57 protein-coding genes, 2 tRNA genes and 1 pseudogene (1 of these 60 running past the window's edge) are annotated in these 56,678 nt (G+C 44.8%); 27 read left to right on the top strand and 33 right to left on the bottom strand.

The features are described from left to right. From lpxD to IQ263_RS03395, 3 genes are all read right to left on the bottom strand, one after another. Positions 1-656, bottom strand: partial view of a UDP-3-O-(3-hydroxymyristoyl)glucosamine N-acyltransferase gene (lpxD, locus tag IQ263_RS03405; RefSeq protein ID WP_194066178.1) — the 5' portion only. 385 nt of this gene lie to the left of the window's left edge; only the first 656 of its 1,041 coding nucleotides appear in the window; the start codon lies at positions 654-656; its stop codon lies beyond the left edge, outside the window. A gap of 537 nt (positions 657-1,193) precedes the next feature. Continuing rightward, a complete protein-coding gene (locus IQ263_RS03400) occupies positions 1,194-1,508 on the bottom strand; it encodes a YkvA family protein (RefSeq protein WP_194066177.1) in 315 nt (104 codons plus the stop codon). A 391-nt stretch (positions 1,509-1,899) separates the two neighbouring features. Further along, positions 1,900-3,015 carry an SPFH domain-containing protein gene (locus IQ263_RS03395; RefSeq protein ID WP_194066176.1) on the bottom strand — a complete coding sequence of 372 codons (1,116 nt, stop codon included), beginning with the start codon at positions 3,013-3,015 and terminating at the stop codon, positions 1,900-1,902. Between the two features lie 492 nt (positions 3,016-3,507). Here IQ263_RS03395 and IQ263_RS29145 point away from each other — a divergent pair, with 492 nt between their 5' ends. Further along, on the top strand, positions 3,508-3,639 hold the full coding sequence (locus IQ263_RS29145) for a hypothetical protein (protein WP_255515804.1): 132 nt from the start codon (positions 3,508-3,510) through the stop codon (positions 3,637-3,639). A gap of 170 nt (positions 3,640-3,809) precedes the next feature. Next, complete coding sequence (locus IQ263_RS03385; protein ID WP_228049765.1) at positions 3,810-4,049, top strand: hypothetical protein; 240 nt, start codon at positions 3,810-3,812, stop codon at positions 4,047-4,049. A 54-nt stretch (positions 4,050-4,103) separates the two neighbouring features. Here the strand turns inward: IQ263_RS03385 and IQ263_RS03380 are convergent, their stop codons facing one another. Next, positions 4,104-4,808 (bottom strand): ImmA/IrrE family metallo-endopeptidase, encoded by a 705-nt coding sequence (locus IQ263_RS03380; protein WP_194066175.1) that lies wholly within the window; start codon positions 4,806-4,808, stop codon positions 4,104-4,106. Next, positions 4,805-5,173 carry a helix-turn-helix domain-containing protein gene (locus IQ263_RS03375; RefSeq protein WP_194066174.1) on the bottom strand — a complete coding sequence of 123 codons (369 nt, stop codon included), beginning with the start codon at positions 5,171-5,173 and terminating at the stop codon, positions 4,805-4,807. The genes IQ263_RS03380 and IQ263_RS03375 overlap by 4 nt, the downstream gene beginning before the upstream one ends. Positions 5,174-5,410: 237 nt before the next feature. Between IQ263_RS03375 and IQ263_RS03370 the strand changes: the two genes are divergently transcribed. The 3 genes from IQ263_RS03370 to IQ263_RS03360 are packed head-to-tail and all read left to right on the top strand — an operon-like array spanning position 5,411 to position 8,808. Then, positions 5,411-5,632 (top strand): hypothetical protein, encoded by a 222-nt coding sequence (locus tag IQ263_RS03370; protein WP_194066173.1) that lies wholly within the window; start codon positions 5,411-5,413, stop codon positions 5,630-5,632. Positions 5,633-5,668: 36 nt separating this feature from the next. Beyond that, complete coding sequence (locus IQ263_RS03365) at positions 5,669-6,493, top strand: PD-(D/E)XK nuclease family protein (protein WP_194066172.1); 825 nt, start codon at positions 5,669-5,671, stop codon at positions 6,491-6,493. After that, on the top strand, positions 6,490-8,808 hold the full coding sequence (locus IQ263_RS03360; RefSeq protein WP_194066171.1) for a Piwi domain-containing protein: 2,319 nt from the start codon (positions 6,490-6,492) through the stop codon (positions 8,806-8,808). Before IQ263_RS03365 ends, IQ263_RS03360 begins: the two co-directional genes overlap by 4 nt. Before the next feature lie 88 nt (positions 8,809-8,896). Here IQ263_RS03360 and IQ263_RS03355 read toward each other — a convergent pair whose 3' ends face one another. Beyond that, positions 8,897-9,244 carry a DUF5615 family PIN-like protein gene (locus tag IQ263_RS03355; protein WP_194066170.1) on the bottom strand — a complete coding sequence of 116 codons (348 nt, stop codon included), beginning with the start codon at positions 9,242-9,244 and terminating at the stop codon, positions 8,897-8,899. Beyond that, positions 9,245-9,559 carry a DUF433 domain-containing protein gene (locus tag IQ263_RS03350; RefSeq protein WP_194066169.1) on the bottom strand — a complete coding sequence of 105 codons (315 nt, stop codon included), beginning with the start codon at positions 9,557-9,559 and terminating at the stop codon, positions 9,245-9,247. A gap of 201 nt (positions 9,560-9,760) precedes the next feature. Between IQ263_RS03350 and IQ263_RS03345 the strand changes: the two genes are divergently transcribed. Both IQ263_RS03345 and IQ263_RS03340 read left to right on the top strand, forming a co-directional pair. Further along, a complete protein-coding gene (locus tag IQ263_RS03345; protein ID WP_194066168.1) occupies positions 9,761-10,111 on the top strand; it encodes a type II toxin-antitoxin system RelE/ParE family toxin in 351 nt (116 codons plus the stop codon). Beyond that, positions 10,108-10,404 (top strand): helix-turn-helix domain-containing protein, encoded by a 297-nt coding sequence (locus tag IQ263_RS03340; protein WP_194066167.1) that lies wholly within the window; start codon positions 10,108-10,110, stop codon positions 10,402-10,404. The genes IQ263_RS03345 and IQ263_RS03340 overlap by 4 nt, the downstream gene beginning before the upstream one ends. Before the next feature lie 41 nt (positions 10,405-10,445). Here the strand turns inward: IQ263_RS03340 and rlmD are convergent, their stop codons facing one another. After that, positions 10,446-11,858 carry a 23S rRNA (uracil(1939)-C(5))-methyltransferase RlmD gene (gene rlmD, locus IQ263_RS03335; protein WP_194066166.1) on the bottom strand — a complete coding sequence of 471 codons (1,413 nt, stop codon included), beginning with the start codon at positions 11,856-11,858 and terminating at the stop codon, positions 10,446-10,448. A 465-nt stretch (positions 11,859-12,323) separates the two neighbouring features. Between rlmD and apcD the strand changes: the two genes are divergently transcribed. Continuing rightward, positions 12,324-12,809 (top strand): allophycocyanin subunit alpha-B, encoded by a 486-nt coding sequence (apcD, locus tag IQ263_RS03330; protein WP_194011261.1) that lies wholly within the window; start codon positions 12,324-12,326, stop codon positions 12,807-12,809. Positions 12,810-13,143: 334 nt separating this feature from the next. Here apcD and IQ263_RS03325 read toward each other — a convergent pair whose 3' ends face one another. Continuing rightward, entirely contained in the window at positions 13,144-13,527 is a 384-nt protein-coding gene (locus IQ263_RS03325) for a hypothetical protein (protein ID WP_194066165.1), read from the bottom strand. A 119-nt stretch (positions 13,528-13,646) separates the two neighbouring features. Between IQ263_RS03325 and IQ263_RS03320 the strand changes: the two genes are divergently transcribed. Further along, on the top strand, positions 13,647-14,027 hold the full coding sequence (locus tag IQ263_RS03320; RefSeq protein WP_194011258.1) for a helix-turn-helix domain-containing protein: 381 nt from the start codon (positions 13,647-13,649) through the stop codon (positions 14,025-14,027). Between the two features lie 32 nt (positions 14,028-14,059). Continuing rightward, positions 14,060-14,461 (top strand): helix-turn-helix transcriptional regulator, encoded by a 402-nt coding sequence (locus IQ263_RS03315; protein WP_194066164.1) that lies wholly within the window; start codon positions 14,060-14,062, stop codon positions 14,459-14,461. Position 14,462: 1 nt separating this feature from the next. Here the strand turns inward: IQ263_RS03315 and mazG are convergent, their stop codons facing one another. Both mazG and IQ263_RS03305 read right to left on the bottom strand, forming a co-directional pair. Beyond that, a complete protein-coding gene (gene mazG / locus IQ263_RS03310) occupies positions 14,463-15,290 on the bottom strand; it encodes a nucleoside triphosphate pyrophosphohydrolase (RefSeq protein WP_194066163.1) in 828 nt (275 codons plus the stop codon). Positions 15,291-15,592: 302 nt separating this feature from the next. Then, on the bottom strand, positions 15,593-16,183 hold the full coding sequence (locus tag IQ263_RS03305) for a metal-binding protein (RefSeq protein ID WP_194066162.1): 591 nt from the start codon (positions 16,181-16,183) through the stop codon (positions 15,593-15,595). 71 nt (positions 16,184-16,254) lie between these two features. Between IQ263_RS03305 and IQ263_RS03300 the strand changes: the two genes are divergently transcribed. From IQ263_RS03300 to ygfZ, 3 genes are all read left to right on the top strand, one after another. Then, a tRNA-Val gene (locus IQ263_RS03300) sits at positions 16,255-16,326 on the top strand. Positions 16,327-16,612: 286 nt separating this feature from the next. Beyond that, a complete protein-coding gene (locus IQ263_RS03295) occupies positions 16,613-16,996 on the top strand; it encodes a hypothetical protein (protein ID WP_194066161.1) in 384 nt (127 codons plus the stop codon). A 188-nt stretch (positions 16,997-17,184) separates the two neighbouring features. Beyond that, entirely contained in the window at positions 17,185-18,264 is a 1,080-nt protein-coding gene (ygfZ, locus tag IQ263_RS03290; protein ID WP_194066160.1) for a CAF17-like 4Fe-4S cluster assembly/insertion protein YgfZ, read from the top strand. Positions 18,265-18,362: 98 nt separating this feature from the next. Here the strand turns inward: ygfZ and IQ263_RS03285 are convergent, their stop codons facing one another. Further along, positions 18,363-19,181 carry an FkbM family methyltransferase gene (locus tag IQ263_RS03285; RefSeq protein ID WP_194066159.1) on the bottom strand — a complete coding sequence of 273 codons (819 nt, stop codon included), beginning with the start codon at positions 19,179-19,181 and terminating at the stop codon, positions 18,363-18,365. Positions 19,182-19,290: 109 nt separating this feature from the next. Continuing rightward, positions 19,291-20,454, bottom strand: coding sequence for a quinone-dependent dihydroorotate dehydrogenase (locus tag IQ263_RS03280; protein ID WP_194066158.1), 1,164 nt, complete (start codon positions 20,452-20,454; stop codon positions 19,291-19,293). A gap of 234 nt (positions 20,455-20,688) precedes the next feature. Between IQ263_RS03280 and IQ263_RS03275 the strand changes: the two genes are divergently transcribed. Next, on the top strand, positions 20,689-23,607 hold the full coding sequence (locus tag IQ263_RS03275; RefSeq protein WP_194066157.1) for a sensor histidine kinase: 2,919 nt from the start codon (positions 20,689-20,691) through the stop codon (positions 23,605-23,607). 214 nt (positions 23,608-23,821) lie between these two features. On the opposite strand, the gene IQ263_RS03270 is transcribed toward IQ263_RS03275, so the two are convergent. Further along, positions 23,822-24,289, bottom strand: a complete 468-nt coding sequence (locus tag IQ263_RS03270) for an ABA4-like family protein (protein ID WP_194066156.1) — start codon at positions 24,287-24,289, stop codon at positions 23,822-23,824. Positions 24,290-24,655: 366 nt separating this feature from the next. Here IQ263_RS03270 and IQ263_RS03265 point away from each other — a divergent pair, with 366 nt between their 5' ends. Continuing rightward, positions 24,656-25,669, top strand: coding sequence for a leucine-rich repeat domain-containing protein (locus IQ263_RS03265; RefSeq protein ID WP_194066155.1), 1,014 nt, complete (start codon positions 24,656-24,658; stop codon positions 25,667-25,669). Between the two features lie 245 nt (positions 25,670-25,914). Here the strand turns inward: IQ263_RS03265 and IQ263_RS03260 are convergent, their stop codons facing one another. Continuing rightward, positions 25,915-27,414 (bottom strand): phytoene desaturase family protein, encoded by a 1,500-nt coding sequence (locus tag IQ263_RS03260; protein ID WP_194066154.1) that lies wholly within the window; start codon positions 27,412-27,414, stop codon positions 25,915-25,917. Between the two features lie 449 nt (positions 27,415-27,863). Here IQ263_RS03260 and IQ263_RS03255 point away from each other — a divergent pair, with 449 nt between their 5' ends. From IQ263_RS03255 to IQ263_RS03245, 3 genes are all read left to right on the top strand, one after another. Beyond that, positions 27,864-29,549: a hypothetical protein gene (locus IQ263_RS03255; protein WP_194066153.1), complete on the top strand. Its 1,686-nt coding sequence runs from the start codon at positions 27,864-27,866 to the stop codon at positions 29,547-29,549. A gap of 240 nt (positions 29,550-29,789) precedes the next feature. Continuing rightward, a complete protein-coding gene (locus tag IQ263_RS03250; RefSeq protein ID WP_194066152.1) occupies positions 29,790-30,785 on the top strand; it encodes a pentapeptide repeat-containing protein in 996 nt (331 codons plus the stop codon). A 165-nt stretch (positions 30,786-30,950) separates the two neighbouring features. Further along, positions 30,951-31,586 carry a hypothetical protein gene (locus IQ263_RS03245; RefSeq protein ID WP_194066151.1) on the top strand — a complete coding sequence of 212 codons (636 nt, stop codon included), beginning with the start codon at positions 30,951-30,953 and terminating at the stop codon, positions 31,584-31,586. A 93-nt stretch (positions 31,587-31,679) separates the two neighbouring features. Here IQ263_RS03245 and ureC read toward each other — a convergent pair whose 3' ends face one another. From ureC to IQ263_RS03220, 5 genes are all read right to left on the bottom strand, one after another. Then, positions 31,680-33,416 (bottom strand): urease subunit alpha, encoded by a 1,737-nt coding sequence (gene ureC / locus IQ263_RS03240; RefSeq protein WP_194066150.1) that lies wholly within the window; start codon positions 33,414-33,416, stop codon positions 31,680-31,682. Continuing rightward, positions 33,413-34,423 (bottom strand): PDDEXK family nuclease, encoded by a 1,011-nt coding sequence (locus tag IQ263_RS03235; RefSeq protein ID WP_194066149.1) that lies wholly within the window; start codon positions 34,421-34,423, stop codon positions 33,413-33,415. The genes ureC and IQ263_RS03235 overlap by 4 nt, the downstream gene beginning before the upstream one ends. 50 nt (positions 34,424-34,473) lie before the next feature. Then, entirely contained in the window at positions 34,474-34,785 is a 312-nt protein-coding gene (locus tag IQ263_RS03230) for an urease subunit beta (RefSeq protein WP_194066148.1), read from the bottom strand. 33 nt (positions 34,786-34,818) lie between these two features. After that, complete coding sequence (gene ureA, locus IQ263_RS03225) at positions 34,819-35,121, bottom strand: urease subunit gamma (protein WP_015179363.1); 303 nt, start codon at positions 35,119-35,121, stop codon at positions 34,819-34,821. Positions 35,122-35,233: 112 nt separating this feature from the next. Continuing rightward, a complete protein-coding gene (locus tag IQ263_RS03220; RefSeq protein ID WP_194066147.1) occupies positions 35,234-36,109 on the bottom strand; it encodes an urease accessory protein UreD in 876 nt (291 codons plus the stop codon). An 80-nt stretch (positions 36,110-36,189) separates the two neighbouring features. On the opposite strand from IQ263_RS03220, the gene IQ263_RS03215 reads away from it, so the two are divergent. Beyond that, entirely contained in the window at positions 36,190-38,901 is a 2,712-nt protein-coding gene (locus IQ263_RS03215; protein WP_194066146.1) for a class I SAM-dependent DNA methyltransferase, read from the top strand. Positions 38,902-39,116: 215 nt separating this feature from the next. Here IQ263_RS03215 and IQ263_RS03210 read toward each other — a convergent pair. Then, a tRNA-Leu gene (locus tag IQ263_RS03210) sits at positions 39,117-39,201 on the bottom strand. Between the two features lie 198 nt (positions 39,202-39,399). Here IQ263_RS03210 and ndhL point away from each other — a divergent pair. The 3 genes from ndhL to trpA all read left to right on the top strand — a co-directional run bounded on the left by ndhL (position 39,400) and on the right by trpA (position 40,973). Further along, on the top strand, positions 39,400-39,615 hold the full coding sequence (gene ndhL, locus IQ263_RS03205; protein WP_193972727.1) for an NAD(P)H-quinone oxidoreductase subunit L: 216 nt from the start codon (positions 39,400-39,402) through the stop codon (positions 39,613-39,615). After that, complete coding sequence (locus tag IQ263_RS03200) at positions 39,616-39,921, top strand: DUF3007 family protein (RefSeq protein ID WP_194012153.1); 306 nt, start codon at positions 39,616-39,618, stop codon at positions 39,919-39,921. A gap of 260 nt (positions 39,922-40,181) precedes the next feature. Then, positions 40,182-40,973: a tryptophan synthase subunit alpha gene (trpA, locus tag IQ263_RS03195; protein WP_194066145.1), complete on the top strand. Its 792-nt coding sequence runs from the start codon at positions 40,182-40,184 to the stop codon at positions 40,971-40,973. Between the two features lie 27 nt (positions 40,974-41,000). Here the strand turns inward: trpA and IQ263_RS03190 are convergent, their stop codons facing one another. Further along, a complete protein-coding gene (locus IQ263_RS03190; protein WP_194066144.1) occupies positions 41,001-41,186 on the bottom strand; it encodes a hypothetical protein in 186 nt (61 codons plus the stop codon). A gap of 478 nt (positions 41,187-41,664) precedes the next feature. Between IQ263_RS03190 and IQ263_RS03185 the strand changes: the two genes are divergently transcribed. After that, positions 41,665-42,279: a DUF6658 family protein gene (locus tag IQ263_RS03185; RefSeq protein WP_194066143.1), complete on the top strand. Its 615-nt coding sequence runs from the start codon at positions 41,665-41,667 to the stop codon at positions 42,277-42,279. Between the two features lie 475 nt (positions 42,280-42,754). On the opposite strand, the gene IQ263_RS03180 is transcribed toward IQ263_RS03185, so the two are convergent. Next, the gene (locus IQ263_RS03180; RefSeq protein ID WP_194066142.1) at positions 42,755-43,018 is read right to left on the bottom strand and encodes a hypothetical protein; all 264 of its coding nucleotides are present in this window, start codon (positions 43,016-43,018) and stop codon (positions 42,755-42,757) included. A 342-nt stretch (positions 43,019-43,360) separates the two neighbouring features. On the opposite strand from IQ263_RS03180, the gene IQ263_RS03175 reads away from it, so the two are divergent. Further along, positions 43,361-45,760, top strand: coding sequence for an ATP-binding protein (locus tag IQ263_RS03175; RefSeq protein ID WP_194066211.1), 2,400 nt, complete (start codon positions 43,361-43,363; stop codon positions 45,758-45,760). Positions 45,761-46,049: 289 nt separating this feature from the next. Here IQ263_RS03175 and crn3 read toward each other — a convergent pair whose 3' ends face one another. The 7 genes from crn3 to IQ263_RS03140 form a co-directional block, all read right to left on the bottom strand. Next, a complete protein-coding gene (crn3, locus tag IQ263_RS03170) occupies positions 46,050-46,379 on the bottom strand; it encodes a CRISPR-associated ring nuclease Crn3/Csx3 (protein ID WP_194012148.1) in 330 nt (109 codons plus the stop codon). Positions 46,380-46,422: 43 nt separating this feature from the next. Continuing rightward, on the bottom strand, positions 46,423-47,352 hold the full coding sequence (locus IQ263_RS03165) for a DUF192 domain-containing protein (protein ID WP_194066141.1): 930 nt from the start codon (positions 47,350-47,352) through the stop codon (positions 46,423-46,425). A gap of 19 nt (positions 47,353-47,371) precedes the next feature. Then, the gene (locus tag IQ263_RS03160) at positions 47,372-49,105 is read right to left on the bottom strand and encodes an NAD+ synthase (RefSeq protein ID WP_194066140.1); all 1,734 of its coding nucleotides are present in this window, start codon (positions 49,103-49,105) and stop codon (positions 47,372-47,374) included. 88 nt (positions 49,106-49,193) lie between these two features. Further along, positions 49,194-49,487 (bottom strand): isochorismate lyase, encoded by a 294-nt coding sequence (locus tag IQ263_RS03155; RefSeq protein WP_194066139.1) that lies wholly within the window; start codon positions 49,485-49,487, stop codon positions 49,194-49,196. A 404-nt stretch (positions 49,488-49,891) separates the two neighbouring features. After that, positions 49,892-50,641: an NUDIX hydrolase gene (locus IQ263_RS03150; RefSeq protein ID WP_194013067.1), complete on the bottom strand. Its 750-nt coding sequence runs from the start codon at positions 50,639-50,641 to the stop codon at positions 49,892-49,894. Then, complete coding sequence (locus tag IQ263_RS03145; protein ID WP_194066138.1) at positions 50,602-51,201, bottom strand: nicotinate-nucleotide adenylyltransferase; 600 nt, start codon at positions 51,199-51,201, stop codon at positions 50,602-50,604. Before IQ263_RS03145 ends, IQ263_RS03150 begins: the two co-directional genes overlap by 40 nt. Before the next feature lie 153 nt (positions 51,202-51,354). Beyond that, complete coding sequence (locus IQ263_RS03140; RefSeq protein ID WP_194066137.1) at positions 51,355-52,758, bottom strand: nicotinate phosphoribosyltransferase; 1,404 nt, start codon at positions 52,756-52,758, stop codon at positions 51,355-51,357. A 502-nt stretch (positions 52,759-53,260) separates the two neighbouring features. Here IQ263_RS03140 and IQ263_RS03135 point away from each other — a divergent pair. Beyond that, positions 53,261-53,410 carry an isochorismate synthase gene (locus IQ263_RS03135; protein WP_194066136.1) on the top strand — a complete coding sequence of 50 codons (150 nt, stop codon included), beginning with the start codon at positions 53,261-53,263 and terminating at the stop codon, positions 53,408-53,410. 148 nt (positions 53,411-53,558) lie between these two features. On the opposite strand, the gene IQ263_RS03130 is transcribed toward IQ263_RS03135, so the two are convergent. After that, the gene (locus IQ263_RS03130; protein WP_194066135.1) at positions 53,559-54,257 is read right to left on the bottom strand and encodes a diacylglycerol/polyprenol kinase family protein; all 699 of its coding nucleotides are present in this window, start codon (positions 54,255-54,257) and stop codon (positions 53,559-53,561) included. 97 nt (positions 54,258-54,354) lie between these two features. Between IQ263_RS03130 and IQ263_RS03125 the strand changes: the two genes are divergently transcribed. Then, entirely contained in the window at positions 54,355-54,642 is a 288-nt protein-coding gene (locus IQ263_RS03125) for an antibiotic biosynthesis monooxygenase (RefSeq protein WP_228049764.1), read from the top strand. A 13-nt stretch (positions 54,643-54,655) separates the two neighbouring features. On the opposite strand, the gene IQ263_RS03120 is transcribed toward IQ263_RS03125, so the two are convergent. Both IQ263_RS03120 and IQ263_RS03115 read right to left on the bottom strand, forming a co-directional pair. Further along, entirely contained in the window at positions 54,656-55,603 is a 948-nt protein-coding gene (locus IQ263_RS03120) for a glycosyltransferase family 2 protein (protein ID WP_194066134.1), read from the bottom strand. Between the two features lie 310 nt (positions 55,604-55,913). Then, positions 55,914-56,384: a tetratricopeptide repeat protein gene (locus IQ263_RS03115; protein WP_194013113.1), complete on the bottom strand. Its 471-nt coding sequence runs from the start codon at positions 56,382-56,384 to the stop codon at positions 55,914-55,916. Between the two features lie 75 nt (positions 56,385-56,459). Between IQ263_RS03115 and IQ263_RS03110 the strand changes: the two are divergent. Beyond that, positions 56,460-56,678: pseudogene (locus IQ263_RS03110) on the top strand (glycosyl transferase family 1); the annotation flags it as partial.

The raw sequence follows: 56,678 nt of genomic DNA, 5'->3' as shown, positions 1-56,678 counted from the left end.
CAGCCAACTTCAACGCCCTCTTCTAATACCGTGCAGCCAGACTGCTCCATTTTGACCCACCCGGAGGCTGTCGGCACGAACCCAAAACCTTCGCTCCCGATCGCCGCACCGCTGTGAATCACGCAATTTGCCCCGATGCGAGTACGTTCGTGAATCACGCAGTTAGCGTGTAAAACAGTGCCGGGGCCTATTTCCGCATCTGGGTAAATTACGACATTTGGGTGAATGCAAGCGTTGCTGCCAATTTTGACTTTGGCTTGAATTACGCTGTGGGGCCCGATATAAACATTTTCACCAATTTCTGCGGAGGGGTGAACGACGGCTGAGGGATGTATTTCGGATGCTGGGCGAAACGGTTGATAGAAAAGGGCGATGGTTTGAGCAAATAACAATCGGGGATCTGCTGCGGCTATCCAAGCGATGTTGCGATCGCTGCATTGAGCTTGCAGGTTTTCGTCTAAGGGTAAAATTAAGGCGGAAGCGTTTGTAGTGGCTGTATGACGGGCAAATTTAGCTCCTTCTATGTAACCGATCGTACCGGATTCGGCTTCATCGACTGGGGCGGGGCCTGTAATTTCTCGATCGTCCGCGCTGGAGAATTTGAGGCTGTGGTTGTTGGCTAAATTAAGTTTCTCTACTATTTCGCTAAACTTCATAAATCAAAATTTGCTGTTAACACCTAATTCCTCAAGGTGAAAATCATATCATGTTCGATTGTTTGCGATCGGATATGCAAGTCTTAAGTCTTGATTGTCTAAAATTATGCGGACTGAAGTCCGAACCATCGAACCCGGATGCGGAGTGAAGTCTTCGCTGCGAACCTGGGAAGGACTGAACTCCGAACGATCGAACCTGGTTCGATCGCCTTTTTGAAGTAGACGAGCAATGGCGCTCAGCGGCCAACTATCTTTAAATACATCTGCGTCGATCTGTGCTGCATCTGCCTTTCATCTGCGGTTTATATCAAATCCGGTAGCATCGGAATGATTCAGATATATATTCTCTCCCTCTGTGTACTCTGTGTACTAATAAGGTTAAATCATTCCGATGCAAGCGGAAACGATATTACGCATCGATCCAAGATTTATGCAATAGCTGCTCTAGTTTATCCGCGCCAACGGAAAAGGGAGCCGATCGTCTCTTGCTCCCACTAAGTCTCAAAAAGCTGCACGCCATTGAGTTATTTTTGTCAACTATTGAACGGAAACTGCATCTACATCAACGGTGCTCGCTGTAGTGTCCGAGGGGCTGCCGGTGGCTTGGGAGGCTGATGCTGTCTCTGTTTGGCGGGATTTAAAATAGTCGGTAGCCATTTGCGAGACTTCCGAAATCAGCAATACTGCGATCGCCAAGTCGTCAATTTGTCCGATTACGGGGAGAAAATCGGGCGCAATGTCGATCGGGCTGACTAGATATGCCAACGTTCCCAGAATAATCCACCAGCGGTACTTGGGGTTGCGGAGCGTGTCGCGATACCAGTTGTAAACAGATTGTATAGAAAAGTTCATGTGGTTGTCCTCTCGTTATATTTTCAATCTTGACAAATTATCGCTCGAAACGCTTGTGGAGATATCCCCCCTAAGATTGGGAAGAGACTTCTACCTGGGAGTATAGGGAATTGGGGAGGGACAATTTGTGAATCTGTGTCGGAAAGGCGGGGACTCTTGACAACCCCCCTACAGAAACCTGACAGATGAAAGGCGATGGCATTAATCTGTGTTTATGTGCGTTGATCTGCTGTTCAAACAAATCTTCATCTATTAGTTGTATATCGTGATTAAAGCAAGTTACTTAGATTGGGATTTTTAAACAGCAGATTTCAACAGATAAACACAGATGAACGCTGATGAGATTTATCTGTGTTTATCTGCTGTTTAAACAAATCTTCATATCTTTCAATCACGAATCTTGAAACACCCATTTTTGGTCGCCGATCGCAATTTCGCAACCGTTGGCTAACCAAAAAGGGTCGTTAGCAGCCAGCCTCTGTCCGCCCACAAAAGTGCCGTTGGAACTGCCGCTATCGACAAGCTGATACCGCTGTTTGCCAAGTTCGTCATTGGCCCGGCGGATTTGAGCGTGGTAGCGCGAACTTTGCGGATCTTGTAATACTAAAGTGTTGGTTGGTTCGCGTCCAATGGTAAAGGGATTGGCTGTTAGGGCGATCGCTTCTCCAGAAAGTTTGTAGATTAAATATGCGGTTGTTTTGCGATCGCTGCTTGCGAGTACCGTGGGTGCAAGTTGGGGAGGATTTCTCCCTGCTGGGAGACTGTTTTGAGCAAGTTGTTGTGTTAGTTGTTGTAAATCTCGATCGAACCCCGCTGCTGTGTCTGAAGCTGGAAGACTGGCAGGAGAATTACCTGAAATTAAGTTTAACTGCTGTACGGGAGATTGAGGAACAATCGGACGGCCCGCTTCGGCAATTCTCATTTGCAGGGCGGCGGCATTTTCTGCTTCCTGTCGAGCACTCATTCCCTCAACTTGGCGAATAACTCCGTTGGTTTCGGGAAAGCTGACATCGCCAATTCGCACGTCTTCTAAGTTAAAGCCTAGGGTATAAAAATCTTGGACGCGATCGAGCAAATTTTGGCGCAGCAACAGCCGGCCTTGGGTGATAAGCTGTTGTAGGGGTATTTGCCCGATCGCTAATCCCATACAATCCTTAACTGCACTTGCTAAAACAGCTAGAGGATCGGACAATTCTAAAGCTACCCGTTTCGGATCTATAACTTGATAAATAACAGTCAGAGTCGCATCAATTAAAAATCTATCCTTAGACAAAAAATCTCCGTGCGACTGTACATCTAAATTGCGGAGTTTGGTGTCTACGATGACAATTTGACACTGTTCCAGCAGGGGAAGGGCGAAGCTGAAATGCCGCCCGGATTTCAGGGTACGCACGGCGCGGCCGTTTTTGACCAACAGCCCCGTGTAACCCGCCCCGATAAAGTCCATACTAAACCCGGCCCAGCGTTCGGGTGTGACGGTTTGAATTAGGGGAGAGGCGTTGTTCATGACAGGGAGTTGAGGGAGGTTTGATTCTATTTTTAGGGTAACAAATTGCTGGCGGCGAGCGATCGGGCGGTGTGCCGGTTTCGCAACCTCTATTCTATACTTCTAGACTCCCCGCGATTCAGCCCGGACTGGAGCTCGTTTGTATTTAGTTGGTGGTTAGTTGGTGGTTAGGGCGATCGAAATACTGTTCGCAGGGTGCCCCGGAGGCTAAAAACCTGTTGAAATCGAAATACTCAATTTCTGACGCACCCTATAAGTTGATTTAACTGTGACTATTTGTGCTAATCTTAAAGAGATTCAAGATTACCAAGAAGTGTATAATACGGAAGAAAATGCCAGTATTTAGTAGAATTTCCTAATAACCAATCTCGTGAATAAGTTAGGGCTATTTTGAAAGAAGATAAAATTTTAGTTCTGCATTATGAACTCGCAGTTGCCTAAATAATCTTGAGAATTAAAATTACTTAACCATACCGCACAGGAATCAGTGCCATGTCCATTTCCAAACCTGAAAAGCCACAATATTTAAAACTGATTAATTCCTCCGAAATTCAAATGCGATCCATCGCCTACAGTTTAGATACTTTAATTCCAGGGCTATACATTTGGCTGGGTGCGATCTAAATTTGGATTGGGGTAGCGAGCCCGAAGAAAGTTATCCGGGGACAATTCATAGCGCAATAGGTATTGCTTTAGTATTCCCTGGCTACCGCATCTACAGCACTTATCAAGGTAGCTATGACTCTTGATAAGCATTGGATATTGACGGTATCTCTCAAATTACGGTAAAAACTTTGCCATCCACAGAATTTGAGTTACTTCTATTGAAAGCAGGTTACGGTAAAATGGGTACGGGTACGGCTCAGGGAAATCGTATGAAAGTCTGGTGGACTCATTCTACTTTTAGACGGATTGAAGCTATTTACAGTGCTGATGGAATAGTTGCTATTACTGCCATGTTTAGAGTTGTAGTTAAACAAACCCAGAAGTTTTTATTGACTCTTTTGATAAGAGAGGGCGATCGCATCTTGTAAAAAAGAGCGATCGCACTTTAGGATTCGGGATGGGAGAGGGGCGAGCGCATTTCACTAAAACAAGCTTTGCTGCCCATTAGGTATAGTATTACCTAAATAGATTTGTTTAGAACCCTTGGGAATGTAAATCCACCCTACGTCTTGCAGGCGATTTGTCAAATTTGATATTGTTACGCCAAGATCCTCAGCCATTGCGTAGAGGTGACGCCAGTTTGTTAAATCACGTCCCCTTCGCTTCTCTTCCAAGATATATCGAGGCATTAACAAACAACTAGCAAAATATTGAGCCTGCCATTCAATCCAATCAGCTTGAGTTTTAGGACTGACCTTATCAACAAGCATTTCGCTCACATTTCTACACAGAAATACGTCTTCAGTAGCCTCGCAAAATAGAGGTAGTTCTAGTTGTTGTACCAAACCATCTGCTTCATCTTGATTGACATGAAGTACCCAGTGTCCTATTTCGTGAGCTAGTGTCGATTGTTCAAATCCAATATCATTATCTTTTTTTTTATGGAGATATTTACTAATTTCTATCAGACGTGTCAGGGGATAAATTCTAGCTGCTACTGCTTTGCCATTATAGGGAGGTATATCACAACACGGATCGATGCTGAGGTCTAAAAAACCAGCAGCATAATCAGCTAAACCAGGCCATCTGGGAAAATTAGGTGTTCCCTGCATACGCATAAGAAGGTCATTAGCTATATCCTCAATTTGGGTTTTAGATAAAAATTGAAAAGGTTTGATTACACTCAACTTTGTTTCTCCTCACTTTCTGCTTCTTTAGCTTCCTGGATAAATTTTTTAGCTAGTTCGGGATTATCTCGCATTTGACGCAGCAAAAATGGAATTTGTTTTGGATACCTTTTGACAAGATCCTGAACAACTTTGGCATCTTCTGGAGTAATTCTACCTGCTAAATCGCGTAGCTCTTTGAGCTCTAACTCTAATTGATGTGCTAACGACTGAATGACCTCCTCTTTAGGGGGATACTCAGCGCGGTCATTCTCTAGTTTGGACAGGTAGGTATAGTCCACTTTTACTAGCTTCGCCAGGTCGCGCTGACTAAATCCTTTTCCCTGACGAGCTTGACGAATTAGCTGACCAAAAGTCTTACTCATGTTTTTTCCCTACTTACTAAAACATCATAGCAGGGGTTGACGTAGCTCGGCAACCCCTGCTAGACTGAAAAGCGTTGACGGCCAGCGTCAACCCTAAAATACTCTACTGATAGCGTACAAAAGCAAGTTCATTGTCTCTAAGAGACTTTGTGTGGCTTAGGCTATGACCGCTAGCTATCAGGTGTACTGTCTTGCTCTTGTCATCGAATAGTCAACCTTCACATTCTTTGCCACACTATGAAAAAACAAATGTCCAATCCCGATCAACTGTGCTTCTCAATCGGCCGCCCCCTATCGCTTCTGCTTGAGGAAATTCAAAAGACAAGTCGGCATCCGCATCTGAGGAAAGCTGCGACACAAATGCTGGAAAGCTTGCGTGTTCTTGAACGGGCAAATGAGACTGGGATTTCCAAGTCAGCCAAAACAAAAGAGGCAATTTACGAAATCCTGACGAAATGAACCCATGATCGCCCTCTATTCTAGAGGGCTCACCCTATGAACAAAATTTGGCAATTTTCCAGCTATAACCTCTGGTCACAGTTTGCTCCGCCAGTGGGGCAAGAACAATTTCACTGCGACATGAAGCGGGGTTTTGCTAAAGCCCGAAAGCGAGAACCTCAAGTTGCACCACTTTTGGCAACTGACAACACACCTCAGCGAATTGGAATCCTGGCACAAAAAGGAGTTTATGAATTTCATCAAAACCCTCAACAGTTCTCCGGAAAAGATGGTGTAGAACAACTGGCAGAAATTCTGCAATTAAGCCAAGAGTCAGCGACAGTTCAGGAGCGAGTTTTGGTCATCCTGACAAACTACCATCAGCATCCGATTCTCTCAGGCAAAAACATCATTAAGCTAAATCGAGGCGATGAGGGATTTCCCCCGCCAATTCTTATTCTGGAGGGGAATTATCAGTTTAACTTCTATGCAGCGATCGACTGCATTTTTGCCGAACCAGATGGAACGCTTCACATTTTAGACTTCAAAACAGGAAAATCAGAGTTTGACCACAGACAGGCATATCTTTACCTGCTAGCTACCAGTTATCTCTACCCGCAAAAACCAGCTATTGCATCATTCTATAATTTGGAGACTGGCAAACAATCTGAACCGATTACGACAACTGTCGATACACTAAAAGCCTTTCAGATAGAGATGGCATCAATAGCTAAACGGCATCAAAAAGACTTGAAGCGTTATCGAAATAATCCGGATGAGTTCAACATAATTTTTCCGCCCAATCCCGGTTTAAACTGCTTTTACTGTCCCTTTAACTCAATTTGTCAATTTTCTACTGTAAAATTAGAGGTTACCGCATGACTGCTGTTGTTCTTCAAACTTCTTCCAAAGCCAATCCGTCACCCATCCATTTGAGTGAAATTTTCCCGCTAAGTATCTCGCAGCCCAATTTAATGAGTTTTCGGCTGACTCCAGAAGTTGATCGCAAAATTGGCAACAGATTTAGCTGGCGTTTTTGCCAGAAGTTTACTAATAAAGAATTTCCTAATCAGCTAGTTGTTATCTGGGAAGACAACTATTTTTGGGTTTTGGGCAAACCTAATACACCGATGCCCAGCCAAGAACAGTGGCGAGATGCAATGACAAAATTTCAAGAGGAGTTAAAAGAAGATATTGGCGATCGCTCCTACTCATTCCAATGGGTACGCCAACCACAAGCAACAGCTTTAATCTTTGCTCAACTAGCTGTGAGAATTTTGCAAAATAGTGACAAATTTTCATCGGTTGCGACTGATACTGTTTGGTCTGAAAATCAAGTTGAAGTCAAGCGCGAAGCAGACTTCTGGGCTGAAACTATTGAACTGCAAGGTATCCTGCATCCAGCTTTAGTTTTCACACCGCACAGTTACTTTTCTTATCAAAACACATTAGATGAATTTTACGAAAATCATCCCTATAGAAACAAACCTAAAGAGCTTTTACTTGGATTAAAAGTGCGAGATTGTGAAACAAATAGTGTCGCTACAATTACTAATATTGTTGGCCCTATTGGAGACGGAGAACGCCGAAAAGAACTGATCGAGAAAGCAACTGGTGCAATTAGCAAACAAAAACTTATAGAAGCACCAATGGAACAACCTGTTGTTGCAGTGCAGTTTGGCAAGAATACAAATGAGTTTCATTATGCAATGGCAGCTCTGCGTCCCTGTGTCACAGAGGAAACAGCCGATCGATTTGATGTAAAATATGGAGACTTACTCAAAGAAACTAAAATACCATATCAAGAGCGACAAAAATATTTAGCTTCATATAAGCAAAAAGCAGAAAATGCTTTAGTAGCCTATGGATTCAAGTTAGCAGGTAAGTGTATCAATAGCCGTGATTACCAGTCTTTATTCGTGGCACCTCAGTTCAAGCTTGAGGAAACACCTCTTGAATTTGGTAATAAATTCATTGGTAAAAGAGGGGAAGTTTTGAAGGGACTCTCTCAAGGTAGTGTTTATCGCCGTCATGATGAGTACGGTGTTCTCTCAAGAGCTATTAGGATTTCTGTTTTAAAAGTTGGTGATTTTAAGGTGAAATCGTCTTTTTTAGATGAAGTTCATCAACGGCTTAAGAAGTATAAGTTTGAAAGCATAAGTTTGATTGATAAAAAAACTCATAAGATTGACGATAGTAGGGTTAAAAGGGTTTCCATAGATGGCTTGAGTAATGCCGAGGCTAAAGTTAGCTTGGAAAAAGCGCTTGATGAACTAATATCAATTCCCGCTGATATTGTTTTGACGTTTCTTCCGCAGACGGATCGCAATGCAGACAGCAGCGAAGACGGCAGTTTTTATACTTTTATTTCTTCTCGCTTACTTCGGCGAGGAATTGCCAGCCAAGTCATTTATGAGGAGACATTGCAAGATGCTAAAAATTATGGAAATATATTGAATCAAGTAATACCTGGGATTTTGGCAAAGTTGGGTAACTTGCCTTTTATTCTAACTGAATCATTGAAAATTGCTGATTATTTCATCGGTTTTGATATTTCCCGAACTCCCAAAAAGAAAGGCAACGGAAGTTTGAACGTCTGTGCTAGTGTGCGTCTCTATGGTAAGCAAGGAGATTTCATTCGCTATCGCCTAGAAGATGCTCTGACAGAGGGTGAAGAAATTGACAAGCGTACTTTAGAAAGGTTTCTTCCTGCTGCTGACTTAAGTGAAAAAACTGTACTCATTTACCGGGACGGACATTTTTGTGGCAGCGAAGTTGAACATTTGCGGGAACGGGCAAAAGCAATTGGTTCTAAATTTATTTTAGTGGAGTGCATCAAGACTAAAGTTCCCAGACTTTACAACTTTGAAGATCCAGCTTTAAAAGCCCCCACCAAAGGGTTAGCACTGCGCTTGTCGCCCAAGGAAGTTATTTTAATAACAACTGAAGTAAAGTCGGAAAAAATGGGTCTACCTTATCCCTTGCGTTTAAAGGTGATTCCCGATCCAGATGAGCTACAGCAAGTATCAGTTGAAGATTTAATAGAAGCAACACTTAAGCTGACCTTACTGCATCATGGAGCGCTAAAAGAGCCTCGCTTGCCTATACCGCTTTATGGCTCCGACCGCATCGCTTATCGTCGATTACAAGGGATTTCTCCCGGCGAATTGGATGGGGATAAACAATTTTGGCTGTAAGAGCGATCGCCCCTAACCAACCAATCTAACTGAAGGGCGATCAATCTTGTTTGATTGTAGCCGATCGCCAGATCGAGAGTACAACTGACTAAAAAGGAATATACTCAACAGCATTCATCCATTCATCAGATTCCGAAGCTAAAGCAATCAGTTCCAAATCCTTAACAAATTGTCCTATCGTACCGCCTAGCTGATGTCCAAATATCAAACCAGCAAACTGTTTTTCCTGATGCTGCCAATCTTGAGCCATTGCCTTAAAAAGGATATCTTGAGTAAACAATACTCTCCCTAACTGAGTGGCACGTTCCAAAAGTTCGTCATCCGGCAATTCTGTCGCACCATCTTCGATCGCAGTCAAAACATCCACGCCACGACGGCGCAACTGTTCAGTAATTGCTTGCGGAATGTGAACGTCCATGTACAGAGCGATCGCCACTTACAACAACCCCTTAGCACGCATTCTCACGAAAAATGGTGAAGGCGAAAGCAAAGATTTTTCCTGTTGTACCTGCTCCCATTCCGTCCGAATCTCCTGCTCAATTTCAGCTTGAAAGTCGAAGTAATAAGCCATTGCTGCATGAGCCTCCGACTGCATCAAATAAGGATGCTGGCGGCACATCTCTTCCACTGACCAACCGTAAGCTAGATAATCCATGACAATCTGAGCAACCCGCACGCGGGGTATCCGGTGCAACCGTGCGGGTTGACCCGCTACTTTCTTGATATGAGGATAAATTAAAGCTGATGTCATTGCTTTTTGGATCTATCTCTACAGGACATTAGCACAAATAGTATTATAACAGTCAGCAAAATTCACAAGAATTAAACAAAGCGATCGCACCTCAACAAACCAATCTAACTGAAGGGCGATCGGCCCTAACCCAAACCACAAATACCTAATCTTCATCCCCTATGTTACAGTTATTACAGTATTTGATTCTCAACAAACCCGATGACCATCAAACCGATTCGGTGGGTTGGTGCTGCCCGGGAAGAAATCCAATCTCTTCCTGAAGAAGCCCGAAAAGATGCTGGTTTTGCACTTTGGACTATCCAGCAGGGCATACCACCATCAGATTTTAAACCCATGTCGATAGTAGGCAAAGGCGTTGAAGAAATTCGGATTCGGACAGAAGATGCCTATCGGGTATTCTATATTGCTAGATTTGAAGAAGCTATTTACGTTCTCCATGCGTTCCAGAAAAAAAACCAGAAGACAGCCCAGAAAAATCTCGAAGTTGGACAGAAACGCTACCAACAACTTTTACAAAATCGTTTGAATTTAAGAGAGTCTGAACAATGAGCAAAAATACCATTACCCAAGCGGCTGATAATATCTTTCTCGACCTCGGATTTTCAGCCCAAGAAGCTGATAACTTACTAATCCGATCGCAACTGATGCTAGCCCTGCAAAATCAGATTAAACATCGCGGTTGGACAATCGACCAAACGGCTCAACATCTCAAACAGTCAAGCGACGAAATCAAAGCTTTGACTCAAGGTAAAATTGGGCAGTTCTCCGTTGACACCCTGATTATAATGCTCAACCAAGTAGGCATGACTGTCAAAGTCGAAATTTGCCCCAAGGTAGCTTAGGGCGATCGCCCTTTCATTCCCAAAACCGATCGCCCTTTCATTCACCTCACCAAAAACGCCGCACACTCCACATGAGAAGTCTGAGGAAAGAAATCCGCCGGCTGCACCCGCGCTAACTTATAATCCCCATTTTCGCACAAAATCTTCAGGTCGCGAGCCAAAGTCGCAGGCTTGCAGCTAACATACACAATCCGATTTGGCTTGATTTCCTTAATTGTTTCCAACACCGCGCGATCGCACCCTTTACGCGGCGGATCTAACAACACAATATCCGGTATCAATCCCAAAGCAGGCAGTAAACTCTCTACAGTTCCCACCTGAAAATCGACATTTTTCACATCATTTAATTCAGCATTTAGCTTAGCTTGCTCGATCGCCGCAGGTTGCACTTCTAAACCGATCGCTATTTTGACTTGTTTGGCCAGCGGTAAAGTAAAAGTCCCAATGCCGCAGTAAGCGTCAACCAAAACCTCATTTCCCTGCAAATTTAATTCCCCGACAATCACCTGCAACAGTCCTTCGGCCGCCTCAGTATTTACCTGGAAAAAAGTATCTGCCCTTAGTTGAAAGTTCAAGCCAGCAAATTTTTCTCGCAGATCGGACTGACCGGCAATGCAGCTAGTTTCCGCACCAAAAATTACATTAGTTTGAGCTGAATTCACATTCAAACAAACACCTACAAGTTGAGGATAGTGTTTCAGCCACTCAGCCGCTTGTGCTTCAATTCCCGGCAAGTCTCCCGTGCGAACTATTAAAGTTAGCAGCATTTCCCCGGTGCGCCGTCCGATTCGCAGAGACAAATGACGCAATTCTCCTGTATGTTTCTTTTCGTCGTAGACCGGCCAATCTCTCCAGTGTATGTCTTCTTTGACTTCTTTTAATAACGGATTGAGGCGCGGGTCTTGCACCGGACACTGATTGAGATTGACTAATTTGTGCGTGCTTTTTTGATAGTAACCTGCTTGCACTTGACCTGTGGCAGAAATTGCTACCGGATAAGTTGCTTTGTTGCGGTATCCCAAAAATTGGGGAAATCCTTCGATTTTTCCCGTTAATATTTCATCGACTTGCAGATTGCTAAATCCGCCAATCCGTTCTAAGGCTTGAATAATTTGATTCTGCTTGGCTGCAAGCTGGTATTCATAGTCTACGTGCTGCCACTGACAGCCGCCGCACTTATCTGCGACAATGCAGTTGGCTCGGATGCGGTGTTCGGATGCTTCCAGAAGTGTGTCCAGCTTACCTGTAGCATAGGTGGATTTGACTTGCACGAGGCGCGCTAGGATGCGATCGCCCGTCACGGTATCGGGCACAAACACCACGAGTTCGCCAAAGCGGCCAACGCCGTCGCCGGTGTCTGTCAAGTCGGTAATTTCTATCTCAACCAGTTGACCTTGCTGACAAGGGTTGGCCACTTTCGTCGAGTTGCGCGTGGAAAATTTAGATTTGGTCATTAACAAATACCTGAGTAGTTTTGGAAGCCGTTAGAAGCAGTCGTGGTAAAATTTCAGATAGTAACGCACGATCGCTGTCTCAGATTGAAGTAAGCCATCGCACTCAAGCTCAATTGCAGAGTGTATTCCTGCTTCCGAGCCCCGGCTGCTGTAACGCCGGTAGATTGCCCTCGATCGAACCTGTGCGATATGCTATTAGGGCCAAGCAGACAAAACTCGTCAAACAGTCTAAATGTCTGCCGGCATTCAAACTCTCAATCGCAGTTTTTGAATTTTTCCCACAGTACCTTGGGACACAAGGAAACTGGCTTAGTCACTAAGCATAACGCTTACTGAGATTTACCGCCTACTTCTAAGATTGATAAATGTTAGCAGCAAGGTAAGTATCCTCAGTAGGAATCTCATCTTAAAAAGATGGGAATGTCAATGAATGTTTTTCTCAAATATCCTCAAATTTGAATAACAATGAGCGTAGTTAGCCAATTAATTCTCCAAGCCGATGACGAACTTCGTTATCCCAGTACCGGCGAACTCCAAAGCATCAATGATTTTTTTAAGACGGGAGAACAGCGGGTGCGTATTGCTACTGCGCTGTCTGACAGTGAGAAAAAAATTGTTGAAGAAGCTAGCAAAAAACTCTGGAAAAAACGCCCTGATTTTATCTCTCCCGGTGGTAATGCTTACGGCCAGCGCGAACGGGCTTTGTGTCTGCGCGACTACGGCTGGTACTTGCGCCTGATTACCTACGGTATCTTGGCCGGTGACAAAGAGCCGATCGAAAGTATTGGTTTAATTGGCGTTCGGGAAATGTACAATTCTCTGGGCGTTCCTGTTCCTGGCATGGTGGAAGCTATCCGCTGTTTGAAGGAAGCTGCTTTGGCTTTGCTAAATCAAGATGATGCTAAGGAAGCTGCTCCTTATTTTGATTATATCGCTCAAGCGATGTCTTAATTGCTTTGGCGATCGAAATCGCGATCGATGTAGCGGATCGTTTGCGGGTGATTTTTGGGGTGATTTTATCTCGCAATTGCTCGCAAATGTTTCGCTTTTGTTTTTGCAGAAGTCATTAGTCATTAGTCATTAGTCATTAGTCATTAGTCATTAGTCATTAGTCATTAGTCATTAGTCATTAGTTATTAATGCTGTCCCCCCAAGCTTTCCGTCCAACGTCATCAGGAAGAAGGAAGATGGAAGAAGGAATCGAACGCAATGGTTTGATGAGCAATTAACAGCGTCCTCACGGTTGGGTGCGGTTGCTATTGTTAGGAAATCTGCCTGATTTCTGCTACGAAGCAATGCTGTTTGAGCTTTCCCAAATTTCGAGAACCTCTTGTTTTTCAATACACATTTGATTTAAAAAGTCAAGGGTTTTTTGAAGGTATTGTTTTTTGAATTTCCGGGTGTCGTACTGAATCGAAGTTTTGAGCTGTGAAAGTTGCGAAAGGCTGGGGCAAGTTTGGATTTGGTGGGCGATCGCATTTTGCCACTCTTCCAGCCTGCGGTAGGAGATAAATAGTCCGCCTTTGTCTCGCCGATGCACAAACACCACGAAAGCCCAGGATTCGACTCGCTTAATCAGATTTTGGTTGATTTTGAGGAATTGGGCGATCGACCTGACGGTGATGCGGAGCTTTTTCGAGGGTTGGATGCGGCGAAACAGTGCTGTCATGGCTGTCTATTTATCTTTATTCCAACATTGTAACACAATATGCTCGATTTGCAAACTTAAAAAATGAAACTAGAAAGTCAGGCGTGATAGCTTAGCTTTATGCAGATAGGTGATGACTGATGGTTGTAGCAGAAGCTAAGCGAGAAAAAGAATACTTGAGACGGAGATTTACTGATACCGGCCTGCGGCGGTTGGGTAAATTCCTGCGATCGTGGCGGGAAGCTAGGGGGTGGAGCGTTCACGAACTGAGCGAAAAGACCAAGCAGCATGAGGCTCAATTTTATAATCTAGGGGGAGAGCCTTTGCCGAAAGTTTTGGGGGTCAGCATTGCAGGCATTTCGAGAATCGAAAATGGCTATTACAACAAGCCTGCACCCGATCTTTTGTGGCTGTTCCTCGATGTTCTCGAACCAGTTCACCCGGTTGAAAAGCGGTTGCTTACTCTAGAAGACTTACTTTTGGTCGGAACTGAATTTTGGGACCCAAACGTCGAGGCGTAGGATTGACATAATAGTTAAATTGGATCTGTAAAATGCCGGGATTTCTTGACTTTAAGGCTGTCGTCGATCGGGAAAAACTGCGCCCTGTGCGATTTACGGATACAGGACGCGGTAGATTGGGCAAACTTCTGAAAGCAGCTAGAGAGATTCGGGGCTGGTCAATTATTGAAACAGAAATGGTCACAAAAGAATATGAGGCCGCTCTGTTTCGGACAGCAGGAGATCCTGTACCAAAAGATGTCGGTATTAGTAATGCTACTGTTAGTCGCTACGAACGCGGGAAGTTAGAAAGTTTGGATTGGCGATCGCTCTCTCTGCTATGCTTTGTCCTCAAGCCGATCGATCCGGTGACAAATCAACCCCTAGAACCCATAAACGCCCTTTACATCGCCTGCGAACATCCGCCGTACAACGATGCGAAGCTTTACGACTAAATTACCTCTCGCCCTTTTGTTTCGCCAGCATTGCCTTAGCTTGCTGCCACAAAGCATCTAACTCTTCGGGCGGATAATCCGACAAAGGTCGATCGCACGCAGCCTCAACTTTAGCAAACCGCTGCACGAAGCGATCGCTCGTTCCGTGCAAAGCAGCCGACGCATCTAAATTGTACCAGCGAGCCAATTGAATCAACACAAACATAATATCTCCCAATTCCGACTCCTGCGCCGCCCGATCCTCGTGTTTTAGAGCGTGTTCAAATTCTGCCATTTCCTCATGAAACTTATCCCAAACACCGTCTACATTGTCCCAATCAAAACTCACTTCCGCAGCTTTTTGAGAGATTTTTGCCGCAGCGGCGATGGGAGGCAAAGTGCTAGCATAACGGCTCATTTTCGAGGCTAAGGTTGGTGGCTTTTCCGAATTTGTGCCTTTTTCTGCCGCTTTGATTTTTTCCCAGTTTTCGTTAACTTCATCCACGCTGTTAACTTCTACATCCCCGAAAACGTGGGGATGTCGCCGAATCAGTTTTTCGGTAATTCCCCCAGCGATTTCGGCGAAGGTAAATTGATGGGATTCGCTGGCAATTTGAGCTTGCAGAATTACCTGCAACAGCAAGTCGCCCAATTCTTCGACGATCGCCTCTTTCTCTCCTTTGCGAATCGCGTCGGCGGTTTCATAGGCTTCTTCGATGATGTGAGGAATTAGGGTTTCGGGAGTTTGGGCTAAATCCCAAGGACATCCGCCGTCGGGCGATCGCAACGCGGCCACAACTTCTATCAAGTTTTCGAGTGCAGCGAGCGATCGGCTGTGGGAATTAGACATTAAAATTTACCTTAAGTAGAAGGAAGTTCGGCAACGAGCAATGTACGGGATGTAACGGATGTAACGGATGTAAGTCCGTCGGAAGACGGAAGACGGAAGTTCGGCAACGAGCAATGTACGGGATGTCACGGATGTCACGGATGTCACGGATGTAAGTCCGTCGGAAGACGGAAGATGGAAGATGGAAGAAAGAAGACGGAAGACGGAAGACGGAAGACGGAAGATGGAAGATGGAAGACGGAAGACAGCAAGCTTGAGCGCTAGCCATATTTTACGTTTAATCTATAAGTGGATTTACTTGTTCACCTGTTAGATTTGCTAGATGTGCGGCGGGGAGCTTTGATTTTGCGCCTTTTAATTGTCTTAGGAGGGCGCAACCCGCTCAATCCTTTCTTTTTGAATCTTTTGTAAGCCGAGCCGCCCCAATCGCTCAAATAGTGGCTCATCGCGCCCAATTCGAGACCGATGTAAACTGCTAAAATTTCGATGTAGTGTTCCGAGATCGATCGCCCGTAACCCAAAACCGCTGAGTGCCAATTTCCGGCTAAATTTCCAATTTTTTCCGCAATTACCAATCCCAACACTCCGAAAACCGCGATCCAAATCGCGAGATACAAGATTCGCAAAGCAGTGCCGATTAGGGGCCCGTGGGACAAAAAAGAGCGGTGGCGCAAGCTTTTTTGGTAGGGGAGCCAAATCGGCTTGAACCATCCCCAGCGCTGATACTGGCAGGAGTAGATATCCAAGTCGGGGCCAAACATCAGCCCGCCGAATAAAAAGCTGCCGGAAACGAGCAAAGTCAGGTTGCTGCTCTGAGTCTGGCCAAAGGTGAGGGCTGCCACCAAGGGCAAACTCCATAGAGTGATTCGATCGTGCGTGCGGCCAGAGGGCATTGAAAGTTTATGATTTTTTTAGTTGATCTTTCTGGGATACTGTGATATGATAAATCCCTGTAAGCGCAATTGGGCGATTAGCTCAGTGGTAGAGCGCCTGCTTTACACGCAGGATGCCGTAGGTTCAAATCCTACATCGCCCATACCCAATTGAAAAGAAGATAAAACGGCGGTTGAAACCCGGTTTACAGAAACTTTGGTTCGCGAATCGACGGCTCGCCGAACATTGAGTTTCGGTGTAAAGAGAGTAATGTAATTTTTAAGGGCGATCGCATTCAACCCACAGCAGGTGGGTTTTGTTGTTATAAACGCAGTTTCAACAGCCCTGTCTTTTGTATTAAAGTGAATTTAACATTTTGTGGCAGATGTCCCAGAATTTAGTACGCAATGCAGGAAAATTAATTTATAAATTTTTTTAGAACGATGTATATGAAGCCTAAGATAACTAGCCCGATCGCCTGGAAGCAAGCTGAACTTCTCATGCAGCCCGCCATGATCCGAGTCCTCGACAACATCCGCAAACAATTAGAGGAGTCCCCTTGGACGGGAACTTATCAAAACGTGGAGGTTCCAATTCCCGGCTATCAACTAATTTTAGAGCATCAAGGCGAGCAAAAATCCGTCGATATTTGGGAACTTTGCTATCAAATCTGCTTTGTCAACTACCCGCCAGCCCACACTCCCATGCAAAGCCAAGAAGTTGTAATTGATACTAGCTTGATTGAAGAAGACACAGGCGATGTAGATTGGAATCGTCTTGATACCAAAGCCAGCCAATTAATACAAGAAATCTTCGCTAATTTGAGTCAGTAGTCAGTAGTCATTAGTCATTAGTCAGTAGTCAGTAGTCAGTAGTCAGTAGTCATTAGTCATTAGTCAGTAGTCATTAGTCAACAGTCAACAGTCAACAGCCAACAGTTAACAGTCAACAGTCAACAGTCAACAGTCAACAGCCAACAGCCAACAGCCAACAGCCAACAGTCAACAATTAACAAAATCTTATGATTCAAGAATTGCACGACATTCAAGCCGCAGCCGGCGCTACATTTGCAGAATTAACAACCGCAGAAACAGTCCCAGTCAGTTTTGGTAACGACGCAGCCGCCATCGCAGCAACGAAACAAGGTGCGGCTTTGTACGATCGCACTCACTGGGGACGCATTCAAATCTCCGATAGCGATCGCCTGCGGTTCCTGCACAATCAAAGCACCAATAACTTTAACATACTCAAACCCGGTCAAGGTTGCGACACCGTTTTCCTCACATCCACCGCCCGGACGATCGACCTCGCCACCGCCTATGCTACAGAAGATGCTGTACTGCTGCTAGTTTCAGCCAACCGCCGCCGCCAACTCCTCGAATTGCTCGATCGCTACATTTTCCCAATGGATCGCGTAGAATTAACAGATTTAACCGATACAACAATCGCTTTCAGTCTCCTCGGCCCGGAAAGCACTCAACTATTAGAAAAACTCGGAGTTAGCGAACTGGAAAATCAACCCTACGCTACTCACAAAACGATCGAAAACTCCCCTCTTTCTCCCCCTTACCAAGAGGGATATCGAGGAGGCGTTCGAGTTGCTGTTGGTAGCGGTTTAGCCACTCCCGGATACACATTAATTGCGCCAGCCAGCGATGCAGCCCACTTGTGGAAAGCATTAGTCAAAGCTGGGGCCGTACCGATGGGCGATCGCGTGTGGGAACAACTGCGAATCGAACAAGGCCGCCCCGCCCCCGATTTTGAACTCACCGACGATTACAACCCCCTAGAAGCACGTTTGTCAAACACCATTTCCTACGACAAAGGTTGCTACATCGGTCAAGAAACAATTGCCAGATTGAACACCTACAAAGGAGTCAAACAGGAACTTTGGGGCGTGGAATTGAGCGGCGCAGTTGCACCCGGAACAATCATCACAATCGGAGCAGAAAAAGTCGGCAAACTCACCAGTTTTGTGCAAACCGAATCCGGTTTTTTTGGTCTTGCTTACATCCGCACAAAAGCGGGCGGCCCGGGGCTAAAAGTGCAGCTAGGAGAAATTGCCGGAGAAGTAGTCAATATACCTTTTTTAAGTTTGTAAGCTGTTGACTGTTGACTGTTGACTGTTGACTGTTGGCTGTTTGAACAATGCCGATTTAACCGGAAATGATATTAATTCCCCATTCCGAGAAACTTGAGTTAAATGATTACATATTCATCGCTCAAAACAGCTTGACTCACCTGCGGTTCCGGCTCTACAGCATCGCTGTAATTAGTTTCAATATGCTTGATGAAACTTTCCCGATAAGCTTTGAGATACGAGTTAACTTGTTCGATATCCTGCTCTCCTGTCGCGTAATGACTATCTCTTCTAAAGCGCCCAGATTCTTTGACAAAAGCCATGTCTACTTGCCACAATGCTGCATCAATCGGACGATATCCCAAATCAACAATATCGTAAGCTGCGAATCCTTGGGACTTCATAAAACTCATGACATCATACATTTGACCAAATAAAGTAACTTCAATAATTACATATTCAGTCTGCTGCAAAATTTCCGTTGCTCCCGCTAAAACATCTAATTCCTGTCCGTCTACATCCACTTTAATTAAATACGGGCCTGGTAAATTTCTTTCTCTGCATATTCCGTCCAGCGTAATTGCAGGTATGTTTCTCAAATAAGGATTGCTGCTGTCGGTAACGCGATTTTCTGAAATTGAAGAGTGCAGCATATCGGGACTGACATTGAGGGTGAAAACTCCCGATTTTTTGGTGGCTGCAGCAATAATATATTCTGCACTTGGGAGTTTCCGGCAAATTTTGGCGAGATAAGGTTCATTTTCGGCGATGGGTTCAATTAGTAAGTGTCGCGAATTCGGAAAGGTTTCGTAGAGGTTAAAAGTTCCCAATGCGGCACCGACATCTATCACTGTTTGGGGTTCAAAACCTAAGTTTTTAGCCAGCAACAAGCTGCCTGACATGGTGTTTCTAGGAACTCCTGTTTCTTGTGTGTTCATAATTCTTTTCCTGATTTTAATAAGATGCAGAAAATTGATATTGTATCCGGTAAATAGAGGCATAGCCTCGCCTCTGGTGCATTACCAGGTTCTTCCTGGTAACGAGGAATTATTTAATATTTTCGCAACCAACGGCTTCGGAAATTGAATTAAATCCTTTTTCATCTAATTTTTGCAGCAAACCTTCCAAAATTCGGCGCACCATCCAAGGGCCTTCGTACACCCAACCTGTGTAGACTTGAATTAAACTCGCGCCGGCGGCGATTTTTTCCCAAGCATCGTGGGCGGTGAAAATGCCGCCAACTCCTATTATGGGTAGTTCGCCTTTTGTATATTGCCAGATAAATCGGATGATTTCTGTCGATCGCCCCCGCACTGGTATTCCACTAATTCCGCCGGCTTCTTCGGCGATTGGTTTGCCGGTTTCTGGCAATATTTGGGTTTTCAATCCGTCGCGCCGGATGGTGGTGTTTGTGGCGATAATTCCTGCTAGTTGGTAGGTTTTGGCGATGTCGAGGATTGATGCGATATCCTCCATCTCCAAATCCGGCGCAATTTTGACTAAAATTGGCTTGATTCCCCGGTTTTCTTGTTGCAAAATTTCCAAAATTGTGCTGAGCCCCGCAGCATCTTGGAGCGATCGCAATCCAGGCGTATTTGGAGATGAAACGTTGACTACAAAATAATCCCCCCAATCTTTGAGCAGCTTAAAACTCTCCAAATAATCGGCGGCTGCCTGCTCTAACGGTGTTACCTTAGATTTACCGAGATTGATGCCGATGGGGTAAGGGGACTGAGGCATGGAACGCGAGGCCTCGGATTTTGACTGTTTCTGGGAAGCCTCAAACCGGGCGGCCATTGCTGCGGCTCCTTGATTGTTAAAGCCCATGCGGTTGAGGGCTGCGCTGTCAGCCTCTAAGCGAAACAAGCGAGGTTGGGGGTTTCCCGGCTGCGCTTGGCTGGTGACTGTACCCATTTCGGCAAAGCCAAAGCCAAAATTTGCCCAAATGTCTGCTGCTTGGCCGTTTTTATCAAATCCGGCGGCCAAGCCGACAGGGTTTTTGAAGCTTATTCCCCACTTCGATTGTTCGAGGCGAGAATCTTGCACTCCCAAAGATTTTTGCAATCGCCAGAGCATTTGGCTGGTTGCTGGGTTTGACTGGGTTCTGGCTGCGAGTTCGAGAATTTGGAGAGTGCGGTTGTGCAGCCACTCGGCGTCGGTTTTCAATACGGAAAACAACAGCGGGCGCACGCTAGATTGATATATATCCAATGACTTGTCCTGGGGCACTTGACAAATGAGAAATTAGAAGGGAAATAAAAATATTCAAAAGCCGACGACAATGAAGCGAAGATTTTTACTTCAACTTCCATCGACTTTATCTAATGTTTGAGATTGAATCATAATTGAGACGATTATATTATAGGTTGATTGTTTTTAATTTTAATTTTTAATTTTTTTAAGTTGGTAATTTGAAATTGGACAAAGGTGTGGGGAAGTTGGAAAATGGGGCATGAGCAAAGATCGAAGGATTTAGACGAACAAATGGCGGGCCTGGAGCGCGTTCTCCAAACTCTGCGAGAAGAGGAGAATGTGGAAGTGTTGCTGGAAACCACTCTGGGTTACTTGCAAGCGGAATTTGATTGGCGGTTGATTTGGATCGGGTTGTACGATCGACAAGCTCACCGATTGTTCGGGAAAGGCGGCATGACTCCTAACGGCGACTTGTCTTTTCTCAAACAGCGGTTTGCCCTGAATCCAGGGGATTTGCTCGAACAGGTGGTGATTCAACTGCGCCCGGTGGGAGTCCCGGATTTGCGATCGGAAAATAGAGCGGGAGAATGGCGCAAGGCAGCTCAAACTTTCAACGTTCAAGGCACGACTCTGTTTCCGCTGCGCTACAAAGACCGCTGCTACGGCGTGATTTTGCTGGGGACGGATCAGTGGGGAGCGTCGCCAAAGTCGGAGGAAAAAACGCAGTTGGCGATCGTATTTGGAGCGCTGGCAACTGCTCTTTATCAAATAGAAAAAGATTGGCAGCGAGAACAAGTCAAACACCCGGATGAGTCTCTATTAGCGCTGATTTCGCAGTTGCGGGAATTGCGATCGCTCGATCAATACTTGCAAGCGGTAGTAGAACAGGCCCATGAATTTATCGAGCCGGCGCGGACTAATGTTTATTGGTTCGAGGCAGAGCGGCGCTATTTTTGGCGTAGAGTCAGCAACCGCCAAGTGTCTCCGGGTTTGGGCCCAGGGCGACCGGCTTCGGGCATCACGGTGCAAGACTTGGGCGAATTTTATCAGGCTTTGACTGCAGAACAAATGGTTTGGATCGGTGAATCTCACAGTTCTTTGAAAACTGAGCTGACTGGGCGGTTGATGCAGCAAATCCGCGCTCGCTCTCTGTTGGCTGCGCCGATTGTTTCCGAAGGCGAATTGTTGGGATTTCTGGCAGTGGAAGCGACGGAGGCGCGGATTTGGCAAGACAATGAAAAACATTACTTGCGGGGAGTGGCGGAGTTGGTGGCTTTGACTGCTCCTCTGTCGGAGATGGAGGAGAAAATTGAGCAAACACAGCTCGATCGAGATTTAACTGCCGGCATTGCTCGCGCCATCTACAGCGATGCTGACTGGGAGGCGACTTTGAAAAATACTGCCGAAAAGTTGTGCTCTCGGCTCAAATGCGAATATTTTTTGCTGTTGCTGTACGGTGAAGAACAAAATTGCTTTGAAATTGTCTCCCAAAATCTGCCCCGCAACCGCAGGCCAGTGCCTTCGCCGCTCAAAGCTCTCGATGCGGCTGACAGGCTGCTGCTGCAAGAGTGCGGGGAACCTCTGGGGATTGAAAATTGGGAGGAAGACGGGCGGTTGGGAGCTTGGCGGGAAGTGCTGGCGGAGTCGGGGGTGCGATCGCTTTTGGCATCGAACACTAGGGGGAAAACGGCAAAGTCCGAAAACAGCAATCCCAAATCGCCCGTCGAAAATCAAAAATCGATCGAGGGTTTGCTGGTTGTTGGGCACAGCGCCACTCGTACTTGGAAGCGCGCGGAGCGAGAATTAGTTGAAATAGTCAGCCAACAGCTAGGATTAATCTTGCACTCTTGGCAGCAAAGTTCGGAAATCGATAAATATCAGCAATTCTCGCGATCGCTCAAATCTGGGTTAGCGGTTTTGCAGCATTCTGGCGAGGTGCAATTCGGGCAACAGAAATCTGCTTCGCCTGTAATTTTCCCAGAGTTGCCACTGCAAAAGCTCGACGGTAACTTTGCTCAACAAATTTCCCAGATAATTTCCTGTCCTTTAGTAGCCATCATTACTTGGCATCCGGGCCAGGAGTTGGGTTCAATCTCTGCATCGGTAGCGGCCAATCCCGTATTTGCCCTCAATCCCGATGCCGAGATTCCCGTGCAAACAGATGCTTTGATCCAGCAAACCCTGGCGCGAGGAGGCTTGCTGCAACTGAACTTGAGCCAAGTCCCGCTGGCGACGAAGCGGTGGCTCCGCAGTCCGGGAATTGGCGAAATTATGGCGGTGGCACTGCAGACAGCCCCAGAACACGCTCCGACGGGCATTGTGGTGGTTGCCGACGCTCAGGGCCGCCAGTGGTCTGAGTTGTCGGTGAATTTACTGAGTTCGATGGTGTCTCAGTTGGCTTGGTGGCACAGGTATTTGGCGGTGCAATCTGCCACTGAGTCGCAGCGATTGGATCTGGAAATGCTCAACTGGTACAAGCTGCGCCGTTTTGAGGATTTTTACCGCACTGTGGGAGCGGGGATGAAGGAGTTGGGGGAGTTGAGCCAGTCGATTTTGCAGTCGGCGAAGGAACAAAAGGATGCTCTGAAAACTTTGCGCTACCAACAGGTTTTGCGACAAATGGGCAATGCTTTGGGGTCAACTCATTTGATGTTGAAACACGAACAGTGGCGGCTGCAATTTGCACGAGATGCGGTGTCTGTGAGCGCTTGGTTGAGGCGATCGCTCGATCGCGCGGCCGCCGGTATCAAACAGTCGCAAGTCTTGCTGGAAGTCAACACGGAGGCTGCTGTGTCGGTGTCTGCGGGCAAGACTTTGAGCGTTCGCGCTGACAGCATCAAGCTGGATTTGATCCTGTGCGAATTGCTGGCGTTGGCTTGCAGGCGCTCTGGAGTTGGTGACAAGATTGAGATTCGCTCTGTACTGTTGGGGGAAGATTTGTTAGAGTTGTCTGTGATCGATAGCGGTCGAAAGTGCGATCGACAGTTAATTGCTGCTTTCAACGGCGGTTCCCACCACGATATACTGGCCGTTTCGTCACATAGGTCGATCGTCCAAAATCTTTTAATTTGTCAGCGAGTGGTACGCTTAATGGGGGGAGAATTTTCCTTAGAAAGGTTAGAAAATAATGCAATTGTCGCCCGCTTAGTCCTGCCCCTAGCCACTTCTTAAAATTCTGTTGACTTCCTAGGGCGCGCCTTGTGTCTACTGTTGAATAAACGAACAATTGCATGAATCACTGAATTGATACAGCAACCGCAGATGTCAGGTAGATGCAACACCGATAAACGCAGATAATGTCCTGTGAAGTGATATCAATTCCGGTTGCAATCCTCATGATGTTGACTGTTAACAGTCAACAGTCAACAGTCAACGCCTGAATTTACTATTCCGATGCTAACGGATTTGATATAACACTTGCCGCCTCAGAATTCGGAAAAAACTTGGCAGTAATCCAAGCAGTTACAATATGGGAAAGCAATCCCATTGGCCCTGCAAACAAACACAAAGCCAAAGAATGAACCGTCCAAACTCTTGTCCGCTGTCCTTCCAAATAAATCCATCGCCCGACAAACAAATCCATGACTAAAAAATGAATCCATCCCGTAGCCGCCGCCGTTTCCTCCCCCAAAAATTTAGCAATATCTGCTAGTTTTGGATTGGACAAAGCCGCCGCATTTTCCGCCGTCAGACTGCTACCAAATAAATATATGTACAAGAGGGCGAGCACCACAAACGGAATAAAGGAATTCATTACTTTTCTGGTAATTCCCCAGTTTGGCAATAAAATCATAATTGCCCAGAAAGGTAAAACAAACAGATTACCCGCATTGAAAATTAGTTCTGGTGTCATAATTTGGTGTTTGCTCCTGCAAAATGCGATAGAATCAAGACTGTTAAGATTACTTTACACAATTTTTGCTAAAAATTATCAAAATATGCCAAAAATTTAATTCACAAATTAAAAAGAGTTGCTATACTGATCCCAAATCTAAGACTTGTGTCATGGGCGATCGATTAATCGCACTACGAACCTGAGAAAACTATATTTGGAAGGTGCTGATGCGTTTAGGAATGACATCTAAAATCCGAAATATAGCGGTTCTCAAGCGTGGTGAGATATGCCCTATGCCCCATGCCCTATGCCCCATGCCCCATGCCCTATCCCCTGTGCCGGATAATACCTCATATGAGAGCTTGAAAGGCTATATCAAATTCCATGACAACAACTTATAGTAATTTTCCTGATTGGTGCAAGCATAAAGAAAATCTTTCTCCCGGTGCGAAACATACCGTAGATATACTGTTGCAAATATCAGATACTGCCGAATGCGATCGAGCCGATGAACTGCTTTCTAGTATAACAGAACTCAATCTCAAACAACTTCAAATTACCGATATCAGTCCCCTTTCATCTTTCACTCAACTTACGAGTTTGATCCTCGACAGCAATCAAATATCTGACATCACTCCCCTGCAATTTTTAACTAAACTGAAAACTCTGGTAATGGATGTCAATCAAATATCAGATATCAGCCCGCTTTCATCTCTTACTAATCTGACTAGACTCGTTCTAGATACCAATCAAATATCAGACATTACTCCCCTAGCTGCTTTAACTAATCTTACGGAACTTGTCTTGTTTGACAATCAAATATCCGATATCAGTTCCTTGGAAAATTTAACTAAGTTAAAAGCGCTGATTCTCTACACAAATCAAATTCACAATCTCGCTCCTTTAGCAAATTTAACTGAACTCAAAGTTCTCTATCTTTACAAAAATAAAATATCAGACATCAGCCCGCTGGCTTCTTTGAACAATCTACACACCCTGTTTTTATTCGAGAATAAAGTATCTAATTTAACTCCGCTAAAAGCTTTAAATAACTTAAAAAGACTGGTTTTATTCCAAAATCAAATATCCGATATTAGTCCTTTGGCAGATTTAACTGCTTTAGTTGAACTAAACCTAGGTAACAATCAAATATCAGACATCAGTCCGCTGAAATCCTTAACTAATTTGACTCAACTTTATCTGTTCAACAATCGGATTTCGGAGGGTGGGGCGCTACAAGCTTTGAATAACTTATTTTTGCTCGATTTGTACAATAATCAAATTTCTGAAATCGGTTGGCTGCAATATTTGCAAAGGTTGACGGCGCTTGACTTGCGCGGAAATCCGATTGTGAATAAGATTTGTCCTGTCAATCCTGAATCTATATGTCGGTTTTAATTGTTAAGGACGTGGCGAAATCTGGGGGCTTGTGATAGGATGTCGAACGTTGGTATCAGGAGAAAGTTATGAGTTCGCACGATGCTTTGATGTTAGTAGTGCTGCTGTTGCCAGGTTTGGCTTTGTCGATCGCAATTATGGGCAGTTTTGCCGCTGGTGGATAAAGTGTTCGATCCTGCGGATTTTAGTCCTCTGATAATTTTAAAGAGGACTAAAGTCTTCACTACCAACCTGTTGCTGCTAGTTTACAAGAATTGTGCAGTCACATCGGAATTTACCAGGGTGTTGGCGCACAAAATACCCGATGCTGCGACGGCGGGAACGCCAATTCCCGGCATGGTGCTGTCTCCCACTCGATACAAGCCTTTGACTGGGGTTTGCGGCCCGGGAAATGTGCCTTTTCCGGCGGCGATTGCAGGCCCGTAGGTTCCTTGATATCGGCGCAAATATCGGGCGTGGGTTAGCGGTGTGCCGATCGACTCTAAGACTATTCGCGATCGCAAATCCGGTATAATTTTTTCTAAAGCTTTGAACAAAGATTGCGATCGCCCTTGTTTCTTTTCCTGATAACCGCCGCCGTATTCCCAACCTGCGTAAGGTTCCAATGTATAAGCGTGAATGGCATGATGTCCGGGCGGCGCTAGAGTTTGATCCCACACTGTCGGAATTGAAATCATGCAGGTATTTCCGGGTACTGTAATGTCGATTGTGCTGTCGTGAACGACGACGTGGTGGCCGGTCAATCCTTCGAGTTTGTCGGCTTTAATGCCTAAATGCAGGTGCATGAAACTGTTGATTGCTGGCACCGACAAGGCAGTTTTTCGGTAGCTTGCTGGCAAATCTTCAGGCCGCAGTAACTTTGTATAAGTATCCCAAACGGTGGCATTTGAAATGACAATTGGGGCGCGGATAATTTCGCCGTTTTGCAAGCGAATGCCCGTGGTTTTGCCGGATTCAACTAATATTTGCTCGACTGGTGTTCCCAATCGCAATTTTCCTCCCCACCGCTGCAAGCCTCGAACTAAGGCATCGACGATCGCACCGCTGCCTCCTACAGGATATTCGATCGCCACTCGCGATCGTTCGCCAATCATAAAAGCAATTTCTGGCGCGACAGTTTCGTGGGCTTTCAAGCCCGACAGCAAAAAACACTCCAAATCGATCAAACGCCGCACCCAAGGATCGCGCACGTCTCTATCCATTAATGTACCAGCCGAACTGGCGATCGCCCCCAATGACGGTAACAGCTTCAGCAAAGCAGGCGAGTACCGAGACAGCAACATAGGTATCAATTGCCAGTCCGATCTCAGCGCCAAAGCCGGAATTCCACGCAAAGCGTCATACACAACTAATAGATTTTGTTGAAATTGCTGCAATTCTATAGCGCCTTGCGGTGTGAATTGAGCTACAGCATCTAAGTAATTTCTCGCATTAGCATAAACTGGCAAACTTCCTTCAGGGAAATGGTAATGGCCCAGCGGATCGTAGGCAATTACTGCGATCGATTCCTCCAACACATTCAAGACTTGCGACAAAGGATTGAGCGACTGCGAATCGCTCAAACCGCAATAAAAAGAAGGCCCAGAATCAAAGTGAAATCCCCCGCGCCAAAAGCTGTGAGCCGCCCCGCCCGCTATGGTGTGGCTCTCGCAGACGAGTACCCGCTTCCCGTAGCGAGAAAGCATCGAGCCTGCGACTAAGCCGCCAATACCGCTACCAATTACGATCGCATCAAAGTCTTGCATTTATCAAATGTGGTATAATTGTATTATTTATTGCTGACCCGCCAGAAACAAGTACAAGCCCAGACCTATAGCCTATTTCAAAAAGGTGAGCAACAGGCTTAGATTTGAGATTTTAGATTGAGGGCTCTATCGATACCTCATCGAGAGTGATAACTGCTATAAGTAGTGAATTATCGCAAAATTTTAGACCCTTGCTGAAATCCGGTGATTCGCAAAGCTGCAAGTCAATCGAAAATCTCAAACTTGTTCCCTCGCAAAGTCGAAAAATCTAAAATGGAAAATCCACTGCATCTTGACCCCGCCAAAAACGGAAGCCCCCGCAGGACAGTCGTGGAACTCCTAAAATTTTAGACTCAAGTTGGGGTGCCGGTGAATCACTGGCAATGCAAGTAAATCTCAAATCTCAAATCTCAAATCGACTGACAGGGTATTTTTTGGAGAGGAAAACTATGCAAGCTTTATCTATTTTAGATGAAGTTGTTCGCGAATTAGAACAAGACATCAATCTCTCGCGCATAAAAAAAATTATATTTTTTGCTTGTAAAGAGTGTTGGGAAAACGATTCGACCAAACTCGCCAGCGCCGATGTAAAGAGTTTAATCCAAGAACTCTGCGCTAAATACAACAAGTTAGAAGATATTGAAGCAGTTTTAAGCAGTCTAGTTGCTAAGGTAAATAAAAAAACCGAGTACGCTTTAATGGCAGATCAAATCGTCTGCCAACTGAGCAGGCTTTACGAATACCAAGACTTCACAAAATTAGAAACAAACATATCTAATTTTGGCGGTTATGAAGCACCTGCATTTGACGAACACTTCAGTTCGGAACTGCCACCAGAGGAGTTGAATGAAAGAGACCCCGGAGATCTATTTGATGTCCGACAAAAAATTTTACAGCAAACAAATCCGCTGAGGGCGAAAATCCTCATTTTTTCTACTCTTTATCACCAGTTCACTTTTAGCGAGCGCGACTGGATGCTGCTAAAAAGTCAAGAACTTGACAATCTGCTGCGACAACTGTTTAAAGTCTGCAGCAGTCTGCCCGAACTCGAATCTCAGTTGTACAGAACTGCCGACAGTCTCGACAACACAGACGAATCCGACCAAGTGGCTAGCGTGATTATCAAAGCGATGAATTATTGTTACGCAAAATTTCCACAGAAAGAACACGATCGAGCCGAAGATTCCGCTACCGAAGATTACGATCGAACCCATTTAAACAACAGCTTTTATCAAGAAAACGAGCCGGTTGACAGGGACAACGATTATTTTGAGTCGGGCGATATTACTCACATCATTCAAGCTGCTCCCACTCACTATTATTATGACCCAGAGCAGACTTGCTTAGTGCCGGACACGGCAGAAAATACCAAGTTTAAACAACCCGAAACCAGCAGCAATAATTCTACGGCAAATTTCGGAAAAGACTTGGTAGAAACCTTACCAGTTTCAGAAACCCCGACAGTTATCGAAATTTACGAGCCGACCGTTCCAGTTACTATCAATATTAGCGATTCCATCAAGCGTAAGTTGGGATTGGAAGAAGAAATGACAGGATTGGTCAGTCAAAGTGCTAACTCAGCAACGGATCAAATAGAAAAGATATTCAGCGAGTTAGAAGCTGCTTTGAACGGAAAATTTTCTACGGAAAGTCCAGAGGAACGTTTGTATTTGAAATATAAAAATCTCAAAGATTATGTAGAACAAGTTCAGGGATTTACCGACAAATTAATTGAAATTCTGAAGGAAGTAGAGTCAAAAGAAAGCGGGTACTCTCCTTCTGAAACCTCCGAAAATATTGCCGAAAACAGTTCAGCAACAGAGCCGCCTAATTCCCCAGAGAAACCAAATCAGTATCAGCTTGTGGAAATGGCACAACAAGGCAAGCCAAAGGCGATCGCCCTATTGATCAATCAATTGCTACAGCCTAAAGGAATTACCGCTATAGCCGGATTTAAAGACGGTTGGCTCCACGTTATTTTAGAGTCTGCCGAATTACCAAACCAAGAGACTACAGCTACATACATTCACAAAAAACTGTGTACTTTAAAATCAAAATATCTGACTCGCGTGAAAATTCACGGGCGACAGGTAGGCAACAAAACAGTCGCTTGGACTCAAGAATTTGTGAATTAAACTCATTACATCCCCGACAGAATGGCAGCATCTGGTGTTTAGCAAAAAGCTTTTTTTTATTTAGCCTGCGAGCGTCCCCGATCGCGTATTGTGTTCGCGATCGGGGACCCTCGCACTATAAAAGGCCAAACTGAGATGCTCCCGACAGAAGTTTGCGGCTACAAAAACTAAGTTTGCAAGACAAAGACTGAAATTCAAAAATTTAAGTAATAGCATATTTTACCCAGATTCAAAACAAATATGAATGCCAGCGAAATTTTAAGGCGATATACATCAGGAGAACTAGATTTTCAAGGTATGAACCTCAGAGGCGTATACCTCAGCGGCGCGGATTTAATTGGTGTAAATTTAAGCAGTGCTGACCTCTGGGGTGCAAACTTAACGATGTCATACCTGAGCAGAATTAACCTTCAGAGTGCAAATTTAACTAATGCCAAGTTGTGCGGTGCTAACTTAAATCAGGCCAACTTGAGCGGAGCAAATCTGTCCGATGCAGACTTCCACGGAGCGACTTTGCAAGGTGCAGACTGTCGCAAAGCCAACATCTCTTTAGCAATTTTTATCGATGCAAATTTGAGCGATGCAGATATGCGAGGAGTCAATTTGCAAGCTACAGACTTGCGAGGCGCTTGCTTGCGCGGTGCAAATTTGCGTAAGGAGCCGCGAATTTTTGAGGGTGCAAATTTGCGGAGTGCAAATTTGCAAGGTGCAGATTTGCGGGGCGTCAATTTGCTAGGTGCAGATTTGACTAAAGCTAATCTCAGTCAAGCGAATTTGACTGAAGCATCTCTACGGGAAGCAAATTTGACTCAGGCGAATTTGAGCGAAGCTATTTTAAATGGCACATTTTTGACTGAAGCAACTTTGGTAGAAACAAATTTTTCTTGGGCTGTTATGACAAATGCTAAGTTAGAAAGAGCTATATTAATTGATGCTGAATTGGCTGGTGCTAATTTGCGAGGTGCATTTCTTCCTGATGTTAAATTGAGCAATGCTAATTTAGTTATGGCTGATTTGAGTCGAGCTAATTTGGTGAGGGCTGATTTAAGTCGAGCTAATTTGAATCAAGCAAATTTGACTGAAACCGATATGACTGATGCTTACCTGGCTAGAACAGATTTGCGGGAGGCAATTTTGCACCGCACAAATTTGATGAGAGCCGATTTGAGCACTGCTAATTTAGCGGGAGCTCAGTGGCGCGGTACAATTATGCCAAGTGGAGAATTGCACGGGTGATTGGGAATTGGGCGAGCGCGAAGCGGAGGGATGGGGAATTGGTAATTTTTAGGGTGGCTCAGCTATTAGTTTCTCGATGCTGTCAAACAGCTAGCTGACGCATCCTGCAAGGTGCAATTTAAATCCAAAGTAGCTGAGCGCGACAGTAGTTTTTACTCATGAGTCATGGGAAATTATAAAACAGTTTTTTTGTTCAACAGCCTAACCTTACTGTTAGTTGGGCTAGTAACTGTGTGCTTGAGTTTATTCGGTTCTTCGGTAAAAGGGTTATTTTTGCCGCCTTGCTCTACCACGTATCCGGGTGCTGGTTTCTTTTTCTTGGCGTTTCAAATGTTATTTTATTTATCAGTAATGGTATGCGTTTTTACCTTTGGATTGCTGAGAATTATTCAACCAAATCGCCCAGAAAATAGATTTATTTTATATTCGGCACTGTTTGCAGGTTGCTTTCTGTTCAATGAAGTTTTTCGCACCCACGTTCATCTGGGGCGTGCGGGTTTTCCTAAAGTGACAATTGTCATATTTTATGCGGTGCTGGCAATTGCATACGGATTGGTTTTTAGGAGGCAAATTAAATTAACTCCCTATCCTTTACTGTTGAGCGGCGTTGGGTTGTTATTTGTTGCCTTTTGTGCAGAAGCGCTGCCTTTGAAAAATGAGATTTTTTTGAGCTTGTTGGAGGGAATTCCGAAGTTGTTGAGCGGGATTAATATTGCACTTTATTTTTGGTTTGTGTGTCAGGGTTCGATAGTGCGATCGCTCAATGGGGCTTTCGGGGCCGGCGGGACACTCCACAATTAAATTTACTGTTTGTGGAACAGGCTTTCCGGCCTGTTCCTACTCGATATTTTAGTCCGCGAATAAGGAATAACAAAGCCGGATTTGGTATCCCAATCAAAACAGAAAATATCTCTGCGCCATTGGCAAAACAGTTGCCGGTTCGCAAGTCAACAATTCCCCATCCGCCCTCACTTCATAGGTTTCTGGATCGACTTCCATCTGTGGCAAATAATCGTTGAGTTTCATATCTCTTTTACTAATTTGCCGCGTGCCCGAAACTGCTACAGTGGGCTTTTGCAAACCGAGCTGTGCGGCAATATCTCGATCGCGCGCCGCCTGAGAAACAAACGTCAAACAAGTCGCCCCAATCGCCCCCCCAAAGCTGCCAAACATCGGCCGCATATGCACCGGCTGCGGCGTCGGAATGCTAGCGTTAGCATCTCCCATCTGCCCGTAGGCGATCGCCCCTCCCTTAATTACCAGTTCCGGTTTAACCCCAAAAAACGCCGGCCGCCACAAACACAAATCCGCCAATTTCCCCTCTTCCACCGAACCCACATACTGACTAATTCCGTGAGTAATCGCCGGATTAATTGTATATTTTGCAATGTACCGCTTCGCCCGAAAATTGTCATTTTCTCCCTCTATTTCCCCCCCTTGATAAGGGGGGGTTAGGGGGGGTAAATTCCCCCTTTGAACCTTCATTTTATGAGCCGTTTGCCAAGTCCGAATAATCACTTCCCCAACCCTTCCCATCGCCTGCGAGTCAGAAGAAATCATACTAAACGCGCCCAAATCGTGCAAAATATCTTCAGCAGCAATAGTTTCCCTTCTAATTCTCGACTCAGCAAAAGCCACATCTTCAGGAATCCCCCGATCCAAATGGTGACAAACCATCAACATATCTAAATGTTCTTCCAAAGTATTGACAGTATAAGGGCGAGTCGGGTTAGTAGACGAAGGCAAAACATTAGCTTGGCCGCAGACTTTAATAATATCCGGTGCGTGTCCGCCGCCAGCACCTTCGGTGTGGTAAGTGTGGATTGCCCGATTTTTAAAAGCCGCAATTGTCGCTTCCACAAATCCCGCTTCATTGAGAGTATCGGTGTGAATTGCAACTTGCACGTCGTACTCGTCAGCCACACTCAAACAATTGTCGATCGTCGATGGCGTAGTTCCCCAATCTTCGTGGAGTTTCAAACCCATTGCACCGGCGAATATTTGTTCGACCAATCCTTGAGGTTGGCTGCTATTTCCTTTACCTAAAAATCCCAAATTCACCGGGAAAGCGTCGGCTGCTTGCAGCATTCTGTACATATGCCAAGGGCCGGGAGTGCAAGTGGTGGCGTTTGTACCCGTTGCGGGGCCAGTGCCGCCGCCGATCATTGTAGTGATTCCAGAGGCGATCGCCACTTCTATTTGTTGCGGGCAAATAAAGTGAATGTGAGAGTCAATTCCCCCAGCCGTGAGAATCATTCCTTCACCAGCAATAACTTCTGTACCCGGCCCGATAATAATATCTACTCTATCTTGAATGTAAGGATTTCCGGCTTTACCAATTTTGTAAATTTTCCCGTCTTTAATACCGATATCTGCTTTAACAATTCCCCACCAATCCAATATTAAAGCATTAGTAATTACCGTGTCAACAGCACCGTCAGCATTAGAAATAGGCGACTGTCCCATACCATCGCGAATAACTTTACCGCCACCAAATTTAACTTCATCCCCGTAGGTTGTGAAGTCTTGTTCAACTTCTATGAATAATTCTGTATCGGCTAACCGGACGCGATCGCCCGTTGTCGGCCCAAAAGTTTCCGCGTAGGCGCGACGATCCATTCTGTAACTCATATTAATCCACTCCTTACTTGATTTAATTTTGCCACAAACTGGTTAACCTGTTCTTCTGTTTTAAAGAATCCTTCAGCAATTAAACCAAAGGAATCATCTTGTTCTATTTCTTGATAGTTAGGTAACAAATTAGCAAATTCTTCTGCATCAATGTTTAAATAGTTTGAAATTCTATCTATGTATACTTTAACTTTTAGACCATTCCTAGGCGTACTTTCAGTTAACAAAAGATTTAAGATAAGTTTGCCATTTCGACATCTTTCTCTCAATGCCAGACCTTTTGTTGTTGTATTTATCCAAAATATATGTGGTACAACTTCGTCATAAAGTAGTCTATACAATTTTCCAACTTCATTGCTATCTGCCATTTCAGATAATTGTTCTAGGGTCAAGTTGAGATTTTTTTTGGATGTATTTACAGGTTTTATTTCAGCCTCAATCAACAATTTTCTTGCTAGTAACTCTCTACCGCTTGAGTCACGGAAATACTGGAATGTTGCGACATTGATTCTCACACCATAAGTTTCTGACAAGTATTTAATAATCCTTTCAGAATTACTATCTATCTGTGCAGCTACAATTATAATGTTGTGCTGATAATTCAAGATATCAGGGAATTCTGAGCTAAATTTATCACAAAAAGCATCTTCTAAGTTACTGCCATTTTTAGTTAGTAAATAAGCATTGGCAATTTCTGTAACTCTCTCCTTTGACAAATCCTTAACCCATGAGGCATCATCCAAGGCTTGTGCTGTTACTTCTCTTGATGTTTTGTCCTTCTTTAACTCAACAATGACTAAATCTCCGTTCCTATCTATACATAAAAGGTCAAGCTTTCCACCATAATCAGTAATCACTTGCCGACCAATGACCAAGAGATCGTCTGCTAGAATTGAAATATCATTATCTAGCCAGGTTTCTAAACGCGATTCTAAGTCTAACTTAGATTCGGTAATTTCCTTCAATTTATCCTTTGATATTTCCCACAATCTAATTTGATCTGACATATCGAATTATACTCCTACCAATTATTCTTTTTAAGCTCGGCAAACAAGTCTCACCCATCTAACTTACCGTTCACTTTCCCGTTAAAGCCGTAGACTTCACGACTGCCGACAAACGGTACTAATTGCACTTCCCTTTCATCTCCGGGTTCAAATCGGACTGCCGTTCCCGCCGGGATATCCAGCCGCATTCCTTTTGCTTGTTCTCGATTAAATGCCAAGGCTTCGTTCGCTTCATAAAAGTGATAGTGGGAACCGATTTGAATCGGTCTATCTCCCGTATTTCCTACAAGCAAGCGCACTGTTTCACGCCCTGCATTTAATTCAATTTCGCCTGCTAAAACAATCATTTCTCCCGGAATCATATCTATCTCCTGCGAGTTGTTGCGGTAGAATATTTAACGAATCGGATCGTGCACTGTCACCAACTTAGTGCCGTCGGGAAAAGTGGCCTCAACCTGCACTTCGTGCACCATTTCCGGTATCCCTTCCATGACATCTTCCCGCGTCAGGAGAGTTGTCCCGTAGCTCATTAAATCTGCGACGGTGAGGCCGTCTCTAGCTCCTTCTAAAATCGCGGCGGAAATGTAGGCTAGTGCTTCTGGATAGTTTAATTTTAAGCCTCTTTGTTTCCGGCGCTCTGCTACGAGGGCGGCGGTGAAAATCAGCAGTTTGTCTTTTTCTTGGGGGGTGAGTTGCATTTTTATCCTGGTAAGGGCGATCGCATTATTTGCTTAAGTTCGGCTATCAATTATACATCAAATTTGATATCGAAGTAGCTGTCAATGATACAATTTTTGAATTCAGAAAACCCTATTTTATCCAAACTCTGGGCAAACAGCAAGGGCGTTCTGAAAAAGATAAGCGCAACAAGTGCCAAATGCTGACAAACCAGTCTCTCGCTGCGGTGGTGGATGAACCGCGATATCGGCACAGCAAACCGTTAGGAATACGAGTCACGCCGACGGTTGAATTACCCGGATAAATTGTTGCCTCAGATGGCAAAGCTCGCAATTTTTCCACGAGTTCTGCTGTAACAGGTTCGCCGATCCAAGCGAGGGTAGCAACTACGGGTTTTCCTGCTAAACCGTGAGGACTTTCGAGCATTTGCGATCCACCTTTGAGCAATTGTCTGTCAATCCATAGAGGGCTGTTTTGTTGCCAGACTTCGGTGTGCGAGATCCATTCTCCCGACAAGAACTTTTCGCCTTTAGCACTGCGTCCGAACCGGGTAATTTCCCACAGCAAAATCCTCGCTGCCGGTGCTAATTTTACCCGCAGATTTTGCTGATAAATTGCGCCGTCGAAAACGATTGTTTCCTGCGGTAGCCATTCTAAATTAGCACCAGATTCTAGTTTAATATCGATATTTTGTTGTGATTTTAGTCCGCTGCTACGATAGATTTTACTAGCAGCGGCGCTGGTAATCAAGGCTTTGGTGTTGGGTTGGAGATGAAAATTGCTGGAAAGGCGATCGCCCCCGACAACTCCCCCAGCCGTGTGCAAAATGACGCTGTGACAAACCTCTTTCCCTTCAGGATAAAACGGGCGCTGTACCTTGAGGGGCGCTTGCATTTGATTGTGGATGATTTGAGTTGCGCCGCTGCGGTTGGCGTAGACTAAATTGAGGCGGCCGTGCCATCCAGTTTGAATGTTATTTGTAGGTTGTTCAGTCGAGTTTTGAATCACCAGGTGGCTTATGACAAAAGATAACAATAATACAAGATAGCAGATTATACTACTTAATATGCGTTTTAAGTTATCCTCCCATGCCAGCCACCCCTGAAAGCCTCCAGAAATTCGTCACCTACTGCCAGCAAAACATTACAGGCGATGAAAAAGGACAAGCACAAGTGTTTTTAGACCGCTTCTTTCGGGCTTTCGGGCACGAGGGGGCATTGGAAGCCGGCGCAACCTATGAGGAACGCATAGAAAAAAGCAGCAAAAAAGGTCAAATGGGATTTGCTGATTTGGTGTGGAAAAAGCACGTTTTGATTGAAATGAAAAAGCGCGGCGAAGATTTGACTAAAAGAGAACACCGCACCCAAACAGAACGCTATTATATTCGCCTCAAAAAAGACGATCGCCCGCGCTACGTCATGATGTGCAATTTTGACGAATTTCACATTTACGATTTCGACCTTCAGCCGGATCAGCCTGTAGACATTATATCCCTAAAGCAATTGCCCGCGCGATCGCCCGCTTTTGCCTTCATGGAATCTACCAGCCGCCGCCCCATATTCAAAAACAACCAAGTCGAGATTACCGAAAAAGCTGCTAGCAGAATGGGGATGCTGCTGGAAATGCTAATCGATCGCGGCCAAGAGCGCAAATTTGCTAAATTTAATCAGTTTCAAGCACAGCGATTTGTGTTGCAGTGCGTCTTAGCAATGTTTGCCGAAGATCGGGGACTTTTGCCGCCTGCACTCTTTACTCGCTGCGTCAAAGATTGTCTGGAAGGAGCAAGTTCTTACGATGTCTTGGGCGGCTTATTTCAAGCCATGAATCAGCAGGGAGTCACGCCTGCGGGACGTTATGAAGGAGTCGATTATTTCAACGGCGGATTGTTTTCTGAAATACATCCCATTGAACTGCAACAGGGAGAATTGAAAATATTAGAAGTTTGTGCAGAACAAAATTGGAGTCAGGTACGCCCTTCTATTTTTGGCAATATCTTTGAATCGGCTTTGAAAACAGATAAAAAACAGCGCCGCGCTTACGGGATTCACTTTACTACAGAGGGAGACATTCGCCGCATTGTTCTGCCGACAATTAGCTATTACTGGGAAGAGCGAATTAACGCTGCAAATACCGTAGCCAAACTGCAAAATCTGCACCAAGAATTAGGTCGCTATCGCGTGCTAGATCCGGCTTGCGGTTCGGGTAATTTTCTGTATGTAGCTTATCAGGAACTGAAGCAAGTTGAAAAGTTACTTTTAGATAAGCTAAACGAGTTCGACGGTACAAGAGGTTATATTAATTTAGTCACGCCGCAGCAATTTTACGGCATGGATATTAACTCGTTTGCGGTGGAGTTGGCGCGGGTGACGCTGATGATTGGCCGCAAAGTGGCGATCGACAATTTGGGATTGAAAGAGCCTTCTCTGCCTTTAGATACTTTGGATAAAAATATTGTCTGTGCTGATGCTTTATTTACTGATTGGGTAAAGGCTGACGCGATTATCGGGAATCCTCCGTTTTTAGGCGGCAAGCACATGAGAATTGCCCTGGGAGATGAATATATTGACCGCGTGTTTAAACGCTTTCCTGATGTGAAAGATTCGGTTGATTTTTGTGCTTATTGGTTTCGCATTGCTCACAATAATTTAGCACTAAATGGTAGGGCTGGTTTAGTTGCTACTAATTCAATCAGTCAAGGTAAAAGCCGTGCTGCTACTTTAGATTATGTCGCGCACAATGGCGGTCACATTTATGCGGCAGTTTCTACTCAGCCTTGGTCTGGGGAAGCTAAGGTTCATGTTAGTTTGATTAACTGGAGCAAGGAAAAGCCGAAAGTTTACTATTTAGATAATCTCGTGGTTTCCAGTATCAACTCTTCGCTGCAAGCTACGATTGATGTTTCTCAAGCTGCTAGGTTGTCAGCGAATTTAAACAAATGCTTTCAAGGTGTAATTCCTCTTGGCATGGGGTTTATTGCTAGCGAACAACAGGCTCAGGATTGGATGAAAGCAGATTTAAAGAATCAAGATGTTCTCAAGCTGTTTTCAATGGGTGCAAACTTAGCTAAAAATCCACACGGTAGACCTGAACGTTGGATAATTGATTTCAATGAGATGATGATTGAAGAAGCTATAGATTATGCAATCCCTTTTGAGCATATCAAAGCTACTGTCAAACCAGAACGGGATAAGAACCGCAGGGATACTAGGAGAATTAATTGGTGGAAGTTTGGCGAAAATGCTCCAAAAATGAGAAAGGCGATCGCCCTTTTATCTCACTACTTCACCGTACCGAGAGTCTCAAAGTGGGCTGTCTTCATTCCCGCTCCCGTTAGTTGGCTGCCAGGAGACAAATCAGTAGTTGTTGCCTCTGATGATTTTTATGTTTTTGGCATCCTCACATCTAAAGTTCACCGTACTTGGATGAACGCTCAAAAATCAACTCTCAAAGCAGATATCGCTTACACCCACAATACCTGCTTTGAAACTTTCCCATTTCCGCAGACACCGACTCGTCAATCAGTCGAGCAAATTCGCGTAACGGCGCTGGAATTGCACGAATACCGCACTCAACAAATGTCAGCAAAACAGTGGGGAATTACTCAACTTTACAATAATTTTTTTGAAGAACCAACAAGTCAGCTTTATAAACTTCATGAAGCGCTCGATCGCGAATGTAATGCAGCTTACGGATTTACTGACAGCGACGATATTTTAGCAAAACTGCTGGAATTGAACCTAGAACTGGCAGAAACCGAAAAACAAGGTCAGCCCATAGTTGGGCCCACAGCCCCGAATTAAGCGAAAATACTAACTGCCAGGTAAAATTTTTTATCCATTTCCTCTGCAATTCTTGCCCAGCATCAAGACAAAATTGAGATCCATCCCCAAATCGGACTGGGTACGGAATTTGTGATTGCTTTGCTTGTGGCTGCCTAAAACACGATACACACAAATTCACGATTTTTTTCAGAAGTCGAGAATCGGCGTGTATCGCACTTTCAACCTAAATTTGATGGGGGTGGAGGGACTTGAACCCACACGACCGTTTCGGGTCAACGGATTTTAAGTCCGTAGCGTCTACCATTCCGCCACACCCCCCTTTAGTCAAATTGCTGTGGATTTGATTCACTGACAGCAACAGCCTTTTATTCTACAACCAAAACCCCAATTTACGCAACCCCTAATCTAAAAATTCTCAAAACTCGCGCTGCATCTCGCCAAGCGGTACAATAGTTAACCAGCTAGCGGAGCGTCTGTGCCCCCTTACCGTTGTTATTATTCCCCTAAAGCAAATCTATGTATATTACCTTGCTGCTTTACGCCGTGTTAGCAGGAGCCTACCTCCTGGTAGTACCGGCCGCCACCTACGCTTACCTGAACAGCCGCTGGTACGTGGCCACGTCTTTTGAGCGCGGCTTCATGTACTTCTTGATGTTCTTCTTCTTCCCCGGTATGTTTCTCCTAGCTCCCTTTTTGAACTTTCGCCCCAAACGGCGGCAGATTGAAGCCTAAATGCGACGTATTGACGTAATTGGAATCAGTCTCGGCTTTTTTGTAGCAGGTGGCATAGTCTACTTGCTACTGCAATTCGCCGGACTCGACAGCATGAATGCAGGGATTTGGAGTCAGTTATTTTTGGTTGCTGGCTTGATTGGCTGGCTGGTGACTTATTTATTTCGAGCCCTGACTCAAAGTATGACCTACAGCGAGCAACTGAAAGAGTACAAAGATGCTGTCTTGCAGAAGCAGCTAGATGCACTCACTCCTGAAGAGTTAGCCAAACTTCAAGCCGAAATTGAGCAGGAAAAAGATAATTAGTCAATAGTCATTAGTCCTTGGTCATTAGTCATTAGTCCTCAGTTATTAGTTATTAGTGTTTTTTAGGCGTGCGAGGATGTCGCTCGCTTCGGGCAACTGACGACTGATGACTAATGATTGAGGATGGAAAGCGAGTTCTTAATCTCGCACTAATGACAAGGTTCGAGAGCGATGACGGCACTGATAACTAATGACTATTGACCAAGGACTATTGACTGATGACTAATGACTAATGACCAATGACCAATGACTAATAACTAATGACTATTTCTAATTGTTTTGAAACGTTGCGAAAGAGCAACAAATGTGCATTAATTCCTTTTATTACTGCTGGCGACCCAGATTTGGAGACAACGGCTAAAGCACTGCAAGTTTTGGATGATAACGGTGCTGATGCGATCGAGCTTGGCGTTCCCTATTCTGACCCGCTAGCTGACGGGCCGGTGATTCAAGCTGCTGCTACTAGGGCCCTGCAGCGGGGAACGCGGTTAGATCCGGTGCTGGAAATGGTAGCCAAAGTTAGTCCGAATTTGCGATCGCCCATTATTCTGTTTACCTACTACAACCCGATTTTGTACCGAGGTATAGAAACCTTCTTGCAGCAAATCAAAAGTGCTGGAGTTCAGGGATTGGTTGTACCCGATTTGCCCTTAGAAGAAGCCGACAATCTCATCCAACCAGCCAACAAATTAGGGATTGAACTAACATTATTAGTTGCTCCGACAAGTCCCAAAAATCGCATAGAAGCGATCGCCCGCCAGTCTCAAGGATTTATTTACTTAGTCAGCGTAACCGGGGTTACGGGAGTGCGCGAAGGCTTAGAAACGCGAGCAAAAGAGTTGCTGCAAGAAATTCGTAGCATCACCGACAAACCCATCGGTGTCGGTTTTGGTATCTCGACACCGGAACACGCTCAACAAGTCAAAGAATGGGGTGCAGATGCTGTGATTGTTGGCAGTGCTTTTGTTAAACGCTTGGCCCAAGGCACTCCAGAAGAGGGTTTAGCAGCGGTAGGCGAATTCTGCAAGAGCTTAAAAACAGCGATTCAATGATAGCAACTGTGCAGATACTTTCAGCCATTAGACAGATGCGGGCGATCGCCCCGTGTCGCCACAATTGGGATTAAAGACCTTGTTGTACTTGAGATCATACACCTCCTTCCTTCTGGTTCTTGACCAGAAGGTTTTTTTTACTCCCACAACACAAAACCTTTCAACCCAGCGCGCACTTCCCGCCAAACGCTCAGCCAAGCAGGGAAAAGGCATTGCCGTATCCGGCGCACACAACTACGATTTTTAATAATTGGTATGAGATGGAGGATTGTCCGTTTTTTGTTCCATCTTGCATCAGTCAAATATCAACCCAACAACGGACTTTTCGGGCAAGCTGTCAACTGTTTCCTGTTTCCTGTCAAGTCTTCCATCTTTCTTCTTCCATCTTCAATCGAACTGATGACGTTGTACGGAAAGCTCGGAGGCGACAGCAAAACATGACTGATGACTGATGACTAATGACTAATGACTGATGACTAATGACTGATGACTGATGACTAATGACTAATGACTAATGACTAATGACTAATGACTACAACTTGAGGAATCTAACTTGAGGTAGATGAAAAGCTCCTGTTATTATTTATATATTGTAAAAAGTGTTTAAGTTCCTCTAGTTTGTAATGCTAGCCATCTACAAAACTACCAGGAATTAGAGCATATCACAATAGAAATAGAAAGGATCATTTTTATGAACAGACTAACTGCTTTTCTGAAAAAAATTCGAGCTGTACAAATTTTAACAGTGTTTCTGGCTGGCATTTTAGTATTAGTGAGTACGGCCTGCAGTAGCCCTGATGTGAGCGCAACAAAAACTGATGGGAGCGCAACAAAAACTGATGTGATGGCAGCAAAAACCTCCGACCAAATTAGAGAAGAAGTGCCTTCTGAGGCTGTAACTTCGGTATATAAAGGCGGCCAGAATCAATACAGCGATGACGATCCCAGAAACACAACTGTTACAGCAGCAGAAGCAAAAGCTCAGCTTCTCAAAGATGAAGCCCAGCGCCGCATCGACACCAAATCTAGCAGCGATGTGGGCGAAAATGTGCGGCGGGTAAAAGAAGATGCGTCCGACAAACTTGACGAAATTGGCGACAAGGTGAATGAGAATTCTCGCACGGTTCAGCGCAAAGCTGATAACTTTGGCGACAAAACCAAGGAAGGCTTTGCTAACCTTAAAGAAAACACTCGCGACGGCTTGAAGGGAGCAAAAGAGATTGTTAAAGAAGCTACCGACGGAGCGAAAGAAAGAGCAGCAGAGGGTACTGAGTCTCTGAGATATAATACCAGCGGCGGCAAATAAAATGTCACAGATGCAGCGCGAAATGCAAAATAGAACGCTGAAGATGCCTCGGACAATTTTCGCTCGAAAGTGAATCGAGATATTGACAGAACTCAACGAGCAGCAGAAAGAGCGGCAGATGCGATCGACTAATTTCAAATAACGTTGAGAAACGAAGCAATATTAATCTTTTGGAGATTGCTTCGTTGCTCGCACAGAACCAGCAATATACAGCGTGTTCCAGATTTATGAGGTGTACTTCATATAAACCTGGGATGCGCTGTATCTTTTTGCAGGAGCCATTTTACTGATTTCACGATCGAGCTATATTAAATTACTTAATTATATAAAGTATTCTTTAAGACATTATTTTCCCGTGTTACTACTTGGATTTGGCATTAATTTAACTGCATTTGAGATGAAACGCAGCAATTTACACGTAAGTAAAAGACTCTAAATTCGATCGCCTAAGTATAAAATGTTGTTTGGTAGATAACTATAATTTGCGATCGGCCACTAGAAAATTATGCTGTTTATACCCTAAGATAGATACATTAACTATTGTCAAGTTAGACTCTGGACTGGGATAGGCCAAAATGGCTGCAACAGTAGAGGTAGTAAATTTGACAGTAATGCCCGGAGATTGCCCGATCGCGCAATTATACGCCGATTGTCGATCGGCTGCTGTCTCGGCGGCACCCGAAAAACACTCGCAACCGACTAGCAGCAAACGGGAGCATCTGTGTTTTGCAAGAAGCATTTTTTTTACAGTGTCCTCGGGCTCTGGCAAGCTGTAAAATACGCGAATTCTTGAGGTGTTCGGACTATAAATGCAAAACTGAGTTGCATCGCAGTTGTTAATTGCATCGATCAAAATAGTCCTTAAGCGAACAGAAATTCTCGACGAACCAGAAAATATCAGAGTTATTTACTAATATATGAAACCTCCCAATATTTGAATCAATTTTGACTGTTGTCTGCCAGATAGAGCGGTATAAAATCGGTTTAAAAAATGCGAAAGATGCGCGATATATTGTCGCCGCAATCCGAAGCAGATCGATAGGGGGATGCAGACAAACTTTATTTGGAAAATTTTGTTGTGATGCTAGTAACAATGATGCACGACTTTTACGATGCGCTGGCACATTTGGCAACCTATACAGATGCCGCACCGACGGAGCGCCAACAAATCCTGAAGCGCGTTGAGACGAGTCAGAAAAAACTCAAAGAATCCGCGCATCTTACCCCGATCGATTACCAGCACAAGTTCGATCTGGTTGAGGCAGAATTGCGGGGCCTTTTGGGGCAGAAAGCAGAAGCAATGGAATTGTACGATCGAGCTATTACTGGAGCTAAAGCTAACGAATATGTTAATGAAGAAGCTCTCGCCTGCGAACTCGCTGCTAAATTTTACCTCTCCCACGGTAGAGAAAAAATTGCCCTAGTCTACATGATAGATGCCTGCGATTGCTATGCTCGCTGCGGAGATGCAGTCAAAATTGAAGACTTAAAAAAACGCTATCCTCAATTGTTATCGCCGATTTTGCCGCCAGCAACAGTCGCTGCAAATCCATTAGCAACTGCCGTCATACCTCCTAATCAACATCACTCGGTGCATCCATTTATTCATTCATCTGTGTCGCGTCAACTGTCGGATTTCGGAGTTTTTTCAACTCTGCTAAAAGCTTGTCAAGCGCTTTCTAGTGAAATTGAACTCGATCGACTGATTGCCAAACTGATGCAACTGGCGATCGCAAATATAGAAGCTGACAAAGTAGCGCTGCTGTTACCAAACGGCAGTAAATGGGAAGTGGCTGCAGCAAGGGCGATCGACAGTTTGGGCGTCGAAAGGGCGATCGGCTTACCATCAGCAGCACTCGATAAAAACAGCGATATCCTGCCCCTGAAAATTGTTGACTGCGTTAAAAACTTGTTGAAACCTGTGATTGTGCGGAACATTGCTGAAAATTGCGATCGCGATTCCGACTCCTACATCCAGAAATACCAACCGCAGAGCCTGTTATGTTGGCCGATTCTCGATCGAGACAACTTAGTCGGCATCTTGTATCTAGAAAATCGGTTAACTGCAGGAGTTTTTACGCGCGATCGCTTGCAATTTCTCAATCTCCTGTGTTCCCAAGCAGCAATCAGTTTATCAAACGCTATACTTCATAAAAAATCTCAAGATTACGGTCAACAATTAGAGCGATTGCTAACAAAATTTAGCCGCACAGAAAATCAGCTTGCCGAGCAGAAACAAATGTTGCAAGCGATACTTGATGTCGCTCCAATTTGGATTTGGATGGTGAATCCAAAGGGTAAAGTACATTTTTTCAACAATACCTTTTGCAAGGATGTGGGCGCGCCTCTAAGCGCTTTTTTAGCTGCCGAGCATTACAAAGATATACTGGGGGAAAATGCAGCAAACTGTTTGGTTTCAGATGCCGCGTGTCTTGCCCAAGATTCGCCGCATTACTCCAGCGAAACTCTCACATTAGTTGACGGCAAACAACACTATATAGAAGTCACGAAAGTGCAGTTAAAAAATTCCCAAGGCGAGACGGTTGGGATTATTGGTTTGGGTGTTGATGCCACGGATCGCAAGCAAGCAGATGAACTTTTGCAAAAGCAAAATCAACAACTAGAACAAACTTTAAAAGATTTGCAGCAAGCGCAACTGCAAATAGTACAAAGCGAGAAAATGTCGGCTTTGGGCAATTTAGTCGCCGGAGTCGCCCACGAAATCAACAATCCAATTGGATTTATTTCTGGCAATTTAAGCGAAGCTAAAAGAAGCTTGGCAGATGTTATAGAACATTTAGAATTGTATCGCTCCGATGCACCAAAATCGGAGAAGGCTAATCATGCCGAAGAGGTAGACCTCGATTATCTTTTGGAAGATTTACCGAAGATGATTGATTCAATGCAAGTCGGGTGCGATCGCATTTCTAGCATCAGTACCAGCCTCCGCACCTTTTCCCGAGGAGACAAAGACTACAAAGTTCCTTTTAATATTCATGATGGCATTAATAGCGCTATTTTAATTTTGAAACACCGCCTCAAAGCCAACGAATGCCGCCCGCAGATCGAAGTAATAACTAAATACGGCAATCTCCCTAAAATTCAATGTTTTCCAGGTCAATTAAATCAAGTTTTTATGAACCTGCTGGCCAATGCGATTGATGCCTTAGAAGAGTCAAACTTAGGACGCAGTTTTAACGAAATTGCCATTAATCCCAACCGCATCACTATTTGCACTGAGGTACTGGGGGAAGGGCAGATTCAAATTAAAATTGCTGATAACGGCACCGGGATGCAAGAGGAAATCAAAAAGTATATATTCGACCATTTGTTTACGACGAAATGTGTCGGAAAAGGCACTGGATTAGGGTTGACCATTGCCCATCAGATTGCGGTAGAAAAACATGGTGGCAGCATTGAGGTGAGCGCGGAACACGGAATTGGGACTGAATTTGCGATCGTTTTGCCGGTGAAAGGATAAATTTTAATTACAGCAGTTTAGTAAGTAGGCTATTACTGAGATGTTGCACCTGTGGCAAAAACCGGGTTTCTGACCGCAAATTTAGCATCACAACCTATATCTCTCGTTCAGAAACCCGGTTTTTAAGAGCTTATGGAGAATGGTGCAAGATGTGAGTTATTACAAATAATTAACATGAGGTGGGGGAGAGGGGGCGGGTTGATAAATATTGTGGATGTGATTGAAAGATTGTTGGTAAAACCCGCCCCTATAAATACTACAGGTAATTTACCCAACATTATCTAATTTATTAATTTGGCAAACTCAATTTCAATACCTGTCCGACTGATACTTCGTGCTTGTGAGTTGCTACCACCACCGCACCTTCCAATCGCGGATCGTAACATCCAACCCAAGCTGCAGGATGGCATTCGTGCACTAAATACCCGTACAGCCAAATAGCTCCTCTACCTTCAATGACAATTCCTTGGCTGAATTGAACGCCTTCGGGAATTTTCAAACCTTGTAAATCATCGGGTGTGATAATACCATCTTGAGTGGCAATTCGCAAGCGCAAATGTTGGTAAGCTAAACCGTCTTGAGTTTGATTGGGGATGATTTTTAATTCAATAGGATTCATGGGATACACAAATGTTGAATGCTGTTGTAAAATAATATGCTTTTTAGGGTAAATTGGGAATCAGATCGCCCACTTTCAATCCCAATTGAGCCGCCCTTCCGCCTTTGAGTTCAATAACTCCGTCCACGGGGACATCCGGGCCGTAGTTGGGGCAGGTGTCGCTCAAACACGGCGGTACGTTGGGAATTATCGCTTGCACTACGCCTTCGCGCAGAAAAACCATATCGAGTTCGACTGACACGTTTTTCATCCAGAAACGCACGTTTCGCGCGGGGGCGATCGGGAAAAGCATTCCCCTGTCTTCGGGCAATTCTGTGCGAAACATTAAGCCAATTGCTTGTTCTTCGGGAGTTTTCGCCACTTCTAGTCCCAGGGGGCGATCGCCCACAATAGTATTCACAGAAATTGGCAAAAGTTGACCCATATCCATCCCGCCAAACAGCGATATAAAGTTGGTTTCTGTCAGGTTAGGTTTTCCCAAAACAACTCCTAAATAGTTGCCAGAATTTTTATTTTGCATGACAGTTTGGTTGTCAGAAACAAAAATGTTCAAATCGCTAAACTTTATGTGATCGGTCAAGACAATTTTATCATTGCCGCTGCCAAAATCTGTAATTACATCAGCTTCATTAATAGTAGGTGCGGCGGAAGTTGTGTCAATCACAAATAAATCATCGCCCGCGCCTCCTGTCAAGATATCCTTACCTTCGCCGCCGATTAGCAAATCGCTACCCCGATCGCCATTAATCCAATCCGAATCTTGTCCTCCATAGATTGTATCGTTTGAGAGGCCTCCAAACAGGGTATCAGCACCTTCATTTCCCGCGAGTAAGTCATTGTCGCGATCGCCAAAAATCAGGTCATTTCCCGCCAAACCTTGAATCGTATCATTACCTGCAAATCCTCTAATCGTATCGCTGCTGGGGGTTCCTAGGAGAAAATCGAAGCCGAAAGTACCGCCGATGTTAACCATTTAGTTTTTAATGATGGCTTTAATAAAAGGAAGCTTTGGCGATCGGCATTCGCCAACCGGTACCAAAAGCTCGATCGCTAATTTTCAAACCAGGGGCTGCTTGTCGCCGTTTAAACTCCGATTGCCTGACTAATTTTACTACAAATTTAACCACCGCTGCATCGTGTCCCGCCGCCACAATTTCTGGGACAGATTGGTGATATTCGATCGATCGCTGCAAGATATCATCCAAAATATCATAATCCGGCAAAGAATCTTGGTCAACTTGTCCCGGTTTCAGTTCAGCACTAGGAGCTTTACTAATAATATTAACCGGAATTATCTCCTTGCTAGGGGAAGGAGACGGAGGCACTTTCCCTGCATATCCGCCAGCATTCAGCCACCGACAAAGCGAATAAACTTGACTTTTGAGTACGTCAGAAATCACCGCCAATCCGCCATTCATATCGCCGTAGAGAGTGCAGTAACCAACCGACATTTCTGATTTATTACCAGTGGAAAGCAGCAAATGTCCGAACTTATTAGAAATTGCCATCAACAGATTGCCTCGAATCCGGGATTGAATATTTTCCTCAGCAATCCCGAAAGTTGTATTGACAAACAAATCGGCGAGAGTGCGATCGTAGGATTTCATCAAATCGCCGATCGGCAACAGTTCGATCGCCATACCCAGATTTCGGGCTAATTCCAAAGCATCATTAACCGAATGATCCGAACTGTAAGGAGAAGGCATCAACACCCCCAGCACATTTTCCGGCCCGATCGCGCAACTGGCGATCGCCGCCACCAAAGCCGAATCTATCCCGCCGCTCAAACCGAGTACAACCTTAGAAAAACCGCACTTGCGAACATAATCTCGCACTCCCAAAACCAAAGCAGCCCAAATTTCTGCATCTCCCAAGGGCGGATCGAAACTTAAATCAGTTGCAAAACCGGAATTTTGCCCCTTTTCGCCGCTAATTAAATCTTGTTTTTTTTCGTCATATTCCAGCACGGCAAAATCCGTTTCAAAAGAATTCAACACCTGAATCAAATCACCCTTTCGATTCACCGCCAAACTGCTGCCATCAAAAATAATATCATCATTTCCCCCTACCTGATTAGCGTAAACAATCGGTATTCCCCAGCGAATGACACTATGCTGCAACATCGCCGATCGCACTTTCCGCTTCCCGACAGAATATGGCGATGCCGACAAATTCACCACCAAATCCACCTCCATTTTTGCCAAATCAGCAATCGGATCGCCCGCGTAACTGCGTTGACCCCAAAACTCCCGATCGTTCCACAAATCTTCACAAATTGTCACGCCAATTTTCAACTCGCCAACAGTAAAGTAATTGCTACTTTCTCCCGGTTCAAAATATCTATCTTCATCAAATACATCATAAGTAGGCAACAAGCGTTTATGAAAAACTTGTTTAATAGCACCATCTTGCAACAAAACAGCGCTGTTAAACAATGCTTTTCCGCCTAATTGAACAGCATGAGCATTAGGTACGACAGTACCGACTACAACCGTCAAATCCGGCGGCAAATTCCGCGCCAGTTGCTGCAACTGTGCGGCCGCGGCTGCAATAAAACTCGGTTCGATCAATAAATCGCGCGGCGGATAACCAATCAGAGAAAGTTCCGGTGTTAGCAATAAATTTGCACCTTCCACCCTGGCTTTTTTCGCACACTCCAGAATTAGATTGGAGTTGCCCAAGATATCACCAATAGTAGGGTTGAGTTGTGCGATCGCAATTTTCATATTACCAATTCACCTCATAAATATTGCTAACAGTCCGCCGGCGCGGACTCAATTTCCTAATAGTTCTAGATGTGAATTTAGGGAAGCATTACTCAGACTTGTAATGTTTCAACTCTTCTTCAATATAATAATTTACCAAATCGCGGTAAATATTTTCTACCACATCAGGGTTCAAACCCGATTCTTTAGCCCACTCGCGTCGCTGCTGTAACATATCATGAAAGCGATCGGCGGCTCTAACGTTAGCTTCACTCGTTTTGAACCTTGCTGCTGCGATGACGTATTTAAATCTCTTGCTCAAAGCGTCGATCACTTCTCTATCGATGATATCGATTTCCTCCCGCACTTCGTGAATATTGGCGCATTCATCAGGGTCTTTCATCACCGTCACTCCTTAATAGCTTCTATTCTTATCTTACTAAATCGATCCCCGAATGTCAGTCTATTTTAGATTTTAGATTAAAGAATTTTAGATTGATTCCATAGATGAATCTGGGACATTGAACAAGAAGTGAAAATTGGGCTTTCCACTACTTCATGTCATTTTTCAAAAATCGTGGAACAAAACAATTTTTAGGCTCGTTTATTCTTCCCGATAAGTAATATCCTGTCCGTTCGATTGACCGCAATCAGCAAGGTTCGTAAAGGTTCGTAGTGCGGACGGTCGCCCGCACTACGAACGGCATAATTTTGGATAGGGACACACCATAGAAATACTTCTCACCTTTTTGAAAAAGGCTATAAGTCGGGGGCTGTCGTTTTTGGGCTTTGTCATCCAAGAAACATTTAGATAAACACCAGTGGCTTATTTTTGAAAGGAGCAAAAGCTGCCGCATCAAAGCGGTACAAACTAGCAGGGCGGCCGGCCCCCCGCGAAACTTTAACTTTGGTGTCGCACAAAAAACCCAATTTCAACAATCTAGCTCTAAAATTAGAATAATCCGAAAAATTTTCTCCTAAAATAGTAGTATAGAGTTGATACAAATCGCTCAAGGTAAAAAGCTCCGGCAAAACTTCAAAAGCTACGGGACTGTATTCAAGTTTGTTACGCAGTCGCCGGTATCCGTATTCGAGAATTTGATTGTGATCGAAAGCTAGCTTAGGAACTTGTTGGACGGGATACCAAGCAATTCCGCCGACGCGGTGGCTGACACCGGCAACTACACTTCCAGCAATTAATTCAGCTTCTTCAAACCGAACCAAAGCAAAATAACTCACCGAAAGATAGCGATCGCCCCTGGTAAATTCTCGAGGATCGCGCCCCGCTTCTCCAAAAGTATACAGTTGCTCTAAATACAAATTTTTGACCCGGATTTTTTCAGACAAAATTCGGTAAGCTGCTTGTTCGAGAGACTCTCCGTGTCGCACCAAAGTACCGGGAAGACTCCAACAGTCGATAAAGGGTTCGTCTTGCCGCATTACCAACAGCACCAACAAGCGGTTCTGCACGGTATCGACGGAGAAAATCACATTATCTACTCCTACTTTAAAGTCAGCTAATGAGCAACTTTCTCTCTTTTTTGTGCCTCGTGCCATGCGTACAAATGCTCCCGATTGATGTAATCTTCAATGGTCGGAGTTAGGGCTTCGGTGTCTCCTGTTTCGCGATAGGAGGTAGAAGAAACATTGGGAGCATTCAAAGATGCGATCGCCACCTCTGCACCCATCCGCCTCAACTGCCACAAATCTAATTGTTCTGACGGATAACCCGGGCGCGGTACGATCAGCAACTCCACTTGTTTTAACAATTCTTCAAATTTGTACCAGCGAGACAATTGTCCCACCAAATCCGAACCTATTACCAGAGTCAACTCTGCATCCGGCCACTGCAATTTTGCTTGTTCCACAGTTTCTAGCGTTCTCGAACTGCTGAGTTCTGGATGCAGACAAAGATTGTGTCTGGGCGAATTAATTTCTTGAATAATTAACAGCAGCATTGCCGATCGGTGTTCTAGAGAAGTTTGGTGCGACTTAAAAGGATTGTCCGACGCCCAAACTGCTACCCAATCAAAATGCTGGGAAAGCCAATTTAGGATAGTTTTGTGTCCCGCTGTAGGCGGATCGGCACTGGTTCCAAAAAGAGCAATCTTCTGCATAGGGAATCGGTAATTGGTAATTGGTAATTGGGAATGGGGAATTGTTGAGTGTTGAGTGTTGACTGTTGACTGTTGACTGTTGACTGTTAAATGTTGACTGTTAAATGTTGACTACTGACTAATGACTAATGACTAATGACTAATGACTACTGACTACTGAATCTTTTTCGTTTTTTGAGTGAGACTCTGCAAATCTGTAGAAATTTCCACCGTCGGCGAAATCGGGTTGTCAATTTGCCGAGTTTCGGCTCGAAGACTGGCGACAGAAGCAGCAGTTCGTTTGGCGATCTCCTCCAAACTTTCCTGGTTCTGCACTCGTTTCCCATCCTTGACAACCAACTCCATTAATGGTACATAATAATCGCAATTGTTAATAGTTTCGCCGGACAATCCCAAACAATCTCCGAGAATTTGCCCATTTTCAATATGTCTAAAAATTTGCTTTCTTCCTGGATATGTTACCTTGCCGCTTGCCTCTTTCATCACCGGAATTCCGTCAATTTCCACTAACTTATAAACACCGTTCACAGGCGAACCGCTCACCAACTTGGTTCCCAAACCGTAACCGTCAATGCAAGCGCCCGCACTTTTTAATTTAGCAATTTCTCGATCGTCCAAATCGCCGCTAGCAAAAATTGGAACGCCCGGAAGGATCGATCGCACTTCCCGAGAAAGCGCCACCAAATCACCCGAATCCAGCCGCACGCCTTCCAACTGCATTTCACCGCTGTTGACTCGATCGGCCAACATCCGCGCCGCCGCCACAGTATCGTAAGTATCGATTAATAGCGGTGCACCGGGAAAACAGCGGTGAAAAGCTGCAAACGCCTGATTCTCGCTGCCTTCGAGAGTCGCCACAGCCATCACCAAAGCGTGAGCCATAGTACCGACAGGTTTGCGGCCCAACTTCAAAGCAGCCAAAACATTAGAAGTGCCGTCGAACCCAGCAGCCAGAGCCGCCCTCGCCGCCCACACAGCAGCTTGCGGCCCAAAAGCCCTGCGCGTCCCGAATTCCAGCAACTTAGCATCCGGGCCCGCCACATCCCGCAGCCGCGCAGCCCGCGTCGCGATTAAAGTTTGATAATTGATCGCATTCAACAAATAAGTTTCTACCAACTGAGCTTGCCACAGAGGAGCCTCAATTCGCAGCAGAGGCTCGTTAGCAAACACCGCCGTCCCCTCCGCAACCGCCCAAACATCGCCAGTAAAGCGGGCTGTGGCAAGTAGAGTCCAAAATCGCTCCGGTGCGCCAGCAAAAATTCCGGTGGAGTGCAAAGCTTGAATTTGCGACTGGGAAAACCGAAATTTCTCCAGATAGTCGATAACTTGAGCCAAACCCATCGCGATCGCGTAGCCAAAATTCTCTGGTAGCCGGCGGGCGAATAATTCAAAACTCGCAGGGCGATCGTCGATCGCTTCCCCGACGTAACAAGCCGTCATCGTTAGCTGGTAGAGATCGGTCAACAGGCTGTAATCTGCTGAGGAAACAGTCAATTCTTGGTCTTCTTGGATTTCCTCAAAATTTTTGAGGTACAGGCTCTCAGTGGCAGTTTTCATGGTCAAACCCCGGACAAGCTTCTTTATTTAATTATAGTGACTAACACCATATATTTTTGTAAATTTTTGATAAACCTGGCATGGCGCAGTATAAACATTTCGGTTTTTGGACGCTAAAATGCTTGTTTATGTGTAGGGGGCGCGGAGTATTATGGTAGAATTAATAAAAATAACTCAGTTAGGACTAACCCAAAAAACCCGGCTTCTGAGAAAAATCCTGCATCTAATCGAGAGATATTGACGCAGAAACCGGGTTGAAGGCCCCGCCCGCGTTCTGGGTGAGTGTTAGATCCCAGGCTGCTAAAAGTGCTGTGGGGGTATGGAAATTATGTTTGTTTAGCCGTTCCTCATTTAATCCAAAATAGCTAGTTTCATCATCTTCAGCTTGCTTCGATAGTTGCAGACTAATAAGTAATTAGAACAAATATTGCTAAAGCGATCCAAATGCAAAAAATAAGAGTAATCTAAAAGTATCCCAAGCCACACAAGAGAGGCGGATTTTATGAATCTTTATAAATCTGTTGTAAACGCAATGCGTTACGTTTCGGAAGCAGCCTCGCGGATATTTAGACGCAGCGATGACGATTATCCCAACACTGGCGTTCAGCCTTTTGAAGGTACGCCACCCAAAGGTTCTAAATGGGAAAAATGAGCAGCCGATCGGGGAGTTTCTAGCGATGCAGGGAAAGGCATTCTGTTTAACAGTCAACAGTCAACAGTCAACAGTTAATTGTTAACTGTTGACTGTTGACTGTTAATACTAATTGTAGGTTGGGTTTCACTTCGTTCTACCCAACCTATCAATTACCAATTACCCAAAACTGATTCAGGAAAAAGGCGATCGCCGCACTGCCGATCGGCACAGTCAAATTGTCAATTCCCAACTTAGAAACCGACTCCAAAGTAGCAGCAACCAAAGCCACAATAGCGGACACAACCAAAGTTTGCCAAATATTGCCGCCTGCAGTTAGCAAAATCAAACTGCTAACAGCAAAACTCACTAAATACATAGTTGCAGAACCTTCCCAACTTTTCTGGATTCCCCAAACTCGATAAATATGTTTGCCGTATTTCTGGCCGATGACAGCAGCCAATCCGTCGCCCCAAGTCATGACTAAAATGCCCAAAGCAGCGTATTCCTGATGTTGCAGCGGCCAAAACCAAGCGACGAGAACGCTAATACTCACAGCATAGAAAAAAGTCCCGAAACTCTTGCGGTTGATACTGTTAAGACTGGGCAAAATCGGCAGTTGGTAGGAAATTAGGGCGATCGCACCTGCTAAAACCCCCGCCGAAATTCCCACCCAGCCCGGTATTTGCAGCCACCAAGCCAGCAAAATCACGTTCCCAGTACCGATGTGAACCACCTTCCGCGATACCTCTGCACCGACAGCAGTAAAGCGGTTTAACCCCTCAGCTACCAATAAAATCACACCCAACCAGGCTCCCACGAGGGAAATTTGCAACCACACAGTGGGAATTTCAGAAAATATAGACACGATAATTTAGGAATAACTTCGATCGGACACGGTTTACTACTTTACAGTCGTCTATTATAATTTACAGCATAACAAAATCAATAGGAAAATAGATTTTATGACTGTGGAGTATGTATTAATTATTCATGAAGTAGAAAATTATCAAGCTTGGCAAAAAGTATTTCACAATTCTGAGAACCTGCGAAAAGAAGCTGGCGAGCGATCGTATCAAGTTTTAAAGTATGAAAATGAACCCAACAAAATTGTTCATTTCAGTGGCTGGACATCAATAGCAGATGCCAGGGCATTTTTTGAGTCTCCGAGACTGGTGAAAATTAGAGAAGAAGCGGGAGTTAAAGCTCCTGAGTTTGTATATTTAGAGCTATTAGAGTCAGGAGTCTTATAACTCTGATTGATGGTTATTTTATCAACTCCCGCACAAACTCAAACGCCCTCCCCCGCCACTCCACGGGTAGCAGCGATAATCCCAAACCCGCCCACATTTTCGCCTCAGAAACTGACTTTCCAGCTCGCACCATTTGTCGCCCTTTTGCAGTTTCACCCACCTCAATCAGCCGCAAACCAAGCGCTAATTGAGTTCCCGCGAGCCTTTTGAGCCTGACTGTTTCGAGCTGCTCTGACTCAAATTCGTAGCCGGTCAAATAGCGCAATTTATCGCTTAAATACGGAATTGCCCGATCGACTCCTTGTTGTTCTGCATGAAATCGATACTCCATCAATAACTCTGGCAAGTAATAGCATTTTTTGTTCGCAATTGCAAGTCTCACAAACAAATCGTTATCTTCGCAATTTTGCAAATTCGGCCGCAGAAATCCTACTTCTTGCAGCGCGGGGCGGCGAAACAAAGTCGCCCCTATTTGCAAACTCTGTCTCAGAAAAACTGTCGAGAGCAAATCTTCAATAATTCCAGCCGACAAATCGGTGCGCCCCCACCGCTGCGAATTCAGTTTAGTCTCGGCTTCGTCAATATTGTTGTGAATGTCGATCGCCCAGTGATCGGTACTGACAAAATCAATGCTGGGGTCTTTATCTAAAATAGCAGATGTCCGCTCTAGAAATTGCGCTCTCAGGCGATCGTCATCGTCAAATTTGATAAAATATTCGCCCCTTGCCGCCGCAAAGCCCGATCGCATATTATTACTTTTACCGATATTCTGCGGGTGACGAATGTAGCGAATTCCTGGCCCTACAAATTCTGACATTAACAGCGGAGTGCTGTCAGTCGAGCCGTCATCGCAGACAATTAATTCAAAATCTGTATAAGTTTGATCTAACACGCTGGCGATCGCACTAGCCAGCAAATGCACTCGATTGCAAGTAGGAATGCAAACGCTAATTTTCGGCACAAACAAAAACCATTTTAGATTTTAGATTTTAGATTTTAGATCTGAAATTTTAAACTTTAGACTGCCCCAAATTAAAGTCTTCTTTCTTCCTGATGCCCAATCCCTCCGCTTCGCTCCGCCCAATCCCTCCGCTTCGCTCCGCCCAATCCCTCCGCTTCGCTCCGCCCAATGACTAATGACTAATGACTAATGACTAATGACTAATGACTAATGACTAATGACTAATGACTAATGACTAATGACTAATGACTAATGACTAATGACTAATGACTAATGACTAATGACTAATGACTAATGACTTCTTCCTTTTTTAACTCAAACGAGCCGTACATTCAAGAATTAACTTTTGATTCACCAAAGCAAAGGGTTGAATTTCCAAAGCGCGGCGAAAAGCTCCAATAGCACTCGTGTATTCTCCCAGGGCAGCGTAGCACAAACCAAGACCGTGCAGCGCCCCAAAATGTACCGGGTTCAATTTGAGGACAATTTCGCAATCATGAATCGACTTTTTATAATTTCCTTGGGTATAGTGAAGTACGGCGCGCCGATTCCAAGCTTCAGCAAAATCCGGCGATTGAGCAATCAGTTTCGTCAGCAAATCCAAAGCGTGGCGAACATCGCCGGCACTTAGCGAAACTTGCGATCGCCTGAGAATTTGCATCCCATAATCACCCTTCTGGTTAAACCAAGTCCGCCAGAGTTCTGTAGTCGCCCGATCGCGCACGCTTTCTTCGGAATTTTTTAAGTCTTGGAGCAGCGCTTTGATAGATAATTCGTCCATAGTGAGAAGATTGTTAAAAAAGTTTTATCCGTCAATCTTATCGCGACAGCGGCAATTTGATTTATCCAATATCCCATGCAAATTTTGATGCTTTCCTCGACTTTTCCCTACCCGCCAAGCCGCGGAGGAACTCAGGTAAGGACTTTTAATTTATTACAATACTTGAGCCGGCGGCATGATGTAATTCTCGGCACTGTGCGATCGCCCGATGTCACCGACGCACAAATCGACGCATTGCGAGGGCAAGTGACAGAATTGGCAGTTTTTCCCCACCCGCAGATACCCCCCCAACCC

The sequence above is a fragment of the Tychonema sp. LEGE 06208 genome (assembly GCF_015207505.1).
Classification (GTDB): domain Bacteria; phylum Cyanobacteriota; class Cyanobacteriia; order Cyanobacteriales; family Microcoleaceae; genus Microcoleus.
The sequence above is the reverse complement of the archived record's forward strand: the minus strand, read 5'-3'. Positions and strand labels throughout refer to the sequence as shown.

Excerpts from the sequence above, each read along its gene's own strand:
- IQ263_RS03400 (WP_194066177.1), bottom strand. The coding sequence starts at position 1,508 with ATGAACTTTTCTATACAATCTGTTTACAACTGGTATCGCGACACGCTC.
- IQ263_RS03395 (WP_194066176.1), bottom strand. The coding sequence starts at position 3,015 with ATGAACAACGCCTCTCCCCTAATTCAAACCGTCACACCCGAACGCTGG.
- IQ263_RS29145 (WP_255515804.1), top strand. The coding sequence starts at position 3,508 with ATGTCCATTTCCAAACCTGAAAAGCCACAATATTTAAAACTGATTAAT.
- IQ263_RS03375 (WP_194066174.1), bottom strand. The coding sequence starts at position 5,173 with ATGAGTAAGACTTTTGGTCAGCTAATTCGTCAAGCTCGTCAGGGAAAA.
- IQ263_RS03370 (WP_194066173.1), top strand. The coding sequence starts at position 5,411 with ATGAAAAAACAAATGTCCAATCCCGATCAACTGTGCTTCTCAATCGGC.
- IQ263_RS03365 (WP_194066172.1), top strand. The coding sequence starts at position 5,669 with ATGAACAAAATTTGGCAATTTTCCAGCTATAACCTCTGGTCACAGTTT.
- IQ263_RS03360 (WP_194066171.1), top strand. The coding sequence starts at position 6,490 with ATGACTGCTGTTGTTCTTCAAACTTCTTCCAAAGCCAATCCGTCACCC.
- IQ263_RS03350 (WP_194066169.1), bottom strand. The coding sequence starts at position 9,559 with ATGACATCAGCTTTAATTTATCCTCATATCAAGAAAGTAGCGGGTCAA.
- IQ263_RS03345 (WP_194066168.1), top strand. The coding sequence starts at position 9,761 with ATGACCATCAAACCGATTCGGTGGGTTGGTGCTGCCCGGGAAGAAATC.
- IQ263_RS03340 (WP_194066167.1), top strand. The coding sequence starts at position 10,108 with ATGAGCAAAAATACCATTACCCAAGCGGCTGATAATATCTTTCTCGAC.
- rlmD (WP_194066166.1), bottom strand. The coding sequence starts at position 11,858 with ATGACCAAATCTAAATTTTCCACGCGCAACTCGACGAAAGTGGCCAAC.
- apcD (WP_194011261.1), top strand. The coding sequence starts at position 12,324 with ATGAGCGTAGTTAGCCAATTAATTCTCCAAGCCGATGACGAACTTCGT.
- IQ263_RS03325 (WP_194066165.1), bottom strand. The coding sequence starts at position 13,527 with ATGACAGCACTGTTTCGCCGCATCCAACCCTCGAAAAAGCTCCGCATC.
- IQ263_RS03320 (WP_194011258.1), top strand. The coding sequence starts at position 13,647 with ATGGTTGTAGCAGAAGCTAAGCGAGAAAAAGAATACTTGAGACGGAGA.
- IQ263_RS03315 (WP_194066164.1), top strand. The coding sequence starts at position 14,060 with ATGCCGGGATTTCTTGACTTTAAGGCTGTCGTCGATCGGGAAAAACTG.
- mazG (WP_194066163.1), bottom strand. The coding sequence starts at position 15,290 with ATGTCTAATTCCCACAGCCGATCGCTCGCTGCACTCGAAAACTTGATA.
- IQ263_RS03305 (WP_194066162.1), bottom strand. The coding sequence starts at position 16,183 with ATGCCCTCTGGCCGCACGCACGATCGAATCACTCTATGGAGTTTGCCC.
- IQ263_RS03295 (WP_194066161.1), top strand. The coding sequence starts at position 16,613 with ATGAAGCCTAAGATAACTAGCCCGATCGCCTGGAAGCAAGCTGAACTT.
- ygfZ (WP_194066160.1), top strand. The coding sequence starts at position 17,185 with ATGATTCAAGAATTGCACGACATTCAAGCCGCAGCCGGCGCTACATTT.
- IQ263_RS03285 (WP_194066159.1), bottom strand. The coding sequence starts at position 19,181 with ATGAACACACAAGAAACAGGAGTTCCTAGAAACACCATGTCAGGCAGC.
- IQ263_RS03275 (WP_194066157.1), top strand. The coding sequence starts at position 20,689 with ATGGGGCATGAGCAAAGATCGAAGGATTTAGACGAACAAATGGCGGGC.
- IQ263_RS03270 (WP_194066156.1), bottom strand. The coding sequence starts at position 24,289 with ATGACACCAGAACTAATTTTCAATGCGGGTAATCTGTTTGTTTTACCT.
- IQ263_RS03265 (WP_194066155.1), top strand. The coding sequence starts at position 24,656 with ATGACAACAACTTATAGTAATTTTCCTGATTGGTGCAAGCATAAAGAA.
- IQ263_RS03260 (WP_194066154.1), bottom strand. The coding sequence starts at position 27,414 with ATGCAAGACTTTGATGCGATCGTAATTGGTAGCGGTATTGGCGGCTTA.
- IQ263_RS03255 (WP_194066153.1), top strand. The coding sequence starts at position 27,864 with ATGCAAGCTTTATCTATTTTAGATGAAGTTGTTCGCGAATTAGAACAA.
- IQ263_RS03250 (WP_194066152.1), top strand. The coding sequence starts at position 29,790 with ATGAATGCCAGCGAAATTTTAAGGCGATATACATCAGGAGAACTAGAT.
- IQ263_RS03245 (WP_194066151.1), top strand. The coding sequence starts at position 30,951 with ATGGGAAATTATAAAACAGTTTTTTTGTTCAACAGCCTAACCTTACTG.
- ureC (WP_194066150.1), bottom strand. The coding sequence starts at position 33,416 with ATGAGTTACAGAATGGATCGTCGCGCCTACGCGGAAACTTTTGGGCCG.
- IQ263_RS03235 (WP_194066149.1), bottom strand. The coding sequence starts at position 34,423 with ATGTCAGATCAAATTAGATTGTGGGAAATATCAAAGGATAAATTGAAG.
- IQ263_RS03230 (WP_194066148.1), bottom strand. The coding sequence starts at position 34,785 with ATGATTCCGGGAGAAATGATTGTTTTAGCAGGCGAAATTGAATTAAAT.
- ureA (WP_015179363.1), bottom strand. The coding sequence starts at position 35,121 with ATGCAACTCACCCCCCAAGAAAAAGACAAACTGCTGATTTTCACCGCC.
- IQ263_RS03215 (WP_194066146.1), top strand. The coding sequence starts at position 36,190 with ATGCCAGCCACCCCTGAAAGCCTCCAGAAATTCGTCACCTACTGCCAG.
- ndhL (WP_193972727.1), top strand. The coding sequence starts at position 39,400 with ATGTATATTACCTTGCTGCTTTACGCCGTGTTAGCAGGAGCCTACCTC.
- IQ263_RS03200 (WP_194012153.1), top strand. The coding sequence starts at position 39,616 with ATGCGACGTATTGACGTAATTGGAATCAGTCTCGGCTTTTTTGTAGCA.
- trpA (WP_194066145.1), top strand. The coding sequence starts at position 40,182 with ATGACTATTTCTAATTGTTTTGAAACGTTGCGAAAGAGCAACAAATGT.
- IQ263_RS03190 (WP_194066144.1), bottom strand. The coding sequence starts at position 41,186 with ATGCCTTTTCCCTGCTTGGCTGAGCGTTTGGCGGGAAGTGCGCGCTGG.
- IQ263_RS03185 (WP_194066143.1), top strand. The coding sequence starts at position 41,665 with ATGAACAGACTAACTGCTTTTCTGAAAAAAATTCGAGCTGTACAAATT.
- IQ263_RS03180 (WP_194066142.1), bottom strand. The coding sequence starts at position 43,018 with ATGCTTCTTGCAAAACACAGATGCTCCCGTTTGCTGCTAGTCGGTTGC.
- IQ263_RS03175 (WP_194066211.1), top strand. The coding sequence starts at position 43,361 with ATGCTAGTAACAATGATGCACGACTTTTACGATGCGCTGGCACATTTG.
- crn3 (WP_194012148.1), bottom strand. The coding sequence starts at position 46,379 with ATGAATCCTATTGAATTAAAAATCATCCCCAATCAAACTCAAGACGGT.
- IQ263_RS03165 (WP_194066141.1), bottom strand. The coding sequence starts at position 47,352 with ATGGTTAACATCGGCGGTACTTTCGGCTTCGATTTTCTCCTAGGAACC.
- IQ263_RS03160 (WP_194066140.1), bottom strand. The coding sequence starts at position 49,105 with ATGAAAATTGCGATCGCACAACTCAACCCTACTATTGGTGATATCTTG.
- IQ263_RS03155 (WP_194066139.1), bottom strand. The coding sequence starts at position 49,487 with ATGAAAGACCCTGATGAATGCGCCAATATTCACGAAGTGCGGGAGGAA.
- IQ263_RS03150 (WP_194013067.1), bottom strand. The coding sequence starts at position 50,641 with ATGGCACGAGGCACAAAAAAGAGAGAAAGTTGCTCATTAGCTGACTTT.
- IQ263_RS03145 (WP_194066138.1), bottom strand. The coding sequence starts at position 51,201 with ATGCAGAAGATTGCTCTTTTTGGAACCAGTGCCGATCCGCCTACAGCG.
- IQ263_RS03140 (WP_194066137.1), bottom strand. The coding sequence starts at position 52,758 with ATGAAAACTGCCACTGAGAGCCTGTACCTCAAAAATTTTGAGGAAATC.
- IQ263_RS03135 (WP_194066136.1), top strand. The coding sequence starts at position 53,261 with ATGAATCTTTATAAATCTGTTGTAAACGCAATGCGTTACGTTTCGGAA.
- IQ263_RS03125 (WP_228049764.1), top strand. The coding sequence starts at position 54,355 with ATGACTGTGGAGTATGTATTAATTATTCATGAAGTAGAAAATTATCAA.
- IQ263_RS03115 (WP_194013113.1), bottom strand. The coding sequence starts at position 56,384 with ATGGACGAATTATCTATCAAAGCGCTGCTCCAAGACTTAAAAAATTCC.